This is a genomic window from Nocardioides sp. Z40_12 (assembly GCF_058215795.1).
This window is the reverse complement of sequence record NZ_JBZAJA010000003.1, coordinates 222,511-278,274: the sequence shown is the minus strand read 5'-3', so window position 1 is coordinate 278,274 and position 55,764 is coordinate 222,511. Positions and strand designations below refer to the sequence as shown.

At 73.7% G+C, this 55,764-nt stretch carries 51 protein-coding genes and 1 riboswitch (2 of these 52 cut by a window edge); of the genes, 26 read left to right on the top strand and 25 right to left on the bottom strand.

All coding sequences use genetic code 11. The features are described from left to right. The 5 genes in view from AC4BG9_RS07630 to AC4BG9_RS07610 are tightly spaced (at most 48 nt apart) and all read right to left on the bottom strand, a layout consistent with a single transcriptional unit that may run on beyond the window. Positions 1-156, bottom strand: the 5' end (the start) of a protein-coding gene (locus tag AC4BG9_RS07630; RefSeq protein WP_490570479.1) for an N-acyl-D-amino-acid deacylase family protein. It extends 1,704 nt beyond the left edge of the window; 156 of the gene's 1,860 nt are visible here — the first part of the coding sequence; the start codon lies at positions 154-156; its stop codon lies beyond the left edge, outside the window. 48 nt (positions 157-204) lie between these two features. Beyond that, the gene (locus AC4BG9_RS07625) at positions 205-1,002 is read right to left on the bottom strand and encodes a UbiA family prenyltransferase (RefSeq protein WP_490570478.1); all 798 of its coding nucleotides are present in this window, start codon (positions 1,000-1,002) and stop codon (positions 205-207) included. Next, positions 999-2,024: an NAD(P)/FAD-dependent oxidoreductase gene (locus AC4BG9_RS07620; RefSeq protein WP_490570477.1), complete on the bottom strand. Its 1,026-nt coding sequence runs from the start codon at positions 2,022-2,024 to the stop codon at positions 999-1,001. The genes AC4BG9_RS07625 and AC4BG9_RS07620 overlap by 4 nt, the downstream gene beginning before the upstream one ends. Then, a complete protein-coding gene (locus AC4BG9_RS07615; protein WP_490570476.1) occupies positions 2,017-2,565 on the bottom strand; it encodes an isoprenylcysteine carboxyl methyltransferase family protein in 549 nt (182 codons plus the stop codon). The genes AC4BG9_RS07620 and AC4BG9_RS07615 overlap by 8 nt, the downstream gene beginning before the upstream one ends. After that, complete coding sequence (locus AC4BG9_RS07610; protein WP_490570475.1) at positions 2,562-3,626, bottom strand: type III polyketide synthase; 1,065 nt, start codon at positions 3,624-3,626, stop codon at positions 2,562-2,564. Before AC4BG9_RS07610 ends, AC4BG9_RS07615 begins: the two co-directional genes overlap by 4 nt. A 123-nt stretch (positions 3,627-3,749) precedes the next feature. Between AC4BG9_RS07610 and AC4BG9_RS07605 the strand changes: the two genes are divergently transcribed. Next, positions 3,750-4,931 (top strand): PAS domain-containing sensor histidine kinase, encoded by a 1,182-nt coding sequence (locus AC4BG9_RS07605; RefSeq protein WP_490570474.1) that lies wholly within the window; start codon positions 3,750-3,752, stop codon positions 4,929-4,931. 19 nt (positions 4,932-4,950) lie between these two features. On the opposite strand, the gene AC4BG9_RS07600 is transcribed toward AC4BG9_RS07605, so the two are convergent. The 3 genes from AC4BG9_RS07600 to AC4BG9_RS07590 are packed head-to-tail and all read right to left on the bottom strand — an operon-like array spanning position 4,951 to position 7,318. Next, positions 4,951-5,223, bottom strand: a complete 273-nt coding sequence (locus AC4BG9_RS07600) for a hypothetical protein (protein WP_490570473.1) — start codon at positions 5,221-5,223, stop codon at positions 4,951-4,953. A 9-nt stretch (positions 5,224-5,232) separates the two neighbouring features. Continuing rightward, positions 5,233-6,648 carry a sensor histidine kinase gene (locus AC4BG9_RS07595; protein WP_490570472.1) on the bottom strand — a complete coding sequence of 472 codons (1,416 nt, stop codon included), beginning with the start codon at positions 6,646-6,648 and terminating at the stop codon, positions 5,233-5,235. After that, positions 6,641-7,318, bottom strand: coding sequence for a response regulator transcription factor (locus tag AC4BG9_RS07590; protein ID WP_490570471.1), 678 nt, complete (start codon positions 7,316-7,318; stop codon positions 6,641-6,643). The genes AC4BG9_RS07595 and AC4BG9_RS07590 overlap by 8 nt, the downstream gene beginning before the upstream one ends. A 145-nt stretch (positions 7,319-7,463) precedes the next feature. Between AC4BG9_RS07590 and AC4BG9_RS07585 the strand changes: the two genes are divergently transcribed. Continuing rightward, positions 7,464-8,471 (top strand): hypothetical protein, encoded by a 1,008-nt coding sequence (locus AC4BG9_RS07585; RefSeq protein WP_490570470.1) that lies wholly within the window; start codon positions 7,464-7,466, stop codon positions 8,469-8,471. A 34-nt stretch (positions 8,472-8,505) separates the two neighbouring features. Here the strand turns inward: AC4BG9_RS07585 and AC4BG9_RS07580 are convergent, their stop codons facing one another. Beyond that, a complete protein-coding gene (locus tag AC4BG9_RS07580; RefSeq protein ID WP_490570469.1) occupies positions 8,506-8,685 on the bottom strand; it encodes a hypothetical protein in 180 nt (59 codons plus the stop codon). A gap of 100 nt (positions 8,686-8,785) precedes the next feature. Here AC4BG9_RS07580 and AC4BG9_RS07575 point away from each other — a divergent pair, with 100 nt between their 5' ends. Together AC4BG9_RS07575 and AC4BG9_RS07570 are read left to right on the top strand one after the other, a co-directional pair. Next, positions 8,786-9,163, top strand: coding sequence for a hypothetical protein (locus AC4BG9_RS07575; protein WP_490570468.1), 378 nt, complete (start codon positions 8,786-8,788; stop codon positions 9,161-9,163). Positions 9,164-9,263: 100 nt separating this feature from the next. Then, positions 9,264-10,271: a hypothetical protein gene (locus AC4BG9_RS07570; RefSeq protein WP_490570467.1), complete on the top strand. Its 1,008-nt coding sequence runs from the start codon at positions 9,264-9,266 to the stop codon at positions 10,269-10,271. A gap of 37 nt (positions 10,272-10,308) precedes the next feature. Here the strand turns inward: AC4BG9_RS07570 and AC4BG9_RS07565 are convergent, their stop codons facing one another. Continuing rightward, the gene (locus AC4BG9_RS07565; protein ID WP_490570466.1) at positions 10,309-12,840 is read right to left on the bottom strand and encodes a GAF domain-containing SpoIIE family protein phosphatase; all 2,532 of its coding nucleotides are present in this window, start codon (positions 12,838-12,840) and stop codon (positions 10,309-10,311) included. Between the two features lie 91 nt (positions 12,841-12,931). Beyond that, on the bottom strand, positions 12,932-13,549 hold the full coding sequence (locus AC4BG9_RS07560; RefSeq protein ID WP_490570465.1) for a DedA family protein: 618 nt from the start codon (positions 13,547-13,549) through the stop codon (positions 12,932-12,934). A 113-nt stretch (positions 13,550-13,662) separates the two neighbouring features. Here AC4BG9_RS07560 and AC4BG9_RS07555 point away from each other — a divergent pair, with 113 nt between their 5' ends. From AC4BG9_RS07555 to treY, 3 genes are all read left to right on the top strand, one after another. Next, positions 13,663-15,807: a PP2C family protein-serine/threonine phosphatase gene (locus AC4BG9_RS07555; RefSeq protein WP_490570464.1), complete on the top strand. Its 2,145-nt coding sequence runs from the start codon at positions 13,663-13,665 to the stop codon at positions 15,805-15,807. A gap of 121 nt (positions 15,808-15,928) precedes the next feature. Beyond that, the gene (gene glgX / locus AC4BG9_RS07550; protein WP_490570661.1) at positions 15,929-18,103 is read left to right on the top strand and encodes a glycogen debranching protein GlgX; all 2,175 of its coding nucleotides are present in this window, start codon (positions 15,929-15,931) and stop codon (positions 18,101-18,103) included. After that, on the top strand, positions 18,100-22,305 hold the full coding sequence (treY, locus tag AC4BG9_RS07545) for a malto-oligosyltrehalose synthase (RefSeq protein WP_490570463.1): 4,206 nt from the start codon (positions 18,100-18,102) through the stop codon (positions 22,303-22,305). The genes glgX and treY overlap by 4 nt, the downstream gene beginning before the upstream one ends. Positions 22,306-22,315: 10 nt before the next feature. Here treY and AC4BG9_RS07540 read toward each other — a convergent pair whose 3' ends face one another. From AC4BG9_RS07540 to AC4BG9_RS07530, 3 genes are all read right to left on the bottom strand, one after another. Beyond that, positions 22,316-23,635 (bottom strand): hypothetical protein, encoded by a 1,320-nt coding sequence (locus AC4BG9_RS07540; RefSeq protein WP_490570462.1) that lies wholly within the window; start codon positions 23,633-23,635, stop codon positions 22,316-22,318. Next, a complete protein-coding gene (locus AC4BG9_RS07535) occupies positions 23,632-24,207 on the bottom strand; it encodes a SigE family RNA polymerase sigma factor (protein WP_490570461.1) in 576 nt (191 codons plus the stop codon). Before AC4BG9_RS07535 ends, AC4BG9_RS07540 begins: the two co-directional genes overlap by 4 nt. Before the next feature lie 73 nt (positions 24,208-24,280). After that, complete coding sequence (locus AC4BG9_RS07530) at positions 24,281-24,466, bottom strand: hypothetical protein (RefSeq protein ID WP_490570460.1); 186 nt, start codon at positions 24,464-24,466, stop codon at positions 24,281-24,283. A 38-nt stretch (positions 24,467-24,504) separates the two neighbouring features. On the opposite strand from AC4BG9_RS07530, the gene ppk2 reads away from it, so the two are divergent. After that, positions 24,505-25,401 (top strand): polyphosphate kinase 2, encoded by an 897-nt coding sequence (gene ppk2 / locus AC4BG9_RS07525; protein ID WP_490570459.1) that lies wholly within the window; start codon positions 24,505-24,507, stop codon positions 25,399-25,401. Between the two features lie 26 nt (positions 25,402-25,427). Here ppk2 and AC4BG9_RS07520 read toward each other — a convergent pair whose 3' ends face one another. After that, positions 25,428-25,622 (bottom strand): hypothetical protein, encoded by a 195-nt coding sequence (locus tag AC4BG9_RS07520; RefSeq protein WP_490570458.1) that lies wholly within the window; start codon positions 25,620-25,622, stop codon positions 25,428-25,430. Between the two features lie 112 nt (positions 25,623-25,734). Here AC4BG9_RS07520 and AC4BG9_RS07515 point away from each other — a divergent pair, with 112 nt between their 5' ends. The 3 genes from AC4BG9_RS07515 (at position 25,735) to AC4BG9_RS07505 (ending at position 28,136) form a co-directional block, all read left to right on the top strand. Then, positions 25,735-26,844: a serine hydrolase domain-containing protein gene (locus tag AC4BG9_RS07515; RefSeq protein WP_490570457.1), complete on the top strand. Its 1,110-nt coding sequence runs from the start codon at positions 25,735-25,737 to the stop codon at positions 26,842-26,844. Next, complete coding sequence (locus AC4BG9_RS07510; RefSeq protein WP_490570456.1) at positions 26,837-27,379, top strand: flavin reductase family protein; 543 nt, start codon at positions 26,837-26,839, stop codon at positions 27,377-27,379. Before AC4BG9_RS07515 ends, AC4BG9_RS07510 begins: the two co-directional genes overlap by 8 nt. A 67-nt stretch (positions 27,380-27,446) precedes the next feature. Beyond that, positions 27,447-28,136 (top strand): response regulator transcription factor, encoded by a 690-nt coding sequence (locus AC4BG9_RS07505; protein WP_490570455.1) that lies wholly within the window; start codon positions 27,447-27,449, stop codon positions 28,134-28,136. 32 nt (positions 28,137-28,168) lie between these two features. Here the strand turns inward: AC4BG9_RS07505 and AC4BG9_RS07500 are convergent, their stop codons facing one another. From AC4BG9_RS07500 to AC4BG9_RS07485, 4 genes are all read right to left on the bottom strand, one after another. After that, positions 28,169-30,214, bottom strand: a complete 2,046-nt coding sequence (locus AC4BG9_RS07500) for a thioester domain-containing protein (protein ID WP_490570454.1) — start codon at positions 30,212-30,214, stop codon at positions 28,169-28,171. Positions 30,215-30,311: 97 nt separating this feature from the next. After that, positions 30,312-30,704, bottom strand: coding sequence for a hypothetical protein (locus AC4BG9_RS07495; RefSeq protein WP_490570453.1), 393 nt, complete (start codon positions 30,702-30,704; stop codon positions 30,312-30,314). A gap of 15 nt (positions 30,705-30,719) precedes the next feature. Next, on the bottom strand, positions 30,720-31,094 hold the full coding sequence (locus AC4BG9_RS07490) for an RAD1 family protein (RefSeq protein ID WP_490570452.1): 375 nt from the start codon (positions 31,092-31,094) through the stop codon (positions 30,720-30,722). 99 nt (positions 31,095-31,193) lie between these two features. Beyond that, positions 31,194-32,222 carry an alpha/beta hydrolase gene (locus AC4BG9_RS07485; protein WP_490570451.1) on the bottom strand — a complete coding sequence of 343 codons (1,029 nt, stop codon included), beginning with the start codon at positions 32,220-32,222 and terminating at the stop codon, positions 31,194-31,196. Between the two features lie 104 nt (positions 32,223-32,326). Between AC4BG9_RS07485 and AC4BG9_RS07480 the strand changes: the two genes are divergently transcribed. Further along, complete coding sequence (locus tag AC4BG9_RS07480) at positions 32,327-32,827, top strand: NfeD family protein (protein ID WP_490570450.1); 501 nt, start codon at positions 32,327-32,329, stop codon at positions 32,825-32,827. 33 nt (positions 32,828-32,860) lie between these two features. Then, positions 32,861-34,381 carry a flotillin family protein gene (locus AC4BG9_RS07475; RefSeq protein ID WP_490570449.1) on the top strand — a complete coding sequence of 507 codons (1,521 nt, stop codon included), beginning with the start codon at positions 32,861-32,863 and terminating at the stop codon, positions 34,379-34,381. A 21-nt stretch (positions 34,382-34,402) separates the two neighbouring features. On the opposite strand, the gene AC4BG9_RS07470 is transcribed toward AC4BG9_RS07475, so the two are convergent. After that, positions 34,403-35,677, bottom strand: a complete 1,275-nt coding sequence (locus AC4BG9_RS07470) for a cytochrome P450 (RefSeq protein WP_490570448.1) — start codon at positions 35,675-35,677, stop codon at positions 34,403-34,405. On the opposite strand from AC4BG9_RS07470, the gene AC4BG9_RS07465 reads away from it, so the two are divergent. The 6 genes from AC4BG9_RS07465 to AC4BG9_RS07440 all read left to right on the top strand — a co-directional run bounded on the left by AC4BG9_RS07465 (position 35,628) and on the right by AC4BG9_RS07440 (position 42,613). Continuing rightward, on the top strand, positions 35,628-36,683 hold the full coding sequence (locus AC4BG9_RS07465; protein ID WP_490570447.1) for a mycofactocin-coupled SDR family oxidoreductase: 1,056 nt from the start codon (positions 35,628-35,630) through the stop codon (positions 36,681-36,683). The genes AC4BG9_RS07470 and AC4BG9_RS07465 overlap by 50 nt on opposite strands. Positions 36,684-36,900: 217 nt before the next feature. Beyond that, positions 36,901-38,496, top strand: a complete 1,596-nt coding sequence (locus AC4BG9_RS07460; RefSeq protein WP_490570446.1) for a peptide ABC transporter substrate-binding protein — start codon at positions 36,901-36,903, stop codon at positions 38,494-38,496. A gap of 98 nt (positions 38,497-38,594) precedes the next feature. Then, positions 38,595-39,605: an ABC transporter permease gene (locus AC4BG9_RS07455; RefSeq protein WP_490570445.1), complete on the top strand. Its 1,011-nt coding sequence runs from the start codon at positions 38,595-38,597 to the stop codon at positions 39,603-39,605. Beyond that, a complete protein-coding gene (locus AC4BG9_RS07450; protein WP_490570444.1) occupies positions 39,598-40,542 on the top strand; it encodes an ABC transporter permease in 945 nt (314 codons plus the stop codon). Before AC4BG9_RS07455 ends, AC4BG9_RS07450 begins: the two co-directional genes overlap by 8 nt. A gap of 126 nt (positions 40,543-40,668) precedes the next feature. Then, positions 40,669-41,604 (top strand): ABC transporter ATP-binding protein, encoded by a 936-nt coding sequence (locus tag AC4BG9_RS07445; protein WP_490570660.1) that lies wholly within the window; start codon positions 40,669-40,671, stop codon positions 41,602-41,604. Then, entirely contained in the window at positions 41,597-42,613 is a 1,017-nt protein-coding gene (locus tag AC4BG9_RS07440) for an ABC transporter ATP-binding protein (protein ID WP_490570443.1), read from the top strand. Before AC4BG9_RS07445 ends, AC4BG9_RS07440 begins: the two co-directional genes overlap by 8 nt. An 18-nt stretch (positions 42,614-42,631) precedes the next feature. Here AC4BG9_RS07440 and AC4BG9_RS07435 read toward each other — a convergent pair whose 3' ends face one another. Next, entirely contained in the window at positions 42,632-43,456 is an 825-nt protein-coding gene (locus AC4BG9_RS07435; protein ID WP_490570442.1) for a helix-turn-helix domain-containing protein, read from the bottom strand. Positions 43,457-43,494: 38 nt separating this feature from the next. Here AC4BG9_RS07435 and AC4BG9_RS07430 point away from each other — a divergent pair, with 38 nt between their 5' ends. From AC4BG9_RS07430 to AC4BG9_RS07415, 4 genes are all read left to right on the top strand, one after another. Continuing rightward, positions 43,495-44,055 carry a TIGR03086 family metal-binding protein gene (locus AC4BG9_RS07430; protein WP_490570441.1) on the top strand — a complete coding sequence of 187 codons (561 nt, stop codon included), beginning with the start codon at positions 43,495-43,497 and terminating at the stop codon, positions 44,053-44,055. Positions 44,056-44,085: 30 nt separating this feature from the next. Further along, on the top strand, positions 44,086-46,002 hold the full coding sequence (locus AC4BG9_RS07425; protein WP_490570440.1) for a penicillin-binding transpeptidase domain-containing protein: 1,917 nt from the start codon (positions 44,086-44,088) through the stop codon (positions 46,000-46,002). Between the two features lie 64 nt (positions 46,003-46,066). Next, entirely contained in the window at positions 46,067-46,834 is a 768-nt protein-coding gene (locus AC4BG9_RS07420; RefSeq protein WP_490570439.1) for an HAD family hydrolase, read from the top strand. After that, on the top strand, positions 46,831-49,383 hold the full coding sequence (locus AC4BG9_RS07415) for a glycoside hydrolase family 65 protein (RefSeq protein ID WP_490570438.1): 2,553 nt from the start codon (positions 46,831-46,833) through the stop codon (positions 49,381-49,383). Before AC4BG9_RS07420 ends, AC4BG9_RS07415 begins: the two co-directional genes overlap by 4 nt. An 18-nt stretch (positions 49,384-49,401) precedes the next feature. Here the strand turns inward: AC4BG9_RS07415 and AC4BG9_RS07410 are convergent, their stop codons facing one another. Further along, entirely contained in the window at positions 49,402-50,352 is a 951-nt protein-coding gene (locus tag AC4BG9_RS07410; RefSeq protein ID WP_490570437.1) for a LysR family transcriptional regulator, read from the bottom strand. A gap of 104 nt (positions 50,353-50,456) precedes the next feature. On the opposite strand from AC4BG9_RS07410, the gene AC4BG9_RS07405 reads away from it, so the two are divergent. Next, positions 50,457-50,651 (top strand): hypothetical protein, encoded by a 195-nt coding sequence (locus AC4BG9_RS07405; protein WP_490570436.1) that lies wholly within the window; start codon positions 50,457-50,459, stop codon positions 50,649-50,651. Here the strand turns inward: AC4BG9_RS07405 and AC4BG9_RS07400 are convergent. After that, positions 50,641-51,192, bottom strand: coding sequence for a hypothetical protein (locus AC4BG9_RS07400; RefSeq protein ID WP_490570435.1), 552 nt, complete (start codon positions 51,190-51,192; stop codon positions 50,641-50,643). The two genes, AC4BG9_RS07405 and AC4BG9_RS07400, sit on opposite strands and share 11 nt — an antisense overlap. Continuing rightward, positions 51,164-52,531 carry a hypothetical protein gene (locus tag AC4BG9_RS07395; RefSeq protein ID WP_490570434.1) on the bottom strand — a complete coding sequence of 456 codons (1,368 nt, stop codon included), beginning with the start codon at positions 52,529-52,531 and terminating at the stop codon, positions 51,164-51,166. Before AC4BG9_RS07395 ends, AC4BG9_RS07400 begins: the two co-directional genes overlap by 29 nt. Positions 52,532-52,631: 100 nt before the next feature. Between AC4BG9_RS07395 and AC4BG9_RS07390 the strand changes: the two genes are divergently transcribed. Continuing rightward, positions 52,632-53,702: an MBL fold metallo-hydrolase gene (locus AC4BG9_RS07390; protein WP_490570433.1), complete on the top strand. Its 1,071-nt coding sequence runs from the start codon at positions 52,632-52,634 to the stop codon at positions 53,700-53,702. Between the two features lie 20 nt (positions 53,703-53,722). Here the strand turns inward: AC4BG9_RS07390 and AC4BG9_RS07385 are convergent, their stop codons facing one another. Continuing rightward, entirely contained in the window at positions 53,723-54,697 is a 975-nt protein-coding gene (locus AC4BG9_RS07385; RefSeq protein ID WP_490570432.1) for an alpha/beta hydrolase, read from the bottom strand. Between the two features lie 25 nt (positions 54,698-54,722). Between AC4BG9_RS07385 and AC4BG9_RS07380 the strand changes: the two genes are divergently transcribed. Further along, entirely contained in the window at positions 54,723-55,691 is a 969-nt protein-coding gene (locus AC4BG9_RS07380; RefSeq protein WP_490570431.1) for a sulfotransferase, read from the top strand. A gap of 6 nt (positions 55,692-55,697) precedes the next feature. Beyond that, a riboswitch (TPP riboswitch) is annotated at positions 55,698-55,764 on the top strand (it continues 65 nt past the right edge of the window).

Sequence of the window (55,764 nt, the reverse complement as noted above, 5' to 3'; positions counted from 1 at the left end):
GGCGGCGACCAGCCCGTCGCGCAGCCCCACGTCGCGCACGCCCGACGGGCCGCCGGTCCCGTCGAACCAGCGGGCCCGGCGGATCACCGTGTCGAACGGCGGCGCGGCGCCGGACGCGACGGGGCTGGATGTGGCGTGGGTCACGTCGGAGGTCATGGGTCATGGAAGCGCCGGCCGGCGCCCCTGTCAAACGAGCCGCCGGGCTCAGCGGGCCGCGACCACCAGGACCGCGTCGACCAGCGCGATCGCCACCGCCGCCCGGAAGGGGGTGCGGCCACGCGCGAGCACCGCCACCGCCCCCAGCACGAGGACCACCACCAGGGCCGCCACGACCAGCGGTCGCGGCGCGGACGAGGCGCCGACGGCGACCACCACCGAGGCGGCGACCAGCACCGAGGCGGCGGCCAGGGTCGACCGGCGGGCGCCCAGCCGGTGCGGCAGCCCGTGGACGCCGGTGGCGGCGTCGTCGGCGAGGTCGGGGACGGCGTTGACCACGTGGGCGCCGACCCCCAGCATCGCGGCCGCCGCCGGCACCCACCACGGCGGCAGCGCGGGCTCCGCGCCGGCCAGGGCCACGAAGACGGTCAGGCCGCCGAAGGCCGCGGCATAGGGAAGCCAGGAGAGGACGCTCGACTTCAGGCCCAGGTTGTAGGCCCAGGCCGCCGCCACGCACCCCAGGTGCACCAGCCCCGCCGCCCAGCCGCAGGCCAGCGACAGCACCACGGTGGCCAGCACCGCCGCCGCACAGGCGGCCCGGGTGAGCCGCACGTCGAGCTCGCCGGTGGCCAGGGGCTTGTCGCGCCGCCCGACCGCCAGGTCGCGGCGCCGGTCGACCAGGTCGTTGGACCACCCCACGCTCAGCTGGCCCGTGAGCACCGCGGCGGTGACCAGCGCGACGCGCCCGGGCCCCAGGCCCCCCGCGACCGCCAGCGCCGCCGCCAGCACGGTGACCGCCAGGGCCGGCCCCGGATGGGTGGCCCGGGCCAGGGCGGCGGCGCTCACACCGGCCTCGCCAGCTGGTCGACCGCGGCCCCGAAGAGACCGGGCAGCCGGCCGGCGATCGGCACGATGGCCCGGCGGGCCGTCCGCGAGCGGGTGCCGGCGAGCAGGCCCCGGGTCAGCAGGTCGTGGCGCCAGCCCAGCCGCCGGGCCCTCGTGTCGTAGCCGGCCGGGTCGCCGGCCACCACCGCCCGGACCGCCGCCTCCGCCTGGGCCGCTCCCAGGGCGATGCCCTCGCCGGTGAGGGCGTCGACGTAGCCGGCCGCGTCGCCCACCAGCAGCACCCGCCCACGGGAGCGCGCCCGCGCCCGCTGGCGCAGCGGGCCCGCCCCCCGGACCGGACCCCCCGGGTGGCCCCCCACCCGGTCCAGCAGCGCGGGGAAGGCGGCCAGCAGCTCCTCGAAGGGGAGGCGCCGGGCGCTGAGCACCGCGACGCCGATCTCGCCGGGGCCCACCGGGGTCACGTAGGCCTCGGCCTGCGCCGACCAGTGCACCTCGACGAAGTCGGTCCAGGGCGCGACCTGGAAGTGGCGGCGCAGGCCGTAGCGGCGCGGGCCCCGCGGGCGCTCCTCGAGGCCGACCAGGCGCCGCACCGGCGAGTGCAGGCCGTCGGCGGCGACCAGGAAGCGGGCGGGCTCCCCGTCGATGTGCAGGTGGTCGCCTGTCTCGAGGACCTCGCGCACGGCCGCGTGCTGCACCTCGACGCCGGCCTCGGCGACGCGCTCGCCCAGGGCGGCGTGGAGCCGGGTGCGCCGTACCCCCAGACCCGGGCCGTGCCGGAACGGCGCCTCGGCGGCGTGCCCGTGGCCGTCGAGGTAGCGGATCCCGGCCAGCGGCCGGCCCTCCAGCCGCACCCCGAGGTCGCCGAGCCGGGCCACCGCGCCGGGCATCAGGCCCTCGCCGCAGGCCTTGTCGACCACCCCGGCCCGGGGCTCACGGACCACCACGTCGAGCCCGGCGCGGGCGGCGTACAAGGCGGTGGCCAGGCCGATCGGCCCGCCGCCGGCGACGACCAGGTCACGCATCACGCGGGGTCCTGGGGGAGCGGGCCGGCAGCGTGGCCAGCGCCTCCTCCTCCACCCGGATCCGGACCCGGAGCAGGACGGCGTCGGCGAGGGTGAAGACCAGCGCGGTGATCCAGCAGCCGTGCACCAGGGGCAGGGCGACCCCCTCCACGACCACGGCCACGTAGTTGGGGTGGGAGAGCCGGCGGTAGGGGCCGGAGGTCACCGGCGGCAGCCCGGGCACCACGATCACCCGGGTGTTCCAGCGGCGGCCGAGGGTGGCGATGCACCACCAGCGCAGCGCCTGGGCCGCGACGACCAGCGCCAGCATCGACCAGGCCAGGGGCGCCGGGACGTCGGGCCGGCGCCAGAACGCCTCCACCAGCATCGCCACCAGGAAGCCGGTGTGCAGGAGCACCATCACCGGGTAGTGACCCCGGCCGCTCTCCACGCCGCCGTGGGCGAAGCTCCACGCGGCGTTGCGCCGGGTCACCACCATCTCGGCGAGCCGCTCCAGGGCCACCAGCAGCACCAGGACCACGAAGGCCGTCAGCGAGGTCACGGGCGAGGGTCCTCGGGCGCCCGCAGCAGCACCAGCTCGGAGCAGAAGCCCGGTCCCATGGCCATCAGCATGCCGAAGGAACCCGGCTCGGGGGGCCGCTCGCGCAGGGTGTCGGCGAAGACGTGGAGCACCGAGGCCGAGGAGAGGTTCCCGATCCGGCGCAGCGAGTCGGTGGTCAGCGCCAGGTCGTGGTCGGTCAGCTCGAGGGTGTCGCGCAGCGCCTCGATCACCTTGGGCCCTCCGGGGTGGCAGACCCAGAAGCCGACGTCGTCCCGGGTGAGTCCGTGGCCGGCGAGGAAGCCGTCGACGTCGTCGCGGACGTAGCGGCCGACGATCGCGGGGACCTGCGCGTCGAGCACGATCCGCAGACCGGTGCTGCCGACGTCGAAGCCCATGGTGCGCTCGGAGCCGGGATAGAGCCGGCTGCGGCTGTCGATCACCCGGACCGCTCCGCTGCGGGACGCCCCGGCGCCGACCAGCGCCGCGGCGCCGTCGCCGAAGAGGCCGCTGGCCACCAGGTTGGCCACCGAGACGTCGTCGCGCTGCACCGTCAGCGAGCAGAGCTCCACCGCGACCAGCGCGGCCACCTCGTCGGGGTGGCCGACCAGGTAGTCGTGGAGGCGGGCGGTGCCGGCCGCCCCCGCCACGCAGCCGAGCCCCACCAGCGGGAGCCGCTTCACGTCGGGGCGCAGCCCGACCACCGCGGCGATCCGGGCCTCCAGCGACGGGACGGCCAGCCCCGTCACCGTCGCGGAGACGATCAGGTCGACGTCGCTCGGCGCCAGGCCCGCAGCCGCCAGCGCCTCCTGCAGGGCCCGTGCGCCCAGGGCGACGGAGTGCTCGAGGAAGAGGTCGTTGGCCTCGTCGAACGAGGAGAGCTCCGCGTACTGCTCCAGCGGCAGCACGAGGTGGCGCTGCTCGACGCCGGCGTTCGCGTGCAGGGCCCGCATCTTGCGCTCGTCCAGGGCGCCGCGTGCCACCACCCTGGCCATCGCGTCGGTGATCTCGCGCTGGCGGTGACGGTGCGGAGGCAGGGCGCCCGCGACTGAGAGGATCTCCATGGTCGCCCACCGGTACCCGGTTGCGGCCCCGGTCAGTCCGGCCCATCTCGGGGATACCTGTCCCGGAGCCCGGTGCCCTGACTTAGGGTCGGACGCGACGGGGCACCTTTTCGGGAGGGTCGCATGGAGCAGCGCCGGCAGCCGGGACCGGTCGTGGGGCAGCAGAGCCTCCGCTCGTGGGCGGGGTTCTCCTGTGCCGAGGACCGGGAGCGCTACCGGTCCCTGTTCACCCACACCCCCCACGCCGCGTTCGCGCTCGACCTCGAGGGCCGCTACCAGGCGGTCAACCGGGTGAGCAGCGAGCTGACCGGCTACACCGAGGACGAGTTCCTCGCGATGGGTTTCGAGCGGCTCGTCGCCCCCGCCGACCTCGACCGGGTGGTGGAGGCCTTCGGCCGGGTCGTCGACCGGCACCCCTCCACCGTGGAGTGCGAGCTGCTCCGCAAGGACGGCACCACGGTCGAGGTGGTGATCACCGGGGTGCCGGTGATCGTCCACGACGAGGTGGTCGGGGTCCACGGCATCGTCGAGGACGTCACCGCGCCCAAGCGCGCGCTGCGCGAGCTGGAGCAGGCCCGCAAGGACGCCGAGGACGCCAACACCGCCAAGTCGCTCTTCCTGGCCAACGTGAGCCACGAGCTGCGCACGCCGCTGGCCGCCACGATCGCCGCGCTGGAGATGCTCGAGGACGTCGAGATGGCGGCCCCCGGCCCGATGCTGCTCGGCACCGCCCAGCGCTCCGGCGAGCGGCTGCTCCGGCTGGTCGACGACCTGCTCGACTACATCAGCCTGGCCACCGGGAGCGCCGAGCTGAGCAGCGAGCCCTTCGACCCGCGCGAGATGCTGGAGCGCCTGAACGCGCAGGTCGCCCCGGAGGCCGAGCGGCGCGGACTGACGGTCTCGGTGGAGGTGGACCCGGCCGTCCCGCAGACCCTGATCGGCGACCCGCCGAAGCTCGCGCAGATGGCCGACATCCTGCTGGAGAACGCCGTGAAGTTCACCGACGAGGGCGAGGTGCGGGTGCGGCTCGGCCTGGTGGATCCCGGCCCGGAGCGGGTCGCGCTGTGCCTGGAGGTCGCCGACACCGGCATCGGGATCAGCCGCGAGCGGCAGGCCACCCTCTTCGACCCGTTCATCCAGGGGGACGGGTCGATGACCCGGCGGCACGGCGGCACCGGCCTGGGGCTGGCGGTCTTCCGGGAGCTGGTCGGGCTGTACGCCGGCACCTACCGGCTGACCAGCGCGCCGGGCGAGGGCACGACGGTGGCCGTCACCCTCGCGCTGGCGCGGCCCCCGCAGGCCTGAGGCGGACGGTCGGGCGGGCTCAGCGACCGGAGCCGCGCAGCCGCCGGACCCCGTCGCGGACGACGGCGACCAGGAGCCACCCGCCGTAGAGGGCGACGAGAACCGCGGCGAGCACCCCGCCCACCACCAGGCCGTCCATGCCGGCCACCAGGTAGCCGATCCACGCGCCCAGCAGCACCGGCAACGAGACCAGCACCACCCCTCGGGCGTCGTCCCAGAGGTCCTGCACGCCCTGGCGCAGGAAGCCGGGGTGCTCGGGGAGGGGCGCGCGACCGTCGTCCGGGGTGCTCACGCAGCGAGGCTAACGGCTGGCGGGGAGGTGCACCACGAGCCGCGCCCCTCCGGCGGGGGACTCCTGGACGCCGACCCGCCCTCCGTGCGCCTCCACGATCGAGCGGACGATGGCCAGGCCCAGGCCGCTCCCGCCGTCGTCGCGGGCCCGGGCCTCGTCGAGCCGGACGAACCGCTCGAAGACGTGCTCGCGCTCGCCCTCCGGGATGCCGGCCCCGTCGTCGTCGACGACCAGCACCGCCTCGGTCGGGGCGGCTCGCAGCGAGACCCGGACCGTGCTGCGGGCGTGCCGGACGGCGTTGTCGAGGAGGTTGCGCACCACCTGACCGAGCCCCACCGGGTCGCCGAGCACCCGGGCCGGCTCCACCCCGGAGGCGTCGATCCGCAGGTCGTCGCGGCGCACGGCGCGGGTGGCCGTCAGGACGAGGTCGTCGAGGTCGACCTCGCGACGGGGCACGACGGCGCCCGCGTCGGCGCGGGTGAGCAGGAGCAGCTGCTCGACCAGACGCTGCATCCGCAGCGACTCCTCGAGCACCGCCTCCGCCAGCTCGCCCTCGGCCAGCGCCCCGGGGTGTGCCGTGGCCACCTCCGCGGTCTGCCGGATGCCGGCGAGCGGGGAGCGCAGCTCGTGGGAGGCGTCGGCGACGAACTGCCGCTGCCGGTCCTGGGAGGCCTGGAGGCGGGCCAGCATCTGGTTCATGGTGCGGGCCAGCCGGTGCACCTCGTCGCGCGACCCGGGCTCGGGCACCCGGCGGTCCAGGCGGTCCCCGGTGATCTGCTCCACCTCGCGACGGATGCGCTCGACCGGCGCCAGGGCGCGCCCGACCACCACCCAGGTCACCCCGGCGACCACCAGGAGCACCAGCGGGAGGCCCACGGCCAGCGGCGGGAGCAGGGCGGTGATCGAGTCGTCGACCTCCTCCAGCGAGACGGCCGCGACCACGGTGCCCGGCTCGTCGCCGGGGAGGTCGGCCTCCTCGGCGACGACCAGGTGGTCGTGCTCGGCGCCCGGCAGCCGGACCCGGCTCCGGTCCTCGGCGGGGAGGGCGGGCAGTCCGGGCGGCGAGGAGCGCAGCACCCGTCCCCGGGCGTCGAGCACCTGCCACAGCACGGCCCCGTCGTCGAGCGCGTCCTCCACCGCGTCGTCGGCCCCGTCGTCCTCGTCGGCCTCGTCTTCGTCGCGCTCGTCCGAGCGGCCGTCGTCCCGTCGCGGGACCTCGGCGGGGAGGTCGCCGGAGTCGACCTGCTCGGCGACGGCGGTGGCGCGCTGCTCCGCGGTGCGCTCCGCGCCCTCGAGCAACGACCCGCGGACCATGGCGACCAGCGCCGCGGCACCGGCCAGCAGGGCGAGCGCCACCACCACCGTGGCGGCGGCCGTGGTGCGCAGCCGCACCGAGGACCGGGCGGCCCGCCCCCGCTCAGCCACCGTTGCTCGCCAGCCGGTAGCCGGCGCCGCGCAGCGTCTCGATGGCCGCGCGACCGAAGGGCCGGTCGATCTTGTTGCGCAGGTGGCGCACGTAGACCTCGACGATGTTGGGGTCGCCCTCGAAGTCGACGTCCCAGACCGAGTCCAGGATCCGGGTCTTGGAGAGCACGTCGCCCTTGTGCCGCACCAGGAGCTCGAGCAGGGAGAACTCCCGGGAGGTCAGCTCGAGCTCGGTGTCGCCGCGCCACGCGCGCCGGGCCGCAGGATCGAGCCGCAGGTCGCCGGCCTCGAGGAGGGTGGGCCGCTCCCGCGCGCCCCGGCGGATCACGGCGCGCAGCCGCGCCACCAGCACCGGGAAGGAGAACGGCTTGGTCAGGTAGTCGTCGGCGCCGGTGTCCAGCCCCTCGACCTGGTCCCACTCGCCGTCCTTGGCGGTCAGCATCAGCACCGGCGTCCAGTTGCCCTCGGCGCGCAGGGTCTCGCAGACCTTGTAGCCGTTGATCCCGGGGAGCATCAGGTCGAGCAGGATCGCGTCGTAGTCGTGCTCGCGCGCCAGCCAGAGCCCGTCGGTGCCGTCACCGGCCACGTCGACCGCGAAGCCCTCCGCCTGGAGACCCACTTGCAGCGAGCGCGCCAGTCGCTTCTCGTCCTCGACGACGAGCACCCGCATCCCACTCTCCCGCCTGGCGGTCCGGACCTGACCTTCGTCATTGTGCGCCCGCTGGCTGAATGCGCGCTGAACGCGGGGCCGGCGAGGGGTACCCTGCCTGCGGCCGCACGGTGGGGAGGCGCGGCCCGCGCCGGAGGGGGATGCGATGACCAGGACACGAGCAGCGACGACGTGGCGGGGAAGCCTGATCGGCGTCCTCCTGACCGCCTGGCTGGCGGCCCTGCCAGCGCCTTCCGCCGGTGCCGCCGACCGGCCCATGCTGTCCGCGGTAGGCGTGCAGGTCACCTCGCCCGGGCACCTGCAGGTGCGGGTCGCCGGCACCGTCTTCGACCCCGAGCCGGTCGGCGGCCCCACCGAGGTGCACATCTACGTCCACTACCTGGACGCGAAGGGCGAGGTCACGGGCTCGTCGAGGCACGTGGCTCACCCCGACGCCCAGATGCAGGTCGACGTCACGGTGAAGGCGGACCGGGGCGGTGACGTGATCGTCGACGTCTGGGTCGTCGACCCGCGGCCGGACGGCCAGGGCTTCTACCTGTTCACCACCAAGGACAGGGTGCCGCCCTTCCAGGTGATGATCGACACCAGGCCGCCGGTCACCACCATCACCTCGGGTCCCGCCCCGGTGGTCGAGGTGGAGGCCGGGACGACCCGTTCGGTCCCGTTCACCTTCACCGCCGACGAGCCGGGCGCCACCTTCACCTGCGCCCTCGACGCAGGCGGGTGGGCGCCGTGCGCGAGCCCCGCCACGGTGCAGGTCGGCGTCGGCAGCCATGTCTTCAGCGTGCGCGCCAAGGACCCCGCCGGGGTGCAGGGCGAGCCGGTCTCGCACGCCTTCAGCGTGGTGCCCGCGACCGCGCCGCCGGCGCCCCCGGGCCCGCTCCCGGGCGCAGGGGTCTCGGTCAAGGCCAAGGCGGTCAAGAAGAAGTCCCGGCTGCAGGTCCGGGTCGCCCCGGGCAGCGCCGAGGTCGACTACGCCTTCGTGGTGCAGCGCAAGGCCGGCAAGAAGTGGCAGCGCGTGAAGCGCTCCACCACCCGCGGCGCGAAGGAGCAGCAGCTGCTCGACCTGCGCAAGGGGCGCTACCGGGTGCTGGTCCCGGCCCAGCACGGGATGGCCGCGGCCCGCAGCAAGGTCGTGCGCCTGCGCCGCTGAGGCCGCTGGGGGTCCTTGAGGGCCGCTGAGTCGCTCAGTCCGCGGGCACCAGGAAGTAGGTGCCCAGCAGGTAGAGGGCGATCAGGGCGGCGAACAGGGCGACGGTCACCAGCAGCGGCTTCCACGGTCCCTTGCGGGGCCCGTTGAGCGGCTGGTCCGTGCTCGGCCTGCTCCGCTCCTCGTGCTGGTCGCCGATGTCGTCGCTCTCGCGCATGTCGTCCTTCCACCCTTCCCGCGCGGGCTCTCCGCGCCGACGCCGACGTACCCGGTCCGCCACGACTCCATCCGTTCGGGTCAGCGGGCATGCTGGAGGCATGCGATTCACCGAGCACGAGCTCACCACCGCACTGACCACGGCGGCCAAGGCCGTGGTGGCCGCCCGCCGCAAGGACGTCCGCAAGGGCCGCACCACGGCCGACGAGGTGTGGGAGTCGATGGACCGGTACGCCCGCTACCAGGTCCTCGAGGGGCTCGGAGACCAGCTGCTGCCCGTCCTCGCGGCGCTCCCCGACGTGGAGGTGGCGCCCGGCGAGCGGCCGGCCTTCACCGACGCCCAGGTGCTGGCGGCCGTCGAGGAGCAGCTCGGGGACGAGGGGGGCAGGCTGCGGCGCCGGGTGGTGGTGGCCGCCCGGGTGGCCCTGGTCAAGCAGGCGCTCTCCGGCCTCCCGCCGCGCCACGCCGTCCCCGAGTGAGTCCACCCCCGCCTCGCGTCGCGCCGCCGGGCGACGGGGAGCGGTAGCCTGCCGCCGGCACCGGCACAAGACGAGTCGGCGCCCGACGGAGGGGGAGCCGATGAGGGGAAGAGGTCGCCGGGTCGCCGGGGCCATCACGGGCGCGGTGCTGCTGTCCGCGGGGCTGGTCCTCGTGCCGGCGCCGTCCGCCGTCGCGGCCGTGCCGGTCGTGAGCGACGGGCCGATGCAGATCACCTCCCCCCAGGACCGCAGGATCCGGGTGACCGGCCGGGTGGTGGACCCCGACGTCGCGGGACCGGTGAGCCTGATGATCTGGGTGCTCGACGACACCCCGGAGCCGGAGGCGTTCAAGACCGACGTGCTCGGCAACCTCGACGTCGTGGTGGAGTCGGACCGGGGCGGCGACGTGGCGGTGGACGTCTACGCGTTCGACCGGCACCCCGACGGGTCGTTCGTGCTGGACGCCGAAGGGCGCCTGGTCACCGAGCAGATCGTGGTCAAGCGCCGGGTCAACGTGGCGCTCGACACCGTCCCTCCGGCCACCACCATCACCTCGGCCCCGGCCGCACGGCTCGAGGTGGAGGCGGGGGCGACGCGCTCGGTGGCCTTCACCTTCGTCGCCGGCGAGGCGGGCTCCACCTTCACCTGCAGCCTGGACGGCGGCGCCTGGGTGGCCTGCTCCAGCCCGGCCACCGTCGCCGTCGGCACCGGCGCCCACGTGTTCCGGGTGCGGGCCAAGGACCCGGCCGGCAACCAGGGGGAGCCGGCGGTCCACGCCTTCGACGTGGTCCCGGCGGTCCAGCCCCCGGTTCCCGGGGTCGTCGAGCCGCCCGCCCCCGTCCCGGTCCCGGTCTCGGTCTCGGCGACCGCGGTGCGGAAGAAGTCGCGGCTGCGGGTCCGGGTGACCCCCGGCAGCGCCGAGGTCGACTACGCCTTCGTGGTGCAGCGCAAGGCCGGCAAGAAGTGGAAGCGCGTGAAGCGCTCCACCACCCGCGGGGCGAAGGGGCAGCGGGTGCTGGACCTGTCGAGGGGCCGCTACCGGGTGGTGGTGCCGGCCCAGCACGGGATGGCCGAGGGACTCAGCAAGGTCGTCCGGCTGCGCCGCTGAGCGCGGGTGCGCAGGCAGGTGGGAGGGCGCCGGCCGCTCAGGCAGGCGTCCGGGTGACGCGGACGGCGACCAGGGCGACGTCGTCCTCGGCGTGCTGGGGCAGCAACCGCCTGAGCAGGCCGTCGAGGAGCGTGGCGAGGTCCGGCGCCGTCGTCACCAGCTCGGCGACCACCGCGCGCAGCTCCTCGATGCCGTCGTCGAGGTCCTGCCCGCGCCGCTCCACCAGCCCGTCGGTGTAGAGGAGCAGCAGGGCGCCGGGCGGCAGCAGGTAGGCGTGGTCGTCCCGCTCGAAGTCGGCGTCCAGGCCGAGCAGCAGGTCGGGCTGGACCGAGCCCAGGACCTCGACGAGGTAGCTGCCCTCGTCGGTGGGCAGCAGGACCAGGGCGGGCGGGTGGCCAGCGTTGGACCAGTGCAGGGGCAGGGAGCCGTCCGGGCCGGGGGTGCCGAGACTGGCCACGATCGCGGTCGCGGTGCTCTCGACGCTCAGGGCCTCCATCGCCCGGTCCACGCTGCGCAGCACCTCGGCGGGGGTGCCCTGGCTGGTGACGGCGATGCCGCGCAGCAGGCCGCGGACCTGGCCCATCGCCCCCGCGGCCTCGACGTCGTGGCCGACCACGTCGCCGATCACGACCATGAGGTCGTCGTCGTCGGGCCGCACGAAGGCGTCGTACCAGTCACCGCCGACCTGGGCGGCCTCCGCGGCGGGGGCGTAGCGCACCGCCACCTCGACCCGGTCCGAGCGCGGCGGGTCGGTCAGCAGGCTGCGCTGCAGCCCCTCGGCCATGTCGCGCTGGGCGGAGTAGGCGCGGGCGTTGTCCAGGGCCAGCGCGGCCCGCCCGGCGACGTCGTCGAGCATCTCCAGCGTCTGGGGGGTGAACGGCTCGCGGTCGGCGCTGCGGCCCACGGTGAGCAGGCCGATGACGCGGCCGCGGCGGACCATCGGCACGAACGCGGCCTGCTCGGGGTCGAGCTCGCGGTAGCGGTCGACCGCCGGCCCCGGAGCCATCCGGGCGGTGACGGTCTCGCGCGCCCGTTCGGCGACCAGGGTGGTGCGGCTCTTGAGGGCGCGGGCCTGGAAGGAGTCCTCCAGCAGGGCCGGGATCCGGGCCCGGGCGTAGTGCTCCAGGGCCTCGCGCATGGCCGGGTCGCGGTGCCACCAGCCGAGGTCGCGCAGGTTGCGCCGCCAGTCCTGGCCCTCCAACGGCTCCGGGCCGTCGGCGACGGTGACGATGCACCAGTCGCCCTTCTCGGGGACCAGCACCTTGGCCAGGGCGGCCACGCCGCGCTCGGGGTCCAGGGTGCGGGTGAGGGCGGAGGTCACCTCGGCGAGCAGCCGGGCCCGGGTGGCGCTGTGGGCCAGCTCCTGCTGGACCCGGCGCCGCTCGGTGATGTCGAGGAAGTAGACCGAGAGCCCGTCCGGGGAGGGCCAGACCCGCACCTCGTACCAGGCGTCGAGCGGGGGCGGGTAGTAGGCCTCGAACTCCTCCGGCCGACCGGTGTCGGCCGCCCGGCGGTAGCGGGTCTCGAAGTCGGTGCCGAGGGCGTCGGGGAACAGCTCCCAGATCACGCCGCCGGTCAGGCGCGAGGTGACCGCGCCGAGCATCCGCTCCGCCTCGGGGTTGACGAAGGTGAAGCGCCAGTCGGTGTCGAGGTGGAAGAAGGCCGCCGGCATCGCCTCGAGGATGCGGGCCACCCGGGCGTCGCTGTCGCGGACCAGCGTGGAGTCGAAGGCCGCGCCGACGAGCCGGGCCGCGGCACCGTCCTGGCCGACCAGGACGTTGCCCCGCGAGGTGACCCAGCGCACCGTGCCGTCGTCCTGGACGATGCGGTAGTCGGCGGCGAACTGCCCGCAGGTCGCGATGGCGTCGGTGAGCAGCGTCCCGACCCGGTCGCGGTCCTCCGGGTGCACCCACTCCTGGAAGGCCTCGATCGTGCCGCCGAAGGACTCCTGGTCGGTGGCGAAGAGGTTGAGGAGGCGGTCGTCCCAGCGCAGCCGGCCCGAGCGCAGGTCCCAGTCCCAGGCGCCGACCTCGGCGGCGTCGACCGCCAGCTGCCAGACCAGCCGGTCGTCCTGGTGGCTGGTGGCCAGCGCCGCGAGGCGCAGCTCGGCCGACATCGTCTCGGCGAGCAGCTCGAGCATGGCCACCTCGTGCTGCTGCCACTCGCGCGGTGAGGTGTCGAGGACGCAGAGCGCCCCGACGGTGTGGCCCTCGGCGACCAGCGGGACGCCCAGGTAGGCGCCCACCTCGCCCGCGACCACCGGGGGCAGGTCGTTGACCCGGTCGTCGTGCGCGGCGTCGGAGACGACAAGGGGACCGTCCGTGCGCAGGGTGACCGCGCAGAGGGCGTCCTCGGAGGGCCGCTTCATCAGCTGGCGGTGCGGGCTGCGGCCGAGACCGGCCATCACCGTGGTGAGGTCGGGCAGCAGCGTGACCTGCGCCCGGGTGGCGCGGAGCATGGCAGCAGACAGCTCGACGAGGCGCTCGACCCGGTCGGTCCCGCTGTCCCCGGCCGGGGCCGAGACGAGATCGACGAAGGTCGAGGACTGCGCAGGCGTCGTCTCAGGCATCAGGGCTTCCTCCGGGGCTCGGCACAGTCTCACACGCCGGAGCCGAGAATCCGCCCTGACTGCGCAACCAGCTCCGAGCCGGTCGGCAGGCTCACCAGCGGCGGCGACCCCGGCGGCCTCGGACGCGCCGGACCAGGAGCCAGCCGAGCGCCGGCACCAGGACCCCGAGCAGCACCCGGGAGGCCCCGCCGACGTAGCCCTCCACCAGGTGCCACTGCTCCCCGAGCTCGTACCCGGCGCCGATGAGCAGCGCGTTCCAGGCCAGCGACCCGAGGGCGGTGAGGGCCACGAACGCGGGCAGGGGCATCCGGTCGACGCCCGCCGGCACCGAGACCAGGCTCCGCACCCCCGGCACCAGGCGGCCCAGGAGCACCGCGGCCCGGCCGTGCCGGGCGAACCAGTCGATGGCCCGCTCGACCTCGTGCCGACCGACCAGCGGGAGCCTGTCGGCCAGCTCGAGCACCCGCTGGACCCCCCAGGCCGCACCGGCCCAGTAGAGGAGGAGGGCGCCGAGCACCGAGCCGGCGGTGGCCCAGAGCACCGCGGCGACCAGCCCGTAGTGGCCCAGGCTCGCGGTGTAGCCGGCCAGCGGGAGCACCACCTCCGAGGGCACCGGCGGGAAGACGGTCTCCAGCGCGGTGGCCAGGCCGACGCCGGGAGCCCCGACGGCTCGCATGATCGCCACCAACCAGTCGAGTACGCCGTCCATCGGCGCGGTCGTACCCCGCGTCGGGACCCGCGACTCCCGCCCGGAGTGCGACGGGGCTCACGTCTGTGTGCGAACCGCCACGCGGAGGGCGTCCTGCTCGGTACCCTTCGGCCGTGCCGCCACCCCCTCATCGCGCCGGCGAGACGGTGCGTGCCGTCGCCGGGCGACAGCACCTGCTGCTGGTGGCCGGCTCACGCGCCGAGTCCTACGCCCTCGACGACGTGCCCGGCCCGCGCTGTGACGATGACGACGTGGAGCGGGCGCTGGCCGAGCACCCGGACGTCGACCTCGTGGTCGTCGGGTCAGCGGTGGCCCGGCCGGCGGCGCTGGTCCGGCTGGTGGGGCGGCTGGCCCCCCGCGTGCCGGTGGTGCTGATCGTCTCCCCGAGCCGCGAGATCGCGGTGCGCTACGAGCTCTCCGCCCTGGACTCGCCGCCGCGCGAGACGACGGTGGTGACCGGGATCGACGGGCTCCGGCAGGCGGTCACCACCGGGCTGGCCCGGGTGCGAACGCGGCGTGCCCCCGGCCCCCTGGTGGCGACCCTCGGCCCCGCGACCGCCGCGCCCGCGGCGCCCGCCGTCGACCTCGGGTCCCTGCTCGACCAGGCGCCGGTGGGCGTCGTGCTCTGCGAGCCCGACGGCCGGCTTCGCGGCTGGAACCGCCGCGCGGCGGTGCTGCTGGAGCTGCCCGGGCACGGTGCCGGACCCGGCCTCGACGTGGTGCTGGCCGACGCGCTGCCGCTGCTGCGGGCGGTCACCGAGCCCGACGGCGGGGAGGACCCGGTCGAGCTCGGGCTGGTGGCCACCACCCCCGGCGGACGCCACCTGGAGGTGACCGCGGTGGCGACCGAGGCGGTGGCCGGCCGGTACGCGGTGCTGCTGCTGCTGGTCGACGTCACCGACCAGCGGCGTGCCGAGCGCGAGCGGCGGCGGCTCAGCGCCCAGGTCGACCTGCTGGGCCGCACCTCCGAGGCGCTGGTGAGCAGCCTGGACATCGACGAGGGGCTGGAGCATCTGGCCGCCGTCCTGGTGCCGGAGTTCGCCGACTGGGTGAGCATCCAGCTCGCCGACGAGCTCGGGGACCTCAGCCTGGTCACCGTCCGGCACCGCGACCCCGCCCTGGAGGCCACGGTCGCGGAGGTCGAGCGGCTCCAGGCCGACCGTGCCTCCGACGAGGCCCCGAGCCGGCGCGTGGTCCGTGGCGCCGGCCCGCTGCTGCTCACCCAGATCGACGAGGAGGAGCTGACCCGGTCGGTGGACGACGAGACGCTGCGCGCCCACTTCCGCACCCTCGGCGTCTCCAGCCTGATCGCGGTGCCGCTGCCCGGCCGCGACGGCATCCTCGGCTCGCTGGTGCTGGTGCGCGACGAGTCGCGCGGGGCGTTCCGCCGCTCCCACCTCGCGGTCGCGGTGGAGGCGGGACGCCGGGCCGGCATCGCCTTGGACAACGCCCGGCTCTACGCCCGCCAGCACGAGCTCGCCGGCGAGCTGCAGCGCAGCCTGCTCACCGCGCCCCCGCAGGTCTCCCACGGCCGGATCGCGGTGCGCTACGTGGCGGCCGCGCACGAGGCCCAGGTCGGGGGCGACTGGTACGACGCCTTCGCCCAGCCCGACGGGGCCACGGTGCTGGTGGTCGGCGACGTCATCGGCCACGACCGGCGGGCCGCGGCCGGGATGAGCCAGATCCGCGGGCTGCTCCGGGGCATCGGCTACACCACCGGCGAGGGCCCGGCCGGCCTGCTCGCCCGCGCCGACCAGGCGATGGCGGGGCTGGCGATCGAGGCGATGGCCACCGCGCTGGTGGTCCGCCTGGAGCCGCTCCCGGCCGTCCGGCCCGCCGAGCTTGAGCTCTCCTGGTCCAGCGCCGGGCATCCGCCGCTGCTGGTGCTCACCCCCGACGGCGAGGTGCGGGTGCTGGTGGGCGACGGTGGCGAGGACGACGTCGACCCGGGTCCGGACCTGCTCCTGGGGCTCGACCCGCAGACCCCGCGGAGTGCCTCCCGGGCCCGGGTGCCGGACGGCTCGATCCTGCTCCTGTACTCCGACGGGCTGGTGGAGCGCCGCGGCGAGGACCTCGACGAGGGCATCGCGCGGCTCGCCGACGCGCTCTCGCTGGGCCCGGACGAGGAGTCCCTGGAGGGCCTGTGCGACCGGGTCCTCGAGCAGCTGCTGCCGGTGGAGCCGGAGGACGACGTGGCGCTGGTGGCGATGCGCCTGGTCGCCGGGGAGAACGCCGTCGACGGGGTCGCCGGCGTGTGACGCGACCGTGGGTGTGTGGCCCCCGGACGGTGGGTACCACCCGGTTGGAACGTTCAACATGCATCACGTCACCGCCTCGGTCCTCGCGCTCGAGGCACCCCTCGACCCCAGGAGTGCGCACGTGCAGGTCTGGCCCGGATCCGCCTACCCCTTGGGGGCGACCTACGACGGGAGCGGCACCAACTTCGCGCTCTTCAGCGAGGTCGCCGAGCGCGTCGAGCTCTGTCTCTTCGACCTCGACGACGACGGCAACCGCGTCGAGACCCGGGTGGAGGTCACCGAGGTCGACGCCCACGTCTGGCACTGCTACCTGCCGCTGGTCCAGCCCGGCCAGCGCTACGGCTACCGGGTGCACGGGCCCTACGACCCCGCCAACGGCCTGCGCTGCAACCCCAACAAGCTGCTGCTCGACCCCTACGCCAAGGCCACCGACGGGGAGATCGAGTGGGACCAGGCGCTCTTCGGCTACGACTTCGGCGACGAGGACAGCCGCAACGACGACGACTCCGCGCCCTTCATGACCCTGGGCGTGGTGATCAACCCGTTCTTCGACTGGGAGGGCGACCGGCAGCTGCGGGTGCCCTACAGCGAGTCGGTGATCTACGAGGCCCACGTCAAGGGGCTCACCCAGCTCCATCCCGACGTGCCGGAGGAGCAGCGCGGCAGCTACGCCGGGCTGGCGCACCCCGCGGTCACCGACCACCTGACCAAGCTCGGGGTGACCGCGATCGAGCTGATGCCGGTCCACCAGTTCGTCCAGGACTCCACCCTCCTGGAGAAGGGCCTGCGCAACTACTGGGGCTACAACACCCTCGGCTTCTTCGCCCCGCACGCCGAGTACGCCGCCAACAGCGACGCCGGCCACCAGGTGCAGGAGTTCAAGGCGATGGTCAAGGCGATGCACTCCGCGGGCATCGAGGTCATCCTCGACGTGGTCTACAACCACACCGCGGAGGGCAACCACCTCGGCCCGACGCTGAGCATGAAGGGCATCGACAACCCGGCCTACTACCGCACCGTCGACGACGACAAGCGCTACTACATGGACTACACCGGCACCGGGAACTCCCTCAACGCCGGCAACCCCCACTCGCTCCAGCTGATCATGGACTCGCTGCGCTACTGGGTCACCGAGATGCACGTCGACGGCTTCCGCTTCGACCTCGCCTCGGCGCTGGCCCGGGAGTTCTACGACGTGGACCGGCTGGCCACCTTCTTCGAGCTCGTCCAGCAGGACCCGGTGGTCAGCCAGGTCAAGCTGATCGCCGAGCCGTGGGACGTCGGCCCCGGCGGCTACCAGGTCGGCAACTTCCCGCCGCAGTGGACCGAGTGGAACGGCAAGTACCGCGACACCGTGCGCGACTTCTGGCGCGGCGAGCCGGCCCTGGGCGAGTTCGCCTCCCGGCTGGCCGGTTCCTCCGACCTCTACGAGCACTCCGGCCGCCGGCCCTTCGCCAGCATCAACTTCGTCACCGCCCACGACGGGTTCACCCTGCGCGACCTGGTCTCCTACAACGAGAAGCACAACGAGGCCAACGGCGAGGACAACAACGACGGCGAGAGCCACAACCGGTCGCAGAACTTCGGCGTCGAGGGCCCCACCGACGACATCGAGGTGCTGGCGATGCGCGCCCGCGCGCAGCGCAACTTCCTCGCCACCCTGCTGCTGAGCCAGGGCGTGCCGATGATCGCGCACGGCGACGAGATCGGCCGCACCCAGGAGGGCAACAACAACACCTACGCCCAGGACTCCGAGATCTCCTGGGTCAACTGGGAGCGCGCCGACTGGCCGCTCGCCGAGTTCACCGCCGCGGTGGCCCGGCTGCGCCGCGAGCACCCGACCTTCCGCCGCCGGCGCTTCTTCACCGGAGACACCGTCCGCACCGGCGACGGCGAGCGGCTCAACGACATCGTGTGGCTGCACCCCGACGGGGAGCCGATGCAGGACGGTCAGTGGACCGAGGAGGGCGCCCAGGTGATCGGCATGTACCTCAACGGCCACGGGATCCCCGGGCTGGACACCACCGGCAACCCGTTCGTCGACGACCACTTCCTCCTCTACTTCAACGCCGGGGAGGCGCCGGTCGACCTGGTGCTGCCCGCCGAGGAGTACGCCGCCTCGTGGGAGGCGGTCGTCGACACCGCCGCGGCCGAGATCTCCCGGACCCCGCTCAAGCCCGGCGAGGGGCTGACCCTGGAGGGCCGCAGCGTGCTGGTGCTGCGCCAGTACGACACCCCGGAGGTGGAGCCGGAGACCTCGGTCGCCGCCTCCCTGATGGCGATGGCCGAGCAGTGAGCGCCCCGGACCCGGGACGCCGCGTCCCGCGCAGCACCTACCGTCTCCAGGTCACCGAGGAGTTCGACCTCCTCGAGGCGGCCCGCGCCCTGGCCTACCTGCACGAGCTCGGCGTCGACTGGGTCTACCTCTCCCCGCTGCTGGCCTCGGAGTCGGGCAGCAGCCACGGCTACGACGTGGCCGACCACCGCGCGATCGACCCCTCGCGGGGGCGTGCCTCGGGGCTGGCCGCCCTGGCGGCGGAGGCACAGCGTCTGGGGATGGGGGTGCTGGTCGACATCGTGCCCAACCACGTCGGCATCGCCAGCCCCTGGCAGAACGAGTGGTGGTGGCACGTGCTCACCCACGGGGCGGAGTCGCCGTACGCCGGCGCCTTCGACATCGACTGGGACGCCGGCGGCGGCCGGCTGCTGATCCCGGTGGTCGGCGACGACGACCTGGTCGAGGTCGACGGCGTGACCCGGATCAAGAACCTGAGCGTGCTGGCCGGCGAGCTGCACTACCACGGCCACCGCTTCCCGCTGGCTCCCGAGAGCGTGCAGGCGCTGGGCCCGCACGAGGCCGACGCCGACGAGGTGCACGCCCGGCAGCACTACGAGCTGGTCAGCTGGCGCCGCGCCGACACCGACCTCAACTACCGCCGCTTCTTCGCGGTCAACACCCTCGCCGCGCTGCGGGTCGAGGAGCCGGAGTGGTTCGAGCGCTCGCACGCCGAGATCCGGCGCTGGTTCGACGAGGGGCTGGTGCAGGGGCTGCGCGTCGACCACCCCGACGGCCTGCGGGAGCCGGCCGGCTACCTCGAGGACCTCGCCGAGCTGACCGGCGACGGCTACGTGCTGGTCGAGAAGATCCTGCACCCCGGCGAGGAGCTGCCCGCCTCCTGGCGCACCGACGGCACCACCGGCTACGACGTGCTGGCGCTGGTCGACCGGGTCTTCGTCGACCCGGCCGGCGAGGAGCCGCTGGACGCCTTGGAGGCCCGGCTGCGCGGGGCCCGGGTCGACTGGCGCGCGATGGTGCACGACTCCAAGCGGGCGATCGCCGACGGGATCCTCCAGGCCGAGGTGCGCCGGATCTCCCGGGAGGTCGCCCACGTGCTCGCCGCGCAGGAGCAGCGCGTCCCCGAGCCCGCCGAGCTGGCCGACGCGGTCGCCGAGCTCCTGGCCTGCTTCCCGGTCTACCGGTCCTACCTGCCGGAGGGGCACGCCCACCTCGAGCGGGCGCTCGCCGAGGCCCGCCGGCACCGCCCCGACCTGATCGCGGTGCTCGACGTGGTCGGCCCGGTGCTGGCCGACGGCGCCGCCGACCCGGCGCTGCGGTTCCAGCAGACCAGCGGCATGGTGATGGCCAAGGGCGTCGAGGACACCGCGTTCTACCGCTGGGCCCGGCTGACCTCCCTCAACGAGGTCGGCGCCGACCCCGCGATCTTCGCCGTCGCCCCGGGCGACCTGCACGAGGCGATGACCCGGCGGCAGGCCGACTGGCCGCACGCGATGACCGCGGCCTCCACCCACGACACCAAGCGCGGTGAGGACACCCGCGCCCGGATCACCGTGCTCGCCGAGATCCCCGAGCAGTGGGCGGCCGCCCTGGACCGGCTCCTCGAGCTGGTGCCGGTGCCCGACGCGGGGTTCGCCAACCTGCTCTGGCAGGCGATCGTCGGCGCCTGGCCCTCCGCGCTGGAGGAGCCGGTGCAGCCCTACCGGGAGCGGCTCCACGGCTACGCGGAGAAGGCGATGCGCGAGGCCGCCCAGGGGACCACCTGGACCGCGCCCGACGAGGAGGTCGAGGCGGCGATCCACCGGTGCGTCGACGCCGTCTTCGACCGCCCGGAGGTCTACGCGGTGGTCGCCGAGCTGGTGGAGGCGCTGGCGGCTCCCGGCTGGGTCAACTCGCTGGGCGCCAAGCTGGTCGGGCTCACCGTGCCCGGCGTCCCCGACGTCTACCAGGGCAGCGAGCTGTGGGAGCAGAGCCTGGTCGACCCCGACAACAGGCGTCCCGTCGACTTCTCGCGCCGGATCGGGCTGCTGGAGAAGCTCCGGCTGGGCGAGCGCCCCCACGTGCACGCCCACGCCGACGACGACGGCGCCGCCAAGCTGCTGGTGACCCACGTGGCCCTGACCGCCCGCCGCGACCACCCCGAGTGGTTCGAGGGCTACCGGCCGCTCACCGCGCACGGGCCGGCGGCCGACCACGTGCTGGCGTTCTCCCGGGGTGCCGACGGGCCCGGCGCGATCACCGTGGCGACCCGGCTGCCCGTCGGCCTGGTGCGCGCCGGCGGCTGGGGCGAGACGGCGTTGGAGCTCCCGCCCGGCCAGTACGTCGACCTCCTCACCGACCGCCGGGTCCGTCCGGACAGCGACGGCCTGGTCGAGGTGGCCCACCTGCTCGCCGACTACCCGGTGGCCCTGCTGGTCCCCGACACCTCACGCGGCCGCGGTCGCTTCGACGTCTGGGCCCCGCACGCGGAGTCGCTCGAGCTCGTCGTCGGCCCCGAGGGGTCGCGCCGCACGGTGGAGATGGAGCGGTCCACCGGTGGCGAGCACGACGGCTGGTGGCACCCGGTGGGGCCCGAGCCCCTCGGCGAGGTCGACTACGGCTACCGGATCGACGGCGGCGACCACCTGGTCTTCGACCCCCGGGCCCGGCGGCTGCCCCACGGGGTGCACGGCCCGGCACGCACCGACGACCCCGCGGCGTACGCCTGGCAGGACGACGGCTGGACCGGCCGGCAGCTCGCCGGCTCGGTGATCTACGAGCTCCACGTCGGCACCTTCACCCCCGAGGGCACCCTGGACGCCGCGATCGGCCGGCTCGACCACCTCAAGGAGATCGGGGTCGACCTGGTCGAGCTGCTCCCGGTCAACGGCTTCAACGGCACCCACAACTGGGGCTACGACGGCGTGGCCTGGTTCACCGTGCACGAGGCCTACGGCGGCCCCGCGGCCTACCGCCGCTTCGTCGACGCCTGCCACGCCGCGGGCCTGGGTGTGATCCAGGACGTCGTCTACAACCACCTCGGCCCGTCGGGCAACTACCTGCCCCTTTTCGGCCCCTACCTGTCCAGCGAGGGGCGCAGCACCTGGGGCGAGCACCTCAACCTCGACGGCGAGGGCAGCAGCGAGGTCCGGGCGCTGATCCTGGACAACGTGCGGATGTGGCTGGAGGACTTCCACGTCGACGGCCTGCGGCTCGACGCCGTGCACGCGCTGCCCGACTCCTCCGACACCCACCTGCTGGAGGAGATGGCTGTGCTCACCGCGCGGCTCTCGGCCCAGCAGCGGCGTCCGCTCACGCTGATCGCCGAGTCGGACCTCAACGACCCGCGGCTGATCACGCCGCGCGAGGGGGGCGGCTACGGCCTGGACGCGCAGTGGAGCGACGACTTCCACCACGCCGTCCACGTGGCGCTGACGGGGGAGACGACCGGCTACTACGCCGACTTCGCCCCGCTCTCGGCGCTGGCCAAGGTCTGCGAGCGCGGGTTCTTCCACGACGGCACCTGGTCGTCGTTCCGGGGCCGCGAGCACGGCCGCCCGGTCGACGTCGAGCACATGCCCGGCTGGCGGCTGGTGGTCTGCAACCAGAACCACGACCAGGTGGGCAACCGGGCGGCCGGAGACCGGCTCACCGCCCACCTGGACGACGACCAGCTCGCCGTCGCCGCCCTGCTCACGCTCGCCGGTCCGTTCACCCCGATGCTCTTCCAGGGGGAGGAGTGGGCGGCCGCCACGCCGTTCGCCTTCTTCACCTCCCACCCCGAGCCGGAGCTGGGGCGGGCCGTCTCGGAGGGCCGGGTCAAGGAGTTCGAGCGGATGGACTGGGACGTCTCGACCGTCCCGGACCCTCAGGACCCGCAGACCTTCCTGGCCTCCAAGCTGGACTGGTCGCAGGCCGAGGCGGGACGGCACGCCGTGCTGCTGGAGGTCTACCGGTCGCTGGCGGCGCTGCGTCGCGAGCTGCCCGACCTGACCGACCCCGACCTGCGCCGCACCTCGTGCGAGTACGACGAGGACGCGCGGTGGTTCGTGATGTCGCGGGGCCAGGTGGCGGTGGCGGTCAACTTCTCCGACGAGCCCGTCACCGTCGACCTCGGGGGCGACCACGTGGTCCGCTGGGCGACCCCCGCGGGAGCGAGCGTCGTCCCCGGCGGGGTGGAGCTCCCGGCCCACGCCGGCGCGGTGCTGCTGCCCCTGGACTGAGCCTCGCCGGTCACCGGGCGGAGTGCTGGGACTCGGGCAGGAACGGAGGCTCCTGCTCCTCGCCCATCACCTGCCCGGTGACGCGCTCCAGCGCCCCGTCGCGGGAGAACCGGACCAGCTGCCAGCCCCCGACCTGGAAGACCGGGGCGAGCAGGTGCTCCTCGTCCTCCCACTCGGCGTGGGGGAGCAGGCCCATCCGGTCGGTGGTCGCGCTCCGCTCCCACAGCAGCGTCCGGGTGGGCAGGTCGTAGAGGGCCATCGTGTGGTGGCCCGCGCCGTCACCCTCGGACTCCCAGGCGAGCAGGGTGCGGCCGTCGGCGGAGAAGGAGTCGAAGGTGTGCTCGCAGGTGGTCAGCTGCGAGCGGCTGAGCGACTCGTCGGGGCCGTCGCCGCGGACCTCTGAGCAGAGGCGCCCGTCCTCGCCGGGGCCCACGGTCCCGGCGGCGTAGTCGAGGCTGCCGGGGTCCTCGCGGTCCCCGACGGTGATCGAGTCGGCGTGCCGCTGGAAGTCGGCGGTGGTGCCCGCCACCGGGGCCGCCGCGTCCATGCTCATGGTGAAGGCCCCGGCGAAGCCGCCGGCTGCGTCGGTGGCCTCGACCCAGGCGACGCAGCCGAAGTCCATCGACCCGGCCGCGAAGCAGTCGGTGCCGTTGAGGTCGGTCACGGTGAGGACGGCGGCGAACGGCAGCTCGCCGAGCACCCGCGGCTCCTCGACCCCGGCCGCGATCACCTGCACCTCCCCCTCGGCGTTGCCCCAGGCGACCTGGGAGTGCGCCTCGTCGACGGCGAAGCCGCCGGTGTTCCGGTGCACCTGCCGGGTGGTGCCGGCCGAGTCGGTGATCTCGACGTACCGCTCGCCCTCGTCGTCGCGGGTCAGGACGACGTAGCGCCCGTCCTCGAGGTCGGTGTAGCGCACCGGGGTGTGCTCCAGCTCGAGCACGGTCTCGTTGCCGCCCGGCTCCACCACGACCGGGGCCCGGTCGCTGAGGTCGAGGTAGCCGATCGCCGGGTCCGGCCCCAGGGGCAGGTCGCGGAAGTCCAGGGAGCCGTCGCCGGGCAGGGCGTGCTCCGGCGTCGGCGCGGGGGACCAGGTGGCCGGCGAGCCCGTCGGCGCCTCGGAGGTGCGGTCGAGGGCCGGGCCCAGCGCGACCGCCCCCGGGATGGCGACCGCGGCCACCGCGGCGGCCGCCGCCGCGCCGACCCCGCGCCGGCGCCGCTCGATCCGGCGGGCCCGGAGCCTGACGCCCGCGAGGTCGAGGGAGGAGCCGGCGACCCCGCCCTCGGCCCGGCGGCTCAGGGCGGCCCGGAGCTCCTGCTCGAAGTCCCTCATCGTCCCTCCTCCTGCTCCCCGAGAGTCGTCGGATGCTCCGCGGCCCGTTCTCGCAGGGTGGCGAGCGCGCGACTCGCCTGCGACTTCACGGTCCCGGCACTGATCCCGAGCGTGGCGGCGATCTCCGCCTCCGAGAGGTCCTCGTAGTAGCGCAGCACGATCACCGCGCGCTGCCTCGGCGGCAGCGACTCCACGAAGTGCCACAGGGCGGTGCCCCGCTGGTCGTCGTACTCGTCGAGCACCGCCGTCTCCGGCACCACGTCGGAGCTGCGCTCGAGCCGCTTCCACGCCCGGCGCCACAGCGAGTTGTGCTCGTTGACCACGATCCGCCGCACGTAGCCGTCCAGGGACTCCCGGTCCCGCACCTTGTCCCAGGAGAGGTAGAGCTTGGCAAAGGCGCTCTGCACCAGGTCCTCGGCGCTGGCGAGGTCGCTGGTCAGGAGGTAGGCGGTGCGCAGCAGCGAGGGCTGACGGGCCCTCATGTACGCCGAGAAGTCGGCGTCCCGCGTCGACCCCCGCCCTCGTGTGCTCAGGCCCACCGAGCCCCCCGATGCCGTCATGGTGCCGTCCACGCTCCCCTCCTCATTCTTGCGTAGAGGACGCAGAAAGGCCCTGCGCGGTTGCAGGGCTCTTCTGACGCGCGGGTCAGAAGGCGAGGAACCACCAGCCGGCGAGCACGAGGACGAGGAATCCGACCGTGACCATGGTGGTCTCGTCGAGGCCCAGGCCGGCCAGCGCCACGGCGAGGCCGGCCGCCCCGACCACCCCCATGGTCCGGTCCGCGGACCACCGGCGGCGGGGGTCGGCCGGGTCCGGCTGCTCGGGTGTCACACGCGTCAGCGTAGGGGTGTTCCGGGTACACAGGGTCCATGCCGCAACACATGGACCTCCGCCACTACATCGACAGCCTCCGCGAGGGCGGCTACACCGTCCGCGACGACCAGGGCGAGGACCCGATGCTCATCGGTCCCGACGGGGAGGCGGTCGACACCTGGCGGGAGAACTACCCCTACGACGAGCTGATGACCCGGGAGGACTACGAGGTCGAGAAGTACCTGCTCCAGATCGAGCTGCTCAAGCTGCAGTACTGGGTGCAGGACACCGGGCGCCGGCTCGTGGTCGTCTTCGAGGGCCGCGACGCGGCGGGCAAGGGCGGCACCATCAAGCGGTTCACCGAGCACCTCAACCCCCGCGCCGCCCGGGTGGTCGCGCTCAACCGGCCGACGACCACCGAGCAGGGCCAGTGGTACTTCCAGCGCTACGTCACCCACCTGCCGACCGCCGGCGAGATCGTGCTCTTCGACCGCTCCTGGTACAACCGCGCCGGGGTCGAGCGGGTGATGGGGTTCTGCACCGACGACGAGTACGACGTCTTCATGCGGCAGGCGCCCCTCTTCGAGCGGATGCTCAACGAGTCCGGCGTGCAGGTCACCAAGCTCTGGTTCTCCGTGACCCAGCAGGAGCAGCGGACCAGGTTCGCGATCCGCCAGCTCGACCCGGTGCGGCGCTGGAAGCTCTCACCGATGGACCTGGAGAGCCTGGACCGGTGGAAGGCCTACACCGAGGCGAAGGAGCAGATGTTCCTGCGCACCGACGTCGACGAGGCCCCCTGGCACTCCATCAAGAGCAACGACAAGAAGCGAGGACGGATCGCCGCGATGCGGCTCTTCCTGAGCCTCTTCGACTACGAGGGCAAGGACGAGCAGATCGTCCTGGCTCCCGACCCCGAGCTGGTCAGGCGCGGCCGGGACGCGGTGGGCGACTGACCTGCGACCGGCCTGCCGGGGGTGGGTCAGGAGAGGCCCCGGCGGGTGGGCGCCATCAGCCAGCCGACGCCCAGGACCGCCCACACCAGGAGCATCCCGGCGACCGCCCCGGGGGTGGTCTCGCCGGTCTCGGCCCACAGTCCCAGCACGAAGGCGGTGAAGCCGGCCGCCACCACGCAGGCCAGGTTGAGGGCGAGGGTCTCGAGTCGTTCGTCGCTCACCCCTCCAGGGTGCAGGACGAACCGTCACCTCGTGGTGGGTTCGGTCGAAGACGTCGACACAAGCCGTGTCCAGGACCACCCGGCCCGTGGCCCCGCCGCGTAATGTGCGCTCATGAGATCGCGCACGACTCCGGCCCGGGCGGTGGCCGGGCTGGTCGCCGTCGTCGTCCTGTGCGCCACGGCGTCCGCCTCCGCGGTGCCCGTCGCGGACGGGCCCGCCCCCCACAGCCCCGCCGGCCCCGCCGGCGGCACGGCAGGTGCCGGCGGCGCGGGGCGCACGCTCGTCGCGGAGGCCCGGGCGGCGGGCTCGCACTGCGTCACCGTGGTGCGCCGCGGCCGCACGGTCCTCTCCCGCGACCTCGCGCCCGAGGAGGCCACCACGCCGGCCTGGTCGATCACCAAGTCGGTGACCGCGCTCCTGGTCGGCATCGCCCAGGACCGGGGGATGCTGCGGCTCGACGACCGGGTCTCGAAGTACGTCCCGCAGTGGCGGCGTACGCCGTCGCGGACGATCACCATCCGTCACCTGCTGTCCAACACCTCGGGCCGCGAGTGGGCCTTCGAGACCGACTACCAGAAGATGATCGCCGCGCGGAACAAGACGCGCTTCTCGATCCGGCTCTCCCAGCAGCACCCGCCGGGGACGACCTGGTTCTACAACAACTCCGCGATCCAGGTGCTCGAGGAGGTGCTGCGCAAGGCCACCGGGCGACCCGTGGACCGGTTCGCCCACCAGACGCTGCTGGGGCCGCTGAAGATGCGCGACAGCACGCTGCTGCGCGACCCCTCGGGGAACATGATGGTCTTCGCCGGGCTGCTCACCACCTGCTCCGACCTGGCGCGGCTCGGGGTGATGCTGGCCGACGGCGGAAAGTACCGCGGGCGCCGGATCGTCTCCAGGAGCTTCCTGCGCGAGGCCACCCAGCGGCCCAGCTCCGAGCTCAACGCCGGCTACGGGCTGCTCTTCTGGATCAACGAGCCCGGGCCGCTGCTGCCGCCGCTGCCGGCCGACACCGCCGAGGTGCCGCAGGGCCCGATGGTGCCCGCCGCCGACGACGACGCCTACTGGGCGATCGGACTGGGCCAGCAGATCCTGCACGTCTCGCCCTCCCGCAAGGTGGTGGCCGTCCGGCTCGGCACGGAGCCGCCGCCCGAGGCGCCGCTGACCGTCGCGCGCTTCACCGAGCTGGCCCTCGCCGCGGCCGGGGGCAGCCGTGGCTGACCAGGACGACTTCTCCGCGATCGTGTCGTCGCTCGACACCCCGCTCATCGTGGTGACCACCGGCTACGAGACCGACGGGGTGCCCGAGCGGGGCGGCTGCCTGGTCGGCTTCCACACCCAGTCCAGCATCGGGCCCGAGCGCTACTGCGTGTGGCTCTCCAAGGCCAACCACACCGCCCGGGTCGCCCAGCGCTCCAGCCACCTGGCGCTGCACTTCCTCACCGACGCCGACCTGGCGCTGGCCGAGCTCTTCGGGACGCGCACCGGCGACCGGGAGGACAAGTTCGCGGGCCTGCGCACCGAGCCGGGCCCCGGCTCGGTGCCGGTGCTGCTCGACTGCCCGCACCGCCTGGTGGTCCGGCGCACGAGCCTGCTCGACGAGGGCGGCGACCACCTGTGCCTGGTCACCGAGCCGGTCTCGGTCAGCAGCGGCGGGGCGTTCACGCCGCTGCGGCTCTCCGACGTCTCCCACCTGACGCCGGGCCACGAGGCCCAGGAGCGGCACGTACCGCCCTCGGAGCGCGCGGCCGACTGAGCGGTGCCTCGCCTTCCGCGCGTCTGTGGCGGGGTGCCAGGGCCGGCGGCGCTGCTACCGTCGTGAGGTGGTGCAGGTGCTCATCATCGAGGACGACGACCGGATCCGCCCGCAGCTGGTGCGTTCGCTCGGAGAGCTCGGCCACGCCGTCTCCTCGACCACCTCGGGCATGGCCGGCCTGGGTCTGGCCGTGGCGCACCCCCCCGACGTGGTCGTCCTCGAGCTCGACCTGGCCGAGGTCGACGGCCACCAGGTGCTGACGATGCTGCGGGCCGTCAGCGACGTGCCGGTGATCGTCGCCTCCGACCGCGACGACGAGGCCTCGGTGGTGGCCTGCCTCGACGCCGGCGCCGACGACTACGTGGTCCGGCCCTGCTCCGTCGGCGAGCTCGGCGCCAGGATCCGGGCGGTGCTGCGCCGGGCCCGCGACAGCGCGCCGGACCCGGTCCGGCTGCTGCACGTGGGCGGGCTGGACATCGACGTCCCCGGGCGCCGGGCCAGCCTCGACGGGCAGGTCGTCGACCTCACGCCGCGCGAGTTCGACCTGCTCAAGCACCTGGCCGAGCACGCGGGCGAGGTGGTGAGCAAGGTGAGCCTCCTGCACGACGTGTGGCACCAGGCGTGGGGCGGCTCGGAGAAGACCGTCGACGTCCACATCTCCTGGCTCCGGCGCAAGCTCGGGGAGAGCGCGGACCACCCGCGCTACCTGCACACGGTGCGCGGGGTCGGCGTCCGGCTCGACGCGCCGCAGGCCTGAGCCCACCCGGCGACACCGCTGTGCGCGGTCGGTCAGTTCCGCAGCGCCACGGCACCGCCGCCGAGCACGGCCATCATGGCCAGGGCGAGCCCGAGGCTCAGGGGCGTGCCGTCTTCCTGCGGCTCGCGCGGTCCCGCGGCCGGGGTCGGGCGCTCGCCGGGGGTCGCCTCCGGGGGCGCCGGCGACGGGGTGGGTCCAGGGGCGGCCTGCTCCCGGGGGCCGAGGTCGGGGACGGCGACCCGCAGCACGGTCCGGGACTCCACCCGCGACCCGTCCGGCGCCCGGGCCACGACCCGGGCCCGGACCTCGACGTGGCCGCGCGCCCGGTCCGCGGGGGTGGGGGTGAGCAGCGCGGAGGCGCCGACCCGCCGGCCGGCCCCCAGGACCCCGTGGTGCCGGCGCCAGCCCCGGTCCAGCGAGGGGTGGCGCTGCCCGGCGCGGACCCGCACCGAGGAGAGCGGGACGTCGCCGGTGTTGCGCACCACCCAGGAGAGGCGGACCCGCTCCCCTCGGCGCTGCGCGTTCAGCCGTACGCCGATCTCGGGGTCGTCCGTCGCCTCCGGGGTGGCCCCGGGGGCCTCGCCGGGCGTGGACTCCGGTGTGGGCTCAGGTGTGGGCTCAGGCGTGGGCTCAGGGGTGGGTTCCGTGGTCGGAGCCGGCGTGGGCAGCGGCCCGGTCGTGACCGTGTCGGTCACGGTCACCGACGAGCCGGCCGCCGCGACCACCACGCTCCGCGGCGCGTCGGTGGAGACCTGCACGGCGCCCGTGCCGGTCTCGCCGGCGGTGGAGGTGACCACGCAGGTCGCGCCGACGCGGGCCGCGGGACGGGTGAAGGTCTGGGTGGTGGTCGCGCCCGCCGGGACGTCGAACGTCGTGGTCGGGTCGTCGCCGCAGTCGACGGCGAGCCGGCTCTCGGGCTGGGTCCCGACGGCGTCGCCCGCGAAGGCCTGGTGCACGGTCAGGTCCGCGACCGGGTGGAAGCCGGCGGTCGCGGCCGCGGTGGCGTCGAGGTCGGCCGCCTGCGCGAGGACCAGCGGGGCGGCCGCGCCGGCCTGCCCGTCGGGAGTCCCCGCGACGGGCAGGTAGACCGCGCCGGCCTCGACGCTCACCTGGGTGCGTGCGCCGAGCACCGCCTCGCCCGGGTCACCGGCGTTCTGGGCCAGCCAGACGGGTGTGCCGGGCTCGGCGGTGTGCGGGCTGGCCAGGGCCAGCGTCGCGGCCTCGTCGGCGTAGAGCGTGTGGCCGGGCGGCGCGGTCAGGGTCACCGCGGGGCTGCCCGACTCCGCGGTGAAGGGACCCGCCGGGCTCCCGGGGGCGACCAGGTCGTGGGTGGGGTCGAGCGTCAGGTCGGGCGCACCCGGCTCGGGTGCCGGGCCGCCCGAGGTGTCCTCGCTCGGGTCGGGGGTCTGGGCGGCTTCGACGATCGAGGCGGTCGCCGCCCGCAGGGGCGCCATCTCGGGGGTGCGGTCGAGGACGAAGCCGTCGGTGAACCACCAGATGGCCGCCTGGACCGCCGCGGCCCGCTCGTCGTCGTCGCCCAGCCCGGCCGGCTCGCCCGGGAGCTGGGGGTGGTGACCGTCCAGGACCCGGGAGACCTGGGCGAGGTTGGCCACGCCCGAGGCGTCCCGGTCAGCGGCCCGGTAGCCGGTCGCGGGGGTGAGGTGGCCACCGACGGCGAGGGAGTAGGTCTGGGCCGTCAGCGCGGGGTCGGAGACCGACGCGGCCCGCACCAGGCCGGCGGGGGCGGTCAGCGGGGAGTGGCCGGCCGGGTCGGAGACGGGGTACGGCGCTGCCGCGTCGGGGGGCGCGGGCACCGACGGCACCGAGCCGCTCAGGGTGACGGCGCCCGGCGTGCCGGTGAGCTCGAGGTCGGTGAGGGCCCGCGGGTCGGGGGCGGCGGGGGTCGTGGCGCCGCCGGCCGGGAGCGCGGCGCAGAGCAGTGCGGCCAGGGTCGCCACCGAGGCGAGCGCACCGGTGCGGCGCAGCCGGGCGCCCGGCCGCCGGCGGACGCTGCGAGCGGGGGGACCCGCGGGTCCGGGGTGCATGACGTGGACGGGTCGTTGTCGTCTCGGGTCCACCGCACGAGGATGCCGCAGCCGGCGGCGCCCCCGAGCCCGAACACGGGAATTGACTACCGGTGCCGGTGCGCCGGCTCGGTGCGGGTGCCGTCCGGGGTCAGGGCGTGCGCACCCGGGCCCGGCACGACTGGGAGCCGTCGGCCCGCTTGGCGGTGAACCTGAACGTGTCCTGGCCGCGGCGGCCGCGCAGGTAGCGCTCCAGGTCGATCTCGCCCTCCCGGTCCGCGACGAGGCTGACCCGGGTCACCCGCCTGCCGTTGTGCCGCAGCGCCACCCGCCACCGGGTGCCCGCGCCGACCCGGTCGAGCTCGACGGTGACGTCGTAGCCGCGGCCCTCCCAGTCGACGGAGAAGTCGTAGCTGCCGTCTCCGCAGGCACCCCGGCGCTCGACGTCGGCCTGGGCGGGTGCCGCGGCTCCGAGGACCGCGGTGAGCGGCAGGGCCAGCAGGGCGGTGGCCGCGAAGGGGGCGAGGCGTCGGGTGAGGATCATCGTCGGTGCTCCTGGTCATCCGTTGATCGAGGCGACGCAGGGCTCGCCTTCCGAGGGGGTGGCCGTGACGACGAAGTCCTTGGGCTGGTCGTCGCGGGCGAGCGCGTCGATCTCGAGCTCCGCGCCGCCGTCGGTGGCACGCTCCCCCTCGAGCAGGGGCTGCCCGTCCTGCTCGATGACGACGTCCCAGGTCTCGTTGGGGGAGTCGGTCTGGAGCTCGAAGGTGATCTCGAGCCCCTGGTCCTCCTCCTCGAGGGTGAGCTCGTAGGCGTGCCCGTCGCACTCGCCGGTGGTCGTCGAGTTGTCGTCGCCCCCCCAGATCAGCCAGGCGCCGAGGGCGACGGCGGCGATCAGCACGATGACTGCGACCGCCAGCACTGCATTCCTCATGTCAGCTCCCGAGTCCGTGCGAGGTCGTCTGGCCGCCAGCCTCGCCCGCCGCGCGCTAAGCGCGAAGTAGTGCCCCGCTAAGGGGAGGCAAAGGGGGCTTCAAGGGCGACCGAGCCCGTGGCTCGCCAGCCAGCGGTCCACCACGTCGTAGGCCCGCTGCCGCGGCTCGGCGAGGGAGAGGAAGACGTCGTGCCGGGCGTCGGGGATGGGCACGATCGTCGTCTCGTTGCCCAGGCAGCCCGCCCACTTGGCGATCTGCTGCACGTCGAGCACCAGGTCGGCCCGGTCGCACTCGGGGCTCCACCGGCGGGCGAACTTCGACTTGTCCGAGCGGAGCACCAGGGCCGGGACGCCGACGTCGAGACCGCGGTGCAGCCGGGCGTGACCGCGGCGCACCGCCGCCACCCAGCCGAGGGTCACCGCGTCGCCGAGGATGGGCTTGAGCGCCACGTCGTAGTCCCACTCGCCCTGGCCGCCCCCGGAGACGTGCAGCGAGGCGCCGTAGGCCGAGGTGACCCCCAGCTTGAGCTCGCGCATCGGCTGCGCCCTGGCCAGCCCCCGCAGCGCCATGGTCACCGGGCCGCGCAGCACCGCGTTGGCCTGCGGCGTGGCCCCGCCCTGCAGGTCGAACCAGGGGCTGTTGAGCACCAGGCCGGCGACCGGGTGGACCCGACCCGCGCGGCGGCGGCGGTCCAGCCACAGCGGCGTGATCAGCCCTCCGGTGGAGTGGGCCACCACCACCACCGGCGCCGACCCGGTCTCGGCCCGGATCCGCTCGACGGCGAGCTCGAGCTCGCGGTCGTAGAGGGCGAGGTCGCTGACGAAGTGCGGGGTCTGGTCCGGCTTGCGGGCCCGGCCGGACTTGCGCAGGTCCAGCCCGTAGAAGGCCAGACCGCGGGCGGCGGCGAAGTCGGCCAGCTCGGTCTGGAAGAAGTAGTCGGAGAAGCCGTGCACGTAGAGGACGGCGCCGCCGACCCGCTCGTCCTCGCGGACGGTGCGGCGCACCAGCACCGCCTCGATCGGCCCTTGGCCGTCCGGGTCGTCGCCGAGGTCGAACCTGAGCTGCTGGTAGCCCGGGCCCAGCAGGTCGGGCTGCCAGTCCGTGCTCCGCGTCGTGCCCTGCGTCATCGCGCACCTTTCGTGCCTCACGCTCCTCGCCCGCCGACGGCGTCGCGGGGCGTCCGTGACATGCTAGGCGCGCCGCAGGGGGCGGCGGGCGGGGGAGACGCGCAGTGACGACCTTCTTGGTGATCGGAGTCGTGGGCCTGGCCCTCCTCGCGGTCTCGCTGGTCGTGGGCGACCTCTTCGACGGCGCCCTCGACGCACTCGCCGGCGACGCCTTCTCCAGCGCGGTGATCGGCGCCTTCGTCTCGGCCTTCGGGTTCGGCGCCGCCGCCGTCCAGCCCGCGCTCGGCACCGTGCTGGCGCTGCCCGTCGGCGTGGTCACCGGGGTCGCGTTCGGCTGGTTCGCCTGGTGGCTCACCCGGCTGCTGGGCGAGGGCAGCAGCGACGCCACCCCCTCGATCGACGACACGATCGGCCGGGACGGGCGGGTCGTCACGTCGGTGCCGGGCGACGGCTTCGGCGTCGTCGACATCCTGGTCGGCGGCCACGTGCTCCGTCTCAACGCCCGCGCCGAGCAGCCGATCGAGCCCGGCACCCCGGTCCACGTCACCGGCGTCCTGTCGCCCACCGCGGTCACCGTCGCGCCGGTGTGGCCCGAGCTTCCCTGACCGCACTCCACCCGCACTCCCGAGGAGCACACCATGGAACCGTCCACCCCCGTCGTCGCCATCGCGGGGCTCGTCCTCCTGGTGGTGCTCCTGGTGCTGCTGGTCACCAGCCGCTACAAGGTGGCCGGGCCCAACCAGGCGTTCATCGTCACCGGCCGCAAGGGCAAGGCGGTGCTCAACCCGGAGACGGGCGCGCTCAGCACCGACCTGTCGGGCCAGAAGGTGATCCTGGGCGGCGGCGTCTTCGTCATCCCCTTCGTGCAGCGGCTCGGCACCCTCGACCTCTCCTCGCGGCGCATCTCGGTGCAGATCCGCGGCGCGGTCTCCGGCCAGGGCATCAAGCTCAACGTCGAGGGCGTGGCGATCGTCAAGGTGGGCGGCAACGCCGACCAGATCCGGCTCGCGGCGCAACGGTTCCTCAGCCAGCAGCAGGAGGTGGAGGCGTTCACCCAGGAGGTGCTGGCGGGTGCGCTCCGCTCCATCGTCGGCGGTCTCACCGTCGAGCAGATCATCCGCGACCGGGCCGCCTTCGCCCAGCGGGTCGCCGATGAGTCGGAGAACTCGCTCACCGGCCAGGGGCTGATCCTCGACACCTTCCAGATCCAGGACGTCACCGACGACGGCACCTACCTCGCCGACCTCGGGCGTCCCGAGGCGGCGAGGATCCAGCAGGCGGCCTCGATCGCGGAGGCCAACGCCCGTCAGGCGGCCGAGCAGGCGCGGATCGCCGCCGAGCAGGAGATCGCGGTCTCCACCCGGACCCTGGCCCTCAAGCAGGCCGAGATCAAGGCCGAGACCGACGCCGCCGCGGCCACCGCGGCCGCCTCCGGCCCGCTGGCCCAGGCCGACCGCGACCAGGCCATCCTGCTCGAGCAGGAGAAGGTCGCCGTCCGGCAGGCGGCGCTGACCGAGCGCAACCTGGAGACCGAGGTGCGCAAGCCCGCCGACGCCGCCCGCTACAAGGTGGAGCAGGAGGCCGAGGCGCAGCGCAACGCCGAGATCGCCGCCGCCGAGGCGCGCAAGGCCGCCACCATCGCCGCCGCCCAGGCCGAGGCCGAGAAGGCCCGGCTCAACGGCGAGGCCGAGAAGTCCCGGCGTACGGCGCTGGCCGAGGCCGAGGCGATCGAGGGCGCCCGGCGCGGTGAGGCCGAGAAGGCCCGCCGGGTCGCCGAGGCCGACGCCACCCGGGCCGAGGGCGAGGCCACCGCGGCCGCCACCCTGGCCGTCGGGCAGGCCGAGGCCGAGGCGATGGACAAGCGGGCCGAGGCGTTCGCGCACTACAACGACGCGGCGGTGCTGCAGATGCTGATCGAGGTGCTCCCGGCGATCGCCCGCGAGGTCGCCGCCCCGATGTCCAACATCGACCAGCTGACCGTGATCTCCACCGACGGTGCCGGTGCCCTGCCCCGTCAGGTCAACGACAACGTGGTGCAGACCCTCAACATGCTCAAGACCTCCACCGGACTCGACCTGGAGTCGCTGATCAAGAGCTCGATCGGCAAGGCGGCGCAGGGCTCCGGCCTCGACGTGGAGCCGGTCGACGGCCGCGGCTGACCCCGCCGGCCCCGTCGCCCCTCACCGGGTGACGGGGTCGAACTCGATGAGCAGCTCGGGGATGCCGCGGGAGTAGAGGCCCACCTCCCGCGGCTCGAAGCCCTCGGCGAACCGCAGGTTCTCCATGTGGTCGAGCACCAGCTCGAGCGCGATGCGCATCTCGGTCTGGGCGAGCAGCGAGCCCACGCAGAAGTGACGGCCGAGGATGAACTGCACGTGGTTGGCCGCCCCGCTGAACGCCTTGGCCACGTCCAGGTCCTCGCGGAAGATGTCGAACCGGTCGGGGTCGGCGAACTGCCGGTCGTCCCGGTTGGCCGAGGCGAGCATCATGATGCAGGTCGAGCCCGCCGGGATGGTCGTGCCGTGCAGCTCCACGTCCTCCTCGGTCTGGCGCATGATCATGTGCACCGGACCCGAGTGGCGCAGCGTCTCGGCGATCGCGTTGTCGACCAGGGAGCGGTCCCGGCGCACCGCCTCGAGCTGGTCGGGGTTCTGGATCAGGTTGCGGACCATGCTGGCCACCGCCTTGTCGGTGGTCTCGCCGCCGGCCACCAGGAGCAGGCTCACGAACGCCTTGATCTCCTCGTCCGACATCTGCTGGCCCTCGACCTCGGCCCGGCAGAGGCGGGAGAGCAGGTCCTCGCCGTCGCCGCTGCGCCGCTCCTGGATGATCGGCAGCATGTAGTCGCGCAGCTCGTGGCGGGTCGCCTCCGCCGCCGCTGCGATCTCCGGGTCGCCGGCCAGGTTGTTGAGGCTCGCCATGATCGACTCGTACCAGCGGTGGAAGCGGGCGTGGTCGCTCTTGGGCAGGCCGAGCATGTCGACCATGACGTTGATCGGGAACCAGGTGGAGAAGTCGGCGACGAAGTCCGTCCGGCCGCTGCCCGCGACGCTGTCCATCAGCTCGCTGCCGGCGCGCTGCACCACCTCCTCCATCAGTCCCATCGCGTTCTCGGTGATCACCGGCATGAACCTCTCCAGGCCCTTGCCCCGGAAGAACGGGTTGAGCAGGGCCCGGTGCCGGGAGTGCTCGGTGCCCTCCATCTGCAAGATGGTGCGGCCGTGCAGCGGCTCGAGCTGCCACTCGTAGTTGCGGCTGGAGAACGACGGGCTCCGGAAGGCGCCGGCCACGTCCTCGAACCGGCTCAGCAGCCAGCTCTGGGTGGCTTCGTGGTGGAGCACCGGGTACTGGTCGCGGAGCACCCGCTGGAAGGGGTAGGGGTCGGCCAGGTACTCCGGCGACAAGATGTCGGGCGCGTCGGCGGTCGCGCCGCTCGCCTCGGTCGTGGACGTCATGGTGGCCTCCGAGAGTGGTGCGGGTAGTCAACTCTGCGAACCATACGCATCTATGACCTGCGTCACAATGCCCTCACGGCTCAGCGTCCGCACTCCGGCCTTGACGGGGACTGATGTCGCGAGGATCATATTAATCCCAATCATGCGCATAGAATGGAGTCTCCTCATGGCAGGACGCCTGGCAGGCAAGGTCGCATTCATCACGGGTGCCGCACGTGGTCAGGGCCGCAATCACGCGATCCGGATGGCCGAGCAGGGGGCCGACATCATCGCGGTCGACATCTGCGAGCAGATCGACACGGTGACGCCCTTCTACCCGCTCGCCACCGAGGACGAGCTGCAGGAGACGGTGAAGGCCGTCGAGGCCACGGGTCAGCGCATCGTGGCGCGCAAGGCCGACGTCCGCGACCTCGACGGTCTCCAGAAGGCGTTCGACGAGGGCGTGGACGAGCTCGGCCGCATCGACATCGTGCTGGCCAACGCCGGGATCGCGACCTACGGCAAGTCGTGGGAGCTGACCTCGGAGATGTGGCGCGACATGATCGACGTCAACCTCACCGGTGTCTTCCACACCGCGAAGGTCGCGGTGCCCCGCCTCATCGAGCAGGGCGAGGGCGGCTCCATGGTCTTCACCAGCTCGATCGGCGGACTCAAGGGGATCCAGCACGTGGCGCACTACGTGAGCGCCAAGCACGGCATCGTCGGCCTGATGCGCACGATGTCCAACGAGCTCGCGCCCTACAACATCCGGGTCAACACGGTGCACCCGACCAACGTCGCCACCATCATGATCCAGAACCCCGGGACCTACTCGATGTTCGTGCCCGACGACCCCGAGCCCACCGAGGAGAAGGCCATCCCCGGCATGGTGGGTCTCAACTCGCTGGACGTGCCCTGGATCGAGTCCGACGACGTCAGCAACGCCCTCATCTACCTCACCAGCGACGAGGGCCGCTACGTCACCGGCGTCACCCTGCCCGTCGACGCGGGCGCCTTCACCAAGTAGGACGCGGCCTCCCCGGCGCAGCGGGTCGACGACCGGTCAACGACTGTCAACCACCCGTCAACGAGTCGCTCCGGCATCGGTGCAGTCACAAGTCGATAACACCCTCTCGTCCTTTCGGCGGATCGGTGACATGGTGACCGCGCGGGACGAAATCGTCCTGACCGTGCGCCGGGGACGGCGTTCTAGATGGAGGACTTTTATGCGAAGGACAGCAAGGGTGAGGCTCGCGGCGACCGTCGCGGCACTCGGCATGCTCACCGCCGCCTGCGGCGGATCGGACTCCGACGACAGCTCGGACAGCAGCTCGGACGCCGGCTCGGCCGGCGGCGACCTGCGGATCTACAGCTCCGAGCCCGCGTTCCTGGTGCCCAGCGCCGCGGACGACGAGCCCTCGATCCTCGTGGTGCGCCAGATGTACCGCGGCCTGGTCAAGTACGACCAGGAGGGTGCTCCCCAGCTGGACGTCGCGGAGTCCATCGAGAGCGACGACAACAAGACCTGGACGGTCACGCTGAAGGACGGCTACACCTTCACCAACGGTGAGCCCGTCGACGCCGACTCGTTCCTGCGCTCGTGGAACTACGCCGCGAACATCAACAACACGCAGAACAACTCCTACTTCATGAGCCGCATCGCCGGCTTCGACGAGCTGCAGAAGAAGAACGCTCCCAAGGACGCGACCTTCTCCGGCCTCAAGAAGGTCGACGACCTCACCTTCACCATCGAGCTGACCGAGCCCTTCTCGGGCTTCGAGTCGGTCCTGGGCTACTCCGGGTTCTTCCCGATGGCCCAGGAGTGCGTCGACGACTGGGACGCCTGCAACAAGCAGCCCATCGGCAACGGTCCCTACAAGATCGACGGCGAGTGGGAGAACAACGTCCAGATCAAGCTGACCCGCAACGAGGACTACGCGGGTGAGGACAAGGGCAAGCCCGACACCCTCACCTACCGCATCTTCGACTCGGTCGACGCCGCCTACGCCGCCTTCGAGGGTGGCGAGCTCGACGTGATGTACACCGTGCCGCCGAACAAGATCGCCGAGCTCGAGCAGAACCTCGGCGACCGGCTGCTCAAGGAGCCCAGCTCCAGCTTCACCTACCTCGGCCTGCCGAACTACGACAAGCGGTTCCAGGACCCGAAGGTGCGCCAGGCGCTCTCCATGGCGATCGACCGCCAGGCGATCATCGACGCCATCTTCGACGGCTCGCTCTCCCCGGCGACCGGCTTCGTGGCTCCGAACTTCGACGGCGCCCGCGAGGGCATCTGCGAGTACTGCGAGTACGACGTGGACGCCGCCAAGGCGCTCTACGAGGAGTCCGAGGGCATCGACGGCCCGGTGGAGCTGTGGGCCAACGGTGGCGCCGGTCACGAGGAGTGGCTGCAGGCCATCGGTGACGGCTGGAAGAGCGCGTTCGGCATCGACTACAAGCTCAAGGTCGACGTGACCGACTTCGGTCAGTACCTCGCCATCGCCGACAACCAGGAGTTCACCGGCCCGTACCGCCTCGGCTGGGGCCCGGACTACCCGGTGATGGAGACCTACCTGGCTCCGCTCTACACGACCGGTGCTCCGAGCAACAACTCCGGCTACGCCAACGAGGAGTTCGACCAGCTCATCGCCGACGGTGACAGCGCCGACTCGCTGGAGGACGCCATCCCGTTCTACCAGCAGGCCGAGGACCTCCTCGTCGAGGACATGCCCGTCATCCCGATGTGGTGGGGCTTGACGACGGTCGTCTGGAGCGAGAACGTGGCTGAGATGGTTCACAACCCGATCACGGACGTGGACTACGGCCAGATCTCGATGAACTAGCAAGTCCGTACCATCACGCCGGCCCCGATGGCGGCGGCGGCTTCCCTCACGGGAGGTCGCCGCCGTCTCGTGGTCGGCCTCCTCAGGAGGACCCCCGCGTGGGACGCTACGTCGTACGGCGCCTGCTCCAGTTCATCCCTACTGTCCTGGGCGCCATCTTTCTTCTGCACTACCTGACCTCGCTGGGCATCCAGCTCACCGGCAACCCGGCCCGCGCCATCTTCGGCGACCGACGGCCGAGTGAGGCCCAGCTCGAGGCGATGTCGGAGTCCCTCGGACTCGGCGACGAGTGCCTGACCCGGGTCGGCGACCCGTGCTTCGGGCTCTACCTCGACCGCCTCAGCGGCATCTTCCTCCACTTCGACCTGGGCATGAACTTCACCCGGCGCCCGGTCACCGACATCATCGCCGACGGTCTCTCCTACACCGTGAAGATCGTGATCATCGCGATCCTCTTCCAGATCGTCGTCGGCATCACCGCCGGTGTGCTGGCCGGTCTGCGCTCCGGGAACTTCATCGACTACCTGGTGAAGATCAGCACCGTGCTGGTCATCTCCGTGCCGGTCTTCGTCCTGGGCTTCCTGGTCCGCGACGTGTTCCTGGTCAACGTCGGCAACTGGTTCCGCGAGAGCGGCGACTGGCCGGACTGGTTCGCCTACGGCGTGATGAGTCCGGTCTTCAAACCGGACTACCCGTGGGCCAGCCTGATCATCCCGGGCCTCGTGCTCGGCTCGATCTCGCTCGCCACCACGGCCCGCCTGACCCGGACCAGCATCCTGGAGAACGTCCGCGCCGACTACGTGCGCACCGCCCGGGCCAAGGGTCTGTCGGAGAGCCGCGTCATCGGCGTCCACACCCTGCGCAACTCCCTGATCCCGGTGATCACCTACATCGGCATCGACTTCGGCGGCCTGATGGGCGGCGCGGTGGTGACCGAGGGCATCTTCGGGGTGCCCGGGATCGGGCGCGAGATCTTCCGCGCCATCCAGCAGCAGCAGCCGTCGGTCGTCGTGGGCATCGTGACCGCGCTGGTGCTCGTCTTCCTGGTGGTCAACCTCCTGGTGGACATCCTGTACGCCGTTCTCGATCCGAGGATCCGTTATGACTGACCCGTCGTCCATGGCCACCGGTGCCACCGGCACCACGTCCCCCACCGCCGGCGACGGCGCCGAGGGAGTGGTCGAGGCCGCCAGCACCGGCAAGCCCACCAGCTTGTGGGGCGACGCCCGCAAGCGCCTGGTCCGAAGCCCGATCTTCATGCTCTCGGTGGTCTACCTGCTCGTGGTGACCTCGATGGCGGTCTTCCCCAAGCTCTGGACCAGCCAGGACCCGTTCAACTGCTCGATCAGCCTCTCCCGGCAGCCTCCGACCTCGGGCCACCCGTTCGGCTACAACCTGCTGGGCTGCGACTACTACGCCCACGCGATCTACGGGGCGCGTCCGTCGCTGGCCATCGCGGTGCTCGCGACCGCGGCGGTGGTCCTGCTCGGCGGCGTGATCGGCCTGCTCTCGGGCTTCTTCGGCGGTTGGCTGGACGCGATCATGTCGCGGGTCACCGACATCTTCTTGTCGCTGCCGTTCCTGCTCGGGGCCCTGGTGATCCTGGCCATGGTGAGCTCGCGCAACATCTGGACCGTGGCGCTGGCCCTCATCGTGCTGGGGTGGACCACGATCGCCCGGATCATGCGGGGCAGCGTGATCGAGGCGAGGAACCTCGACTACGTGCAGGCGGCGCGGGCCCTGGGGGCGACGAACTCCCGGATCATGTTCCGGCACATCCTGCCCAACACCATCGCCCCGGTGCTGGTCTACGCCACGATCATGCTCGGCAGCTTCGTCGCCGCCGAGGCCACGCTCACCTTCCTCGGCGTGGGGCTCCAGCCTCCCGCCGCCTCGTGGGGAGTGATGATCAACATGCACCAGGTCTACTTCGACACCGACCCCTGGCTCCTGCTCTTCCCGGTGGGTCTCCTGGTGGGCACCGTCCTTTCGTTCATCCTCGCGGGCGACGCTCTGCGTGACGCCCTCGACCCGAAGCTCCAGTGAGGGCCGATGTCTGAACCCACAACCGAGGTGCTGAGCCAGGAAGGCTCGGTGGCTCCCACCCCGAGGTCCGGCCGCGAGGCCCCTCCGCTCGAGGTCAAGGACCTGCACGTCGAGTTCCGCACCCGGATGGGCGTCGCGCACGTGGTCAACGGCGTCAGCTTCCGGGTGGACGCCGGGGAGACCCTGGCCATCCTGGGCGAGTCCGGCTCCGGCAAGAGCGTCACCGCCCAGGCGGTGATGGGGATCCTCGAGACCCCGCCGGCCGCGATCACCGGCGGGCAGGTGCTCTACCGGGGCACCGACCTGCTCACCCTGCCGGAGTCGGAGCGCCGCGAGTACCGGGCCCAGAAGATCTCGATGATCTTCCAGGACGCCCTCTCCGCGCTCAACCCGGTCTTCACCGTCGGCTACCAGCTCGCCGAGCTCTTCCGCAAGCACCGGGGCATGTCCCGCAAGGACGCCAAGGCCCGGGCCGTGGAGATGCTCGACCTGGTCAGGATCCCGGCGGCCAAGCAGCGCGTCTCGGACTTCCCCCACCAGTTCTCCGGCGGCATGCGGCAGCGCGTGATGATCGCGATGGCGCTGGCGCTCGACCCGGAGGTGCTGATCGCCGACGAGCCGACCACCGCGCTCGACGTCACCGTCCAGGCACAGATCATGAAGCTGCTCGCGGAGATCCGCGAGGAGCGCAACATGGCGCTGGTCCTGATCACCCACGACATGGGCGTGGTGGCCGACGTGGCCGACCAGATCGCGGTCATGTACGCCGGCCGGATCATCGAGCACGCGCCCGTCTACGACATCTACGCGCGTCCCTCGCACCCGTACACCAAGGGGCTGCTGGAGTCGATCCCCCGACTGGACCGCAAGGGACAGGACCTCGCGGTGATCGGCGGGCTCCCGCCCGTGCTCACCGACATCCCGCCGGGCTGCCCGTTCAACCCCCGCTGCCGCTACGCCCGGGACGTGTGCCGTCAGGACCCGCCGCCGCCGGACTACGTCGTCGCGGCCCAGCACACCAGCGCCTGCCACTTCTGGAAGGAGGTCCGTGAAGGTGAGTGAGATCGTCCTCGAGACCCACGACCTCGTCAAGCACTTCCCGCTGACCCAGGGGATCGTCCTGCGCCGCCAGGTCGGCGCCGTCAAGGCCGTCGACGGCGTCAACATCGAGTTGCGCCGCGGCGAGACCCTCGGCATCGTCGGTGAGTCCGGCTGCGGCAAGTCGACCCTGGCCAAGCTGCTGACCGGCCTGGAGACCCCGACGTCGGGCTCGATCTCCGTGCACGGCACCGACCTGTCCACGCTCTCGCCACATCAGGTCCGCAAGGCCCGGCGTGACATCCAGCTGGTGATGCAGGACCCCTACACCTCGCTGAACCCGCGGATGACGGTCGGCGACATCATCGGCGAGCCCTTCGACATCCACTCCGACGTGGTGCCCAAGGGGAGCCGGCGCGGCAAGGTCCAGGAGCTGATCGACCTGGTCGGGCTCAACCCCGACCACATCAACCGCTACCCGCACCAGTTCTCCGGCGGCCAGCGGCAGCGCATCGGGATCGCCCGCGCGCTGGCGCTGCGCCCCTCGATCATCGTCTGCGACGAGCCGGTGAGCGCGCTCGACGTCTCCGTCCAGGCCCAGGTGATGAACCTGCTGGAGCGGCTCCAGGGCGAGCTGGACCTCTCCTACATCTTCATCGCCCACGACCTCTCGGTGGTGCGCCACATCGCCGACCGGGTCGGGGTGATGTACCTGGGCCAGGTGATGGAGATCGGCAGCGACACCGACATCTACGAGCACCCGACGCACCCCTACACCCAGGCGCTGCTCTCCGCGGTGCCGGTGCCGGACCCGACGCTGCGCGGGCTCCGCGACGAGATCGTGCTGGAGGGCGACGTGCCCTCGCCGGCCGACCCGCCGTCGGGCTGCCCGTTCCGCACCCGGTGCTGGAAGGCGCAGGACATCTGCGCCGAGGAGCGTCCGCCCCTGATCGACCGCCCGGCGCACCCGCACCCGAGCGCCTGTCACTTCGCCGAGCAGCGCGACGTGGTCAACGCGACCGCGGACGACTGACCCGCACGCCCGGCGGCCTCACTCAGAGGTCTGCCGGGCGGCGAACGCGCCGGGGGTCATGCCGGTGACGTGCGCGAAGTCCCGGATGAAGTGCGACTGGTCGGCGTAGCCGAGGGTCGCGGCCACCTCAGCCTGCCCGGCGTCGCCGCGGCGCAGCAGCTCGGAGGCCTCCTGGAGCCGGCGACGCTGGATCAGCCACTTGGGCGAGAGGCCGACCCGGCGCCGCACCAGCCGCTGCAGCGTCCGCTCGGTGAGGCCGAACGCCTCGCACACCTGGGCCACCCGGAGCACGTCGCGGTGCTCCTCGACGAAGGCGACCACCCGGTTGACCAGCTCGCCCTCGGCGTCGATCGGCTGCAGCGGCTCCAGCAGGTCGGCGTACGCCGCGGCCGCAGCCGCGTGCGCGTCCGGATCGTGCGGGGCGGCCTGCATCGCCGCCCGAACCCGGGAGACGGTCGCGGCCGCGCCCGGGACCGCCTCGGCGAGCTCGGTGTGGCGGTCGGCGTGCTCGGTGGCGGGTGCTCCGGTGAGCAGCAGCCCGGCCGCGGGCGTGAGCATCACGCCGGCCGCCCACCCGTCGCCGCGCAGCGTGGTGCGGCTCAGGCCGGGGGTCACGCCGTAGAACCGGGCGTACTCGGCGGTGACCACCATCAGGCTGACCGGGTACTGCAGCACCCGCTGCTCCGCCTCCTCGCCCGGGGGCACCGACCAGACCGGGAACCAGAAGCGCCGCACCAGCCCCTCGAGACCGGTGGGCGGTCCGAGCTGGTGGATGGCGTGCGAGGAGTCCGCGGGGTCACGGAGGTGGGCCCGCTCGATCTCGTCGAGCCTGTCGGGTTTCATCAAGCGCCATCCTGCCGTGCCTGGCTAGCGTGGCTGCCATGAACGAGACCTCGACGAGCACCGCCGCCGCCTACCACTCCGCCCTCGCCCCGCTCACCGCGGTGGTCCGCGGCATCGCCCCCGACGCCTGGGAGGCGCCCTCCCCCTGCGAGGGGTGGACGGCCCGCGACGTGCTGACCCACGTCATCGGCACCCAGCGCGACTTCTTCGACCGGCTCGGGCTCGGCCTCGGGCCCGCCCCCGACCCGGCGGACCCGGCCGCCGCCTGGCAGGCGCACGTCGACCAGGTGGCGCCCCTGGTCGCCGACGACGCGGCGATGGCCGGCGAGTTCGCCGGGCACGACGGGCCCAGCACCGTCGGTGCCACCTTCGCCCGGTTCTACGTCTTCGACATGCTGGTCCACCGCTGGGACCTCGCGGTCGCCACCGGCGCGGAGGGCTGGCTCACCGACGACGAGCTGGACCGGATCGAGGCGTCGGCGGACAGCTTCGGGGAGGCGCTGCACAGCGAGGGGGTCTGCGCCCCGGCCGTGGCGGCGCCGGAGGGGGCGGACCGGCAGACCCGGGTGCTGGCGCGGCTCGGCCGCGTCGCCGTCTGAAGGCGGGCGCGGTCCGGCAGGATTCGGACCATGCCCCGCACGCGCCTCGTCGTCCTGTCCCTCCTCTGCTGCCTGCTGGCCTCGGGGTGCGGTCTCTTCGGCGGTGACGAGGAGGAGACCGGCCCCCGGGCGGCCGCGGAGCAGCTCGCGGCGGCGGCCGGGGAGCTCACCCTCGACGGGCTGGCACTGACCGAGGAGCTCGAGGGCGATCCGTTGGCCGACCTGGCCGAGCCGTTGGCCGAGCACCCGGTGAGCGTCGAGCTCCTCGAGGTGGAGGAGACGGCCGTCCCCGAGGACGGCTCCGACGACGACTCCGCCCCGGCGAGGGCCGTCGTCCGCCTGGGCTGGTCGTGGGAGGTGGACGGCGACTTCTGGGACTACGAGTCCAGCGCCGAGCTGGTCAGGACCGGCGAGGAGTGGCAGGTGGCGTGGGCGCCCACCCTGCTCCACCCCGAGCTCGCCGAGGGGCACCAGCTGGTGCTGAGCGAGCCGGCCCCGTCGCGCGGCCGGGTGCTCGGCGCCGGCGGTCAGCCCCTCGTCGTCGACCGCCCGGTGCTGCGCTACGGGATCAACAAGGCGAAGGTCTCGCCCCGCGGGGCGCGGGAAGGCGCCCGCCGGTTGGCCGAGCTCTTCGACCTCGACGTCGCCGCCTACCTGAAGAAGGTGAAGGCCTACGGTCCGGAGGCGTTCGTCGAGGCGATCGTGCTGCGCGCCGAGGACGCCGTCGACCAGGTCCCGCCCGGCTACGTCGAGATCCCGGGGGTCGGCGTCCTCCAGGGCGAGCTGCCGCTGGCGCCCACCCGTGACTTCGCCGCCGAGCTGCTGGGGCGGGTCGGCCCCGCCACCGCGGAGATCATCGAGGGGTCCGACGGCAGGGTCCGCGAGGGCGACGACGTCGGTCTCTCCGGGCTCCAGCTGCGGTACGACGCGCAGCTCTTCGGCTCGCGCGGCCTCACCGTCGCTGCGGTGCCGGCCGACGGCGGCGGAGGGGAGGCGGTGACGCTGCACCAGCGCGAGCCGCAGCCCGGCGCCGACCTGGAGACCACGCTGGACCCCGTGCTCCAGGAGCGCGCCGAGGCCCTCCTCGAGCCGATCGTGGGGCACGCCTCGGCCGCCGTGGCGATCCAGCCCTCCACCGGTCATGTGCTGGCCGCCGCCACCGGGCCCGGCAGCGACCTCAACGCCGCGACCTACGGGCAGTACGCACCCGGTTCCACCTTCAAGGTGGTCACCGCCCTGGCCCTGCTGCGGGCCGGCACGGCGACCGACGACGTGCTCGCCTGCCCGGCGACCACGGTGGTGGACGGGCGGAGGTTCAAGAACTACGACGACTACCCGGCCGACCGCCTGGGGCGCACGACGCTGCGCACCGCCTTCGCCCACAGCTGCAACACCGCGATGATCGACGCCCGGGCCCGGCTGGCTCCCGGCGGGCTCGCCGCCGCGGCCGCCTCGCTGGGCCTCGGGGTCGACCACGACCTGGGCTTCCCCGCCTACTTCGGCCAGGTGCCGGAGCCCGAGGGGGAGACCGAGCGGGCGGCCGCCATGATCGGGCAGGGCAGGGTGCTGGCCAGCCCGATGACGATGGCCGCGGTCGCCGCCTCCGTGTCGGCCGGCCGCACGGTGCTGCCGGTGCTCCTGCCGGGTCAGCCGGCGGCCGAGCCGACGGGGGAGCCGCTGACCGAGAGCGAGGCCCAGCAGCTCCGCGGGCTGATGCGCGCGGTGGTCACCGAGGGCTCGGGACGCGGCCTGGCCGACCTGCCGGGCGCCGTCGGCGCCAAGACCGGCACGGCGGAGTTCGGCTCGCCCGGTGCGGACGGGGAGCTCGCCACCCACGCCTGGATGATCGGCTACCGCGACGACCTCGCCGTCGCCGTCTTCGTGGAGCGCGGCGAGTCGGGCTCCGGCACCGCGGGCCCCGTCCTCGAGGCGATGCTGAGGCGGTAGACGTCACACCGGACGAGGCGCCACCGGCTGTGGTCCCCGCCACCGCGGCCCCTAGTGTGGAAGCGTGAGCAGAGCACTGGAGACCGTGGCCTGGGGCGACTACGACGCCGTCCTGTTCGACCTCGACGGGGTGGTCACCCCGACCGCCGAGGTCCACATGAGGGCGTGGGCCGAGATGTTCAACGACTTCCTCGCCGCGCCGGGCGCACCCGGCGGCGGCGACCGCGCGCCCTACACCGACGCCGACTACTTCGCCCACGTGGACGGCAAGCCCCGCTACGACGGGGTGCGCGACTTCCTGGCCTCCCGCGGCATCGAGCTGCCCGAGGGCACCGACGAGGACCCCGCCGACGCGGCCACCGTCCGCGGTCTGGGGAACCGCAAGAACGAGGCGTTCAACGACGTCCTGGAGCGCGACGGGGTGGTGGCCTACCCGGGGTCGGTCGACCTCCTCGACCACCTGCGCGACCTCGGCGTCCCGCTGGCGGTGGTCTCCTCCTCCCGCAACGCCCCCGCGGTGGTCGCCGCAGCCGGCCTGGCCGACCGCTTCCGCACCGTGGTCTCGGGCGCGGTCGCCACCGAGCGCGGGCTGCCGGGCAAGCCGGCACCTGACACCTTCCTCTACGCCGCCGAGCTGCTCGACGCCGCCCCGGAGCGGGCCGTGGTGCTCGAGGATGCCGTCTCGGGCGTGCGGGCCGGGGCCGCCGGAGGCTTCGGCCTGGTGATCGGGGTCGACCGGGGAGCCGGCCACGACGCCCTGGCCGAGGCCGGCGCCGACCTGGTCGTCGGCGACCTCGACGAGCTGGTCCCCGCGACGGAGGGCGCGCGATGAGCCGCGGCCGTCGCGCCCGCGCGCTGCGCCCCCTGGACCGCCACCGCTTCCCCGCCGATCCGTGGCGGCTGGTCGAGACCGACTTCACCGGCGAGCACCTGGGCACCACCGAGACCCTCTTCGCCGTCGCCAACGGCTACCTCGGCATGCGGGGCAACCCGGAGGAGGGGCGTGAGGCCGGCGAGCACGGCACCTACCTCAACGGCTTCCACGAGACGTGGCCGATCCGCCACGCCGAGGCCGCCTTCGGCTTCGCCCGCACCGGCCAGACCATCGTCAACGTCCCGGACGCCAAGCTGGTCAAGCTCTACGTCGACGACGAGCCGCTGATGCTTGGCACCTCCGAGCTGGAGAGCTACGAGCGCGAGCTCGACTTCGCGGCCGGGCTGCTGCGCCGTTCGCTGGTCTGGCGCACCCCGTCGGGCAAGCGGGTCAAGGTCGACTCGACCCGGATGGTCTCGATGACCGAGCGGCACCTGGCGATCATCACCTTCGAGGTCACCATGCTGACCGGTGACGCGGCCCTGGTGATCTCCTCCCAGCTGCTCAACCGGCAGGACGGCCGGGACGAGTACTACCAGGTCCGGTCGACCGACGAGTCGATGGACCCCCGCAAGGCCGGGGCCTTCGAGGGGCGCGTGCTCCAGCCCTGCCACCACTCCGCCCGGGACGGCCGGCTGACCCTGGGCTACCGGTGCACCCACTCGGGAATGACCATGGCGGTCTCCGCCGAGCACCGCTTCACCTCCACCGACCACTGCGAGCTGCGCAGCCGCAGCGAGGACGACCTCGCCAAGCAGGTCTACCGGATCGAGGCGACCGAGGGCACCACCACCCGGCTGGAGAAGATCGTCACCTACCACTCCTCGCGGGGAGTGCCGGTCCGTGAGCTCCTGGACCGGTGCGAGCGGACCCTGGACCGCGCCGCGCGGCACGACGTCGCCCACTACCAGGCGCTGCAGCGCGAGTGGTACGACGACTTCTGGGCCGCCTCCGACGTGCAGGTCGGAGCCACCCCGGAGATCCAGCAGGCCATCCGCTTCAACCTCTTCATGCTCGCCCAGGCCAGCGGCCGCGCCGACGGCCAGGGGATCGCCGCCAAGGGGGTGACCGGGTCGGGCTACGAGGGGCACTACTTCTGGGACACCGAGATCTACGTGCTCCCGTTCCTCGTCTACACCCAGCCCCGGCTGGCCCGCAACGCGCTGCACTTCCGTCGCCGGATGCTGCCCGCCGCCCGGGCCCGGGCCGCGGAGATGGCCCAGAGCGGGGCGCTCTTCCCGTGGCGCACCATCAACGGTGAGGAGGCCTCGGCCTACTACGCCGCGGGCAGCGCGCAGATGCACATCAACGGCGACGTCGTGCACGCGGTGATGAAGTACGTCGCGGCCACCAACGACATCGACTTCCTGCGCCAGGACGGCGTCGACCTGCTGGTGGAGACCGCCCGGATGTGGCGAGACCTGGGGTTCTGGCGCGGCAACGGCGGCGAGCCGACGTTCCACATCCACGGGGTGACCGGGCCGGACGAGTACACCACCGTGGTCAACAACAACCTCTTCACCAACGTGATGGCGCGGGCCAACCTCGAGGCCGCCGTCCGGGTGCTGGAGCGGCTCCGCGAGGTCGACCCCCGCACCTACGCCCGGGTGGCCGCCCGGCTCGGGCTCACCCCCGACGAGCCGGCCGAGTGGGCCCGGTGCGCGGAGCGGATGACGGTGCCGTTCGACGCGGGCCTGGGCATCCACCCCCAGGACGACTACTTCCTGGACCGCGAGGTGTGGGACCTCTCCCGGACGCCGGAGGAGCTTCGCCCGCTGATGCTCCACTACCACCCCCTGGTGATCTACCGCTTCCAGGTGCTCAAGCAGGCCGACGTGGTGCTGGCCCTCTTCCTCCAGGGCGACCGCTTCACCCCCGAGGAGAAGAAGGCCGACTTCGAGTACTACGACCCGATCACCACGGGCGACTCCACCCTCTCGGCCGTGGTCCAGTCGATCATCGCGGCGGAGGTCGGCTACCACGAGGCCGCCATGGACTACTTCCTCCAGGCCCTGCACACCGACCTCGGCGACCTGCACGCCAACACCGTGGACGGCATGCACATCGCCTCGGCGGGCGGCGTCTGGTCGACGCTCGTCCAGGGCTTCGGCGGGATGCGCGACTACCAGCGCCGGCTCACCTTCGACCCGCGGCTGCCCGCCAGCTGGAGCCGGCTGCTCTTCCACCTGACCTGGATGGGGAACCGGCTGCGGGTGGAGCTGACCCAGCACCGGATCTGCTTCGAGCTGGTCGAGGGCGACGGCCCGGTCGAGCTCGAGGTGCGCGGGGAGAAGCACACGGTGGCGGCGGGACCGCCGGTGGAGGTCGCCCTGGACCACCAGGGTCCGCGGATCGATGGCCTGCTGGGCGACAAGCCGCAGACGGGCGGCGTCCGGGCCGACGGCACCAAGATCACCGCCGGGGTGCCGGACCCGAGCGTGTACGACCTGTCCGACCCCTCCGCCACCACGGTGGCCGGCAGCGACCCGGACGCCGACCAGCCCTAGCGCGGCCGGCGGCGCCGTTCACCGGGTGCCGGTCACCGGGTGACCGCGCGGCGTCAGCGGCTCGGTGAGGGACTGGATCCGGCGGGTCGCCAGCTCGATCATCAGCCGGGTCGCGGGCGAGAGCGTCGCCCCCTTGCGGTGCGCGATCGCCAGGGTGTCCCACTGCCGGGGGCGCAGCGAGACCCACCCCGCGTCCGGGGCGAGCCGAGGCACTAGGGCCTCGGCGACCCCGCGCTGGACGACGGTGTCCACGTGCCCCATGCCGACCAGCTCGACGGCGGTCTCCACGTCCTCGACCTCGATCCGGGTCCGGGGGTTGGCCCCCACCTCGTGGAGCATCTGGCGCAGCAGGGTGCGGGCGGAGTCGACCCCTCGCCAGGTGGTCTCGGCCAGCACCAGCGAGGCCTGGGAGAGGCGCAGCGCGGTCACCGGCGCCTCCAGCCGGCCCGGGTCGGCACTGACGTAGACCAGCTCGTCGCGCGCCACCGGCGTCACCTCCAGACCTTCGCTGCTCACCGCGGGGACCGCGATCATCGCCGCCTCCAGCCGCCCTCGGCGCAGCTCGTCCTGGACGTCGCTGGAGTTCTGGCCGATGAGCTCGACCCGGACCCCGGGGTGGCGGGAGACGAAGTCGGCGACCAGGTCGGCGCCGCCGTAGAGGCGGGCGGTGCCGAACATGCCGAACCGGATGGTGCCTGTCTCCAGGGAGACCGAGCTCTCCACCGCTCGCCTGGCGTCGTCCGCGGCGGCCAGCACCCGCTCGGCGTGCGGGCGCAGCTCCTCGCCGGCGTCGGTGGGCAGCACCCCGCGGCCGACGCGGTGGAAGAGCGGGGTGCCGAGGGTGCGCTCCAGGGCCCGCAGCTGCTCGGAGACCGAGGGTTGGGCGTAGCCGAGCTCCTCGGCCGCGGCGGTGATCGAGCCCTGCTCGTAGACGGCCAGGAAGCAGGTGAGCTGGTGCATCGAGAGCATAGGGAAGTCCTTTGGATGCCAGAGACAGCACAGGCTACCCCTATGAGACCCGGCGACGGAGAATGGCGGTGAACCCGTCTGCCGACCGCCTCGAGGAGGTACCCATGCTGTTCACCCACCACTGCTCCGCGTGCGACAAGGTGCAGCTGATCTTCCCGAGCCTCGGTCACGCCGTCCGGGAGACCCCCGCCGGGCCCGAGCTGGCCTTCACCTGCTGGTGCGGCGCCGAGCAGCGCCACGTCCTGAGCGACGACCTGGACGGCCTCGCCGCGCGCGGCGAGGTCGAGCTCATCGCCTGACGTGCCACAGGCCGTCGCTCCCCGAGGGGGTCGACCTGGCCAGGTGGGCGCGCACGCCCTGGTGCGGCACCCACGGCTGTGACCGGGTGGGCGGGTAGACCTCCACCCGCTCGAGCACCGTGCTCCAGTCCGGGTCCGTGGCGACCCGGGCCGCGACCAGTGCCCCGGCCATCGACTCCTCGAGCACCCACAGGTGGTCGAACTCGCGGCGGGTGTCGGACCACAGGGAGTCCCAGCTGCGCCGCTGGGCGTAGGCCGCGCCGTGCAGCTTGGCCTTCACCTGGTTGAGGGCCAGCTCGAAGCGACGGCTCTGCTGGACGAACCCCCGGGAGATCCCGTCGCCGTCCTCCAGCTGGTGGCGCACCGGCGGCACCAGAACCGCGAGGACGGCGGCGTTGTGCCGGGAGGTGGCGGTCAGGAACCGGTCGATGACGGGGTAGCCGTCACGGGGCTCCTTCGCCGTGTGGGCGACCTCCGCCCGGGCCAGCCGGTCCTCGAGGACGCGGTGGCTCTCACGTAGGTGGGGGAGGAGGGTGTCCATGTGAGGTCTTTTCTGTGACGCCGGCCACAGGGGTTTCCTCAAGTGTGCGCTCGCCCTGGGTGGAGGACAAGACGGTCCCTTCTCCCCGGGCCACAGGTCCCGGAGCCTGTCCGCGGCCGGCCCGCCACCCGGCCACGGCGGCCACCAGCGCCGCCAGCGCCAGCAGGGAGAGGCTCCCCGGCACCACCGCCACCCCGAGGGTCGCCGCGAGCTCGCCGCGGCCGCGCTCGCCCCAGACCTGACCCTCCGCGCTGCCCGAGCCGGAGACCCGGGTGGCCAGCCCCAGGAGGGGCACCGCCACCGCGAGCAGGCCCAGCCAGCGCAGCAGGTCGCCGGGGACCGCGCCCGGGTGGGCGGAGGTGCGCACCACTCGCCGCGCCGAGAGCCACAGCACGACGACGGTGAGCGGGACGGCGGCCCACAGCCCCGGCTCCAGCTGCGTCCAGTGGCCGAGGCGCTCGTGGAAGCTGCCGATGGCCACGTCGAGGTCGCCCGAGGCGGTGCCGTCCACCGTGCGGCCGGCGGGGCCGAGCGCGCCGAGCGCCAGCACGGCCCAGCCCCAGTTGGCCACCAGGGCCAGCAGCAGCCCGATCCCGCTGGCCGTCTCCAGGTCGCCGGTGAGGTCGCCGGCGGCGTTCTGCTCACCGCCCGCCAGCATCAGCAGCCCGGCGAGCCCGGCCGCCGGGAGGAGCAGGACCAGCGTCACCAGGCCGCGCAGCGGAGCCCGCAGCCGGTCGCCCCAGCCGGCCACCCGGGGAGACCAGCCGTCGCGGCGCAGCAGCGCGACCGCGGCGAGCACCGCGAAGGTGACCGCGAAGGTGCCCAGCGGGGCCTGCCAGGCCACCACCCGCGCCTGCCCGTCGACCTGGTCGGCGTCGCCCTCGGCGATCCAGCCCAGCGCCACCAGGATGCCGCCGGAGCCGCTGCGCGAGGCGAGACCCACGGCCAGCACCACGGCCGCCAGCAGGCATGCGGCCCGGGCCGCGTCGACCAGCGCCGGGAGGCCCCCGGCGGCGTCGCGCGTCGTACGCCGGAAGGAGAGGGCCGCGGTGGCGGTCGCGAGCAGCGTCAGGGTGGCCGGCACCACCCGGGCGCTGCCCTCGGCGGTGCCGGAGACGACCACGAAGCTGCCGCTCATCCACCCCTCGACGCCCGCGCCGAAGGCTCCGGTGACCAGGGCCCCCGCGGTGGTGAGCAGCTGGCCGGTCGACATCGACTCGGTGGCGATCAGCCAGGCCAGCAGCAGCGCCGCCGCCAGCGTCACCACCGAGGTGACCGCGGCCACCCGCGCGGCGCGGCGCCACGAGGCGAGCTGGCCGGCGGAGCGGGCGTCAGACATGCCTGACAGGGTGCCCCACCCTCCGCCGTGCCGTCCGGAGAAACCCACACCCTGAGACCCCTGACCCACCGACCGACCACGGACGCCCCCTAGATTGGGGATGGTGCAGACACCCGCCTCGACCGCCGCCGCCGTCTCCCCCGACTCCGGGGAGCACTGGACCGCAGAGGGGGCCTGGCCGGTGGCCCCCGGCGTCTTCCGCATCCCCCTGCCCCTGCCGAACGACGGGCTCCGCGCGATCAACGTCTATGCGATCGAGACGCCCGACGGCCTGACCCTGGTCGACGGCGGCTGGGCGCTCGAGGCGTCCCGGGAGGTCCTGGACCGCTCGCTGAAGGCGATCGACCGCACGGTCGCCGACATCGGCTCCTTCCTGGTCACCCACGTGCACCGCGACCACTACACCCAGGCGGTCGCGCTGCGCGCCGAGACAGGTGCTCGGATCAGCCTCGGGCTCGCCGAGCGGCCGTCGCTGGAGGCCATCCGGGCCGGGTGGCGCGAGGACCCGCACGTGGCGCTGCTGGCCCGGGCCGGCGCCCCGGACCTCGCCCGCCGGTGGGACGAGCTGAACACCGGGCCGACCGAGAACCTCGGGGTGTGGGCCGATCCCGACACCTGGCTGGACCGCGACCTGACCCTGAGCGTGGGGGAGCGGACCCTGGACGCGGTGCACACCCCCGGTCACACCCAGGGCCACTACGTCTTCGCCGAGCGGGACGCCGGGCTGCTGTTCGCCGGCGACCACGTGCTCCCGACGATCACCCCCTCCATCGGCTTCGAGGGCGTCCCGCCGGAGCAGCCGTTGGGCGACTTCCTCGCCTCGCTGGCCAAGGTGCGGGGGCTGCCCGACCTGCGGCTGCTGCCCGCCCACGGCCCCGTCGCCGGCTCCACCCACGCCCGCGTCGACGAGCTGCTCGCCCACCACGAGGAGCGGCTGGCGCTGTGCCGGGCCGCCTTCGGCGCCGCGGCGGAGCTCACCGCCCACGACGTCGCCGGCCGGCTGCCGTGGACCCGCCACGCGCACGCCTTCGCGACGCTGGACGTCTTCAACTCCGCGCTGGCCACGATGGAGACCAGGGCCCACCTCGAGCTGCTGGTGGTCCGCGGCGAGCTCTCCCGGCACGAGGTGGACGGCACCGAGGTCTACCGGGTCCTGCCCCCGCGGGTCTGAGCGGTCCGGTCAGGCGCCGGTCAGGCGCCGGTCAAGAAGGACCCCACCTGGGCGGTCGCCCGCCGGGCCTCCGGGACCAGCGGCAGCAGCGGGTAGACGTGGAGCAGCCCCGGCTCCTCCACGGTGGTCAGCTCCCAGCCGGCCTGCGCGCCGCGCCGGGCCAGCAGCCGGCAGCCGGGCGCCAGGGTGTCGCGGGTGCCGTAGAGCAGCAGGGCCGGCGGCAGGCCGGCCAGCGAGCCGAGCGCGGGCGAGACCTCGGGCCGGGTCAGGTCCTCCTCGCCGCCCGCCCACCACCGGGCGTAGGCGCGGGTCTTGCCCACGAAGAGCCACGGGTCGTCCCGGCTGGCCAGCGCGGTCTCCTCCGGCGTGGTGTCGGCCAGGTCGACCCAGGGGGAGACGAGGACCAGCCGGGCGGCCACGGGCCCTCCGGCGTCGCGCATCGCCTGCGCCACCGCCAGCGCGTAGCCGCCGCCCGCGGAGTCGCCGCCCAGCACCAGCTCGCCCCCGGTCGCGGCGGCCTCCCGCGCCCAGCGGGTCGCCAGGGCGGTGGTCGCCGCGAACGAGTCGCGCCAGGTGTGCCGGGGCGCCAGCGGGTAGTCGGGCAGCACCAGCCGGGCCCCGGTGGTCGCGGCGAGCCGGCACAGCCACCGCAGGTGGAAGGGGTCCAGCGGGTGGGCGTAGCCGCCGCCGTGCAGGTGGAGCAGCGTCGGCCGGCCGGCCGCGTGGTCGGGCCGGCGCGGCGTCACCACCCAGGTCGGGTAGCCGGCCGAGTCGTCGCGGGCCACACGGAAGCGCCGGTCGAAGCGCGGCACCAGCATGGTCGGCAGCGCCGGGCTGCGGTCCCGGTGGCGGCGCTCGACGGCGGCCCGCTCCTGCTCGGCGTCGACGAGCTCGCCGGTACGCCGCACCCGGGGCAGCGCCCAGGCCAGCAGCCGGTGCCGGCGGCTGGGGCCGGGGCCTGGACGGAAGAGCTCGGAGTGCGGGACGCGGGTCACGGTCGCACCCTAGGCTCAGGCCACCATGACCGAGCCGTCCAGCACGCCGTCCGAGGGTCCCGCGGCAGCCGTGCCGGACCCGCTGGTGCTCTACCTCGCCGGCTGGGGCCGCAGCGGCTCGACGCTGCTGGAGCGGCTGCTGGGAGAGCTCGACGGGGTGACCCTGCTCGGTGAGGTGGTCCACCTCTGGGAGCGCGGTGTGCGCCGCGACGAGCTGTGCGCCTGCGGCGCGGCGTTCTCGGCCTGCCCGTTCTGGACTGCGGTCGGGGAGCGGGCCTTCGGCGGCTGGGGGCGGGTCGACGTCGACCGGGTGGCCCACCTCAAGGAGCAGGTCGACCGGCAGCGCCGGCTGCCCCGCACGCTGCGCCGCCACCCGTCGCCGGCCACCCGCCGCGCGGTGCTCGACTACGCCGGGCACTACCGCGCCGTCTACGCTGCCGCGCGCGAGGTGGCGGGGGGCGCCCGGGTCCTGGTGGACTCCAGCAAGGAGATCCCCACCGCCGTGACCCTCAGCCACCTGCCCGACCTGGACCTGCGGGTGCTGCACGTGCTCCGCGACCCGCGCGGGGTGGCGTACTCCTGGGCCAAGACCGTGGCCCGCCCGGAGGCGGGCGGCGAGCCGATGCCCCGCTTCTCCCCGGCCCGGAGCACCGCCTTGTGGGTCTCGGGCAACCTGACCGTGCAGGCCCTCCCCTGGCGGGGCGCCCCGCTGGCCCGGCTGCGCTACGAGGACCTGGTCGCCGACCCGGCCGGGGCGGTGGCCGCGAGCTGGCAGGCCCTCGGGCTGCCGGGCAGCCCCGCCCTCCCGCTGCTCGGGCCGCACGAGGTCGAGCTGGGGCCCTGCCACTCGGTGGCGGGAAACCCGATGCGCTTCCGGACCGGCCGCACCGAGCTGCGGGCCGACGAGGAGTGGCGCACCGAGATGACGACGCGCGACAGGCGCCTGGTGACCGCCCTGTCCTGGCCGGTGCTGCGCCGCTTCGGCTACCGGTAGTATCGCCGGACCAGACAGGGGAGCACCCGGTGTCGCGACGCGTCGACGACATCCATGTGCTGAGAGTGCGGAG

Excerpts from the sequence above, each read along its gene's own strand:
- AC4BG9_RS07620 (WP_490570477.1), bottom strand. The coding sequence starts at position 2,024 with ATGCGTGACCTGGTCGTCGCCGGCGGCGGGCCGATCGGCCTGGCCACC.
- AC4BG9_RS07610 (WP_490570475.1), bottom strand. The coding sequence starts at position 3,626 with ATGGAGATCCTCTCAGTCGCGGGCGCCCTGCCTCCGCACCGTCACCGC.
- AC4BG9_RS07605 (WP_490570474.1), top strand. The coding sequence starts at position 3,750 with ATGGAGCAGCGCCGGCAGCCGGGACCGGTCGTGGGGCAGCAGAGCCTC.
- AC4BG9_RS07590 (WP_490570471.1), bottom strand. The coding sequence starts at position 7,318 with ATGCGGGTGCTCGTCGTCGAGGACGAGAAGCGACTGGCGCGCTCGCTG.
- AC4BG9_RS07585 (WP_490570470.1), top strand. The coding sequence starts at position 7,464 with ATGACCAGGACACGAGCAGCGACGACGTGGCGGGGAAGCCTGATCGGC.
- AC4BG9_RS07580 (WP_490570469.1), bottom strand. The coding sequence starts at position 8,685 with ATGCGCGAGAGCGACGACATCGGCGACCAGCACGAGGAGCGGAGCAGG.
- AC4BG9_RS07575 (WP_490570468.1), top strand. The coding sequence starts at position 8,786 with ATGCGATTCACCGAGCACGAGCTCACCACCGCACTGACCACGGCGGCC.
- AC4BG9_RS07570 (WP_490570467.1), top strand. The coding sequence starts at position 9,264 with ATGAGGGGAAGAGGTCGCCGGGTCGCCGGGGCCATCACGGGCGCGGTG.
- AC4BG9_RS07565 (WP_490570466.1), bottom strand. The coding sequence starts at position 12,840 with ATGCCTGAGACGACGCCTGCGCAGTCCTCGACCTTCGTCGATCTCGTC.
- AC4BG9_RS07560 (WP_490570465.1), bottom strand. The coding sequence starts at position 13,549 with ATGGACGGCGTACTCGACTGGTTGGTGGCGATCATGCGAGCCGTCGGG.
- AC4BG9_RS07540 (WP_490570462.1), bottom strand. The coding sequence starts at position 23,635 with ATGAGGGACTTCGAGCAGGAGCTCCGGGCCGCCCTGAGCCGCCGGGCC.
- ppk2 (WP_490570459.1), top strand. The coding sequence starts at position 24,505 with ATGCCGCAACACATGGACCTCCGCCACTACATCGACAGCCTCCGCGAG.
- AC4BG9_RS07515 (WP_490570457.1), top strand. The coding sequence starts at position 25,735 with ATGAGATCGCGCACGACTCCGGCCCGGGCGGTGGCCGGGCTGGTCGCC.
- AC4BG9_RS07495 (WP_490570453.1), bottom strand. The coding sequence starts at position 30,704 with ATGATCCTCACCCGACGCCTCGCCCCCTTCGCGGCCACCGCCCTGCTG.
- AC4BG9_RS07490 (WP_490570452.1), bottom strand. The coding sequence starts at position 31,094 with ATGAGGAATGCAGTGCTGGCGGTCGCAGTCATCGTGCTGATCGCCGCC.
- AC4BG9_RS07485 (WP_490570451.1), bottom strand. The coding sequence starts at position 32,222 with ATGACGCAGGGCACGACGCGGAGCACGGACTGGCAGCCCGACCTGCTG.
- AC4BG9_RS07475 (WP_490570449.1), top strand. The coding sequence starts at position 32,861 with ATGGAACCGTCCACCCCCGTCGTCGCCATCGCGGGGCTCGTCCTCCTG.
- AC4BG9_RS07465 (WP_490570447.1), top strand. The coding sequence starts at position 35,628 with ATGTCGGGCGCGTCGGCGGTCGCGCCGCTCGCCTCGGTCGTGGACGTC.
- AC4BG9_RS07470 (WP_490570448.1), bottom strand. The coding sequence starts at position 35,677 with ATGACGTCCACGACCGAGGCGAGCGGCGCGACCGCCGACGCGCCCGAC.
- AC4BG9_RS07450 (WP_490570444.1), top strand. The coding sequence starts at position 39,598 with ATGACTGACCCGTCGTCCATGGCCACCGGTGCCACCGGCACCACGTCC.
- AC4BG9_RS07445 (WP_490570660.1), top strand. The coding sequence starts at position 40,669 with ATGGGCGTCGCGCACGTGGTCAACGGCGTCAGCTTCCGGGTGGACGCC.
- AC4BG9_RS07435 (WP_490570442.1), bottom strand. The coding sequence starts at position 43,456 with ATGAAACCCGACAGGCTCGACGAGATCGAGCGGGCCCACCTCCGTGAC.
- AC4BG9_RS07430 (WP_490570441.1), top strand. The coding sequence starts at position 43,495 with ATGAACGAGACCTCGACGAGCACCGCCGCCGCCTACCACTCCGCCCTC.
- AC4BG9_RS07425 (WP_490570440.1), top strand. The coding sequence starts at position 44,086 with ATGCCCCGCACGCGCCTCGTCGTCCTGTCCCTCCTCTGCTGCCTGCTG.
- AC4BG9_RS07415 (WP_490570438.1), top strand. The coding sequence starts at position 46,831 with ATGAGCCGCGGCCGTCGCGCCCGCGCGCTGCGCCCCCTGGACCGCCAC.
- AC4BG9_RS07410 (WP_490570437.1), bottom strand. The coding sequence starts at position 50,352 with ATGCTCTCGATGCACCAGCTCACCTGCTTCCTGGCCGTCTACGAGCAG.
- AC4BG9_RS07405 (WP_490570436.1), top strand. The coding sequence starts at position 50,457 with ATGCTGTTCACCCACCACTGCTCCGCGTGCGACAAGGTGCAGCTGATC.
- AC4BG9_RS07400 (WP_490570435.1), bottom strand. The coding sequence starts at position 51,192 with ATGGACACCCTCCTCCCCCACCTACGTGAGAGCCACCGCGTCCTCGAG.
- AC4BG9_RS07395 (WP_490570434.1), bottom strand. The coding sequence starts at position 52,531 with ATGTCTGACGCCCGCTCCGCCGGCCAGCTCGCCTCGTGGCGCCGCGCC.
- AC4BG9_RS07390 (WP_490570433.1), top strand. The coding sequence starts at position 52,632 with ATGGTGCAGACACCCGCCTCGACCGCCGCCGCCGTCTCCCCCGACTCC.
- AC4BG9_RS07380 (WP_490570431.1), top strand. The coding sequence starts at position 54,723 with ATGACCGAGCCGTCCAGCACGCCGTCCGAGGGTCCCGCGGCAGCCGTG.